This is a genomic window from Mucilaginibacter sp. (genome assembly GCF_035492695.1).
GTDB lineage: Bacteria > Bacteroidota > Bacteroidia > Sphingobacteriales > Sphingobacteriaceae > Mucilaginibacter.
The window spans coordinates 346029-403699 of sequence record NZ_DATJJC010000006.1 but is presented as its reverse complement, the minus strand read 5'-3'; the positions used below and the strand labels follow the sequence as shown (position 1 = coordinate 403699).

Annotated in this window: 47 protein-coding genes and 1 tRNA gene (2 of these 48 cut by a window edge); 25 read left to right on the top strand and 23 right to left on the bottom strand. The window is 45.2% G+C overall.

What is annotated here, in order from left to right:
* Positions 1-705 carry the 3' portion of a TIGR02453 family protein gene (locus tag VL525_RS04135; RefSeq protein ID WP_325383644.1) on the top strand. The gene continues 342 nt to the left of window position 1, outside the view, so 705 of the gene's 1047 nt are visible here — the last part of the coding sequence; its start codon lies beyond the left edge, outside the window; its stop codon occupies positions 703-705.
* A gap of 61 nt (positions 706-766) precedes the next feature.
* Here VL525_RS04135 and VL525_RS04130 read toward each other — a convergent pair whose 3' ends face one another.
* Positions 767-1303 (bottom strand): ferritin-like domain-containing protein, encoded by a 537-nt coding sequence (locus VL525_RS04130; RefSeq protein ID WP_325383642.1) that lies wholly within the window; start codon positions 1301-1303, stop codon positions 767-769.
* Positions 1304-1434: 131 nt separating this feature from the next.
* Here VL525_RS04130 and VL525_RS04125 point away from each other — a divergent pair, with 131 nt between their 5' ends.
* The 5 genes from VL525_RS04125 (at position 1435) to VL525_RS04105 (ending at position 4038) form a co-directional block, all read left to right on the top strand.
* On the top strand, positions 1435-1692 hold the full coding sequence (locus tag VL525_RS04125) for a hypothetical protein (RefSeq protein ID WP_325383640.1): 258 nt from the start codon (positions 1435-1437) through the stop codon (positions 1690-1692).
* A gap of 1 nt (position 1693) precedes the next feature.
* Positions 1694-2347: a flavodoxin family protein gene (locus tag VL525_RS04120; RefSeq protein ID WP_325383638.1), complete on the top strand. Its 654-nt coding sequence runs from the start codon at positions 1694-1696 to the stop codon at positions 2345-2347.
* A gap of 10 nt (positions 2348-2357) precedes the next feature.
* Positions 2358-2840: a DUF421 domain-containing protein gene (locus tag VL525_RS04115; RefSeq protein WP_325383636.1), complete on the top strand. Its 483-nt coding sequence runs from the start codon at positions 2358-2360 to the stop codon at positions 2838-2840.
* 11 nt (positions 2841-2851) lie between these two features.
* The gene (locus VL525_RS04110) at positions 2852-3712 is read left to right on the top strand and encodes an SDR family oxidoreductase (RefSeq protein WP_325383634.1); all 861 of its coding nucleotides are present in this window, start codon (positions 2852-2854) and stop codon (positions 3710-3712) included.
* 80 nt (positions 3713-3792) lie between these two features.
* A complete protein-coding gene (locus VL525_RS04105; protein WP_325383632.1) occupies positions 3793-4038 on the top strand; it encodes a hypothetical protein in 246 nt (81 codons plus the stop codon).
* Here the strand turns inward: VL525_RS04105 and VL525_RS04100 are convergent, their stop codons facing one another.
* The 3 genes from VL525_RS04100 to pta all read right to left on the bottom strand — a co-directional run bounded on the left by VL525_RS04100 (position 4039) and on the right by pta (position 9599).
* Positions 4039-6072, bottom strand: coding sequence for a PAS domain S-box protein (locus VL525_RS04100; RefSeq protein WP_325383630.1), 2034 nt, complete (start codon positions 6070-6072; stop codon positions 4039-4041).
* A 211-nt stretch (positions 6073-6283) separates the two neighbouring features.
* Positions 6284-7480 (bottom strand): acetate kinase, encoded by a 1197-nt coding sequence (locus tag VL525_RS04095; RefSeq protein ID WP_325383628.1) that lies wholly within the window; start codon positions 7478-7480, stop codon positions 6284-6286.
* Position 7481: 1 nt separating this feature from the next.
* Complete coding sequence (gene pta / locus VL525_RS04090; protein ID WP_325383626.1) at positions 7482-9599, bottom strand: phosphate acetyltransferase; 2118 nt, start codon at positions 9597-9599, stop codon at positions 7482-7484.
* Positions 9600-10268: 669 nt separating this feature from the next.
* On the opposite strand from pta, the gene VL525_RS04085 reads away from it, so the two are divergent.
* Entirely contained in the window at positions 10269-11681 is a 1413-nt protein-coding gene (locus tag VL525_RS04085) for a PAS domain S-box protein (protein WP_325383624.1), read from the top strand.
* Between the two features lie 376 nt (positions 11682-12057).
* On the opposite strand, the gene VL525_RS04080 is transcribed toward VL525_RS04085, so the two are convergent.
* Together VL525_RS04080 and clpB are read right to left on the bottom strand one after the other, a co-directional pair.
* Positions 12058-13341, bottom strand: coding sequence for a M57 family metalloprotease (locus VL525_RS04080; protein ID WP_325383622.1), 1284 nt, complete (start codon positions 13339-13341; stop codon positions 12058-12060).
* Positions 13342-13592: 251 nt separating this feature from the next.
* Positions 13593-16202, bottom strand: a complete 2610-nt coding sequence (gene clpB, locus VL525_RS04075) for an ATP-dependent chaperone ClpB (RefSeq protein WP_325383620.1) — start codon at positions 16200-16202, stop codon at positions 13593-13595.
* A 193-nt stretch (positions 16203-16395) separates the two neighbouring features.
* Here clpB and VL525_RS04070 point away from each other — a divergent pair, with 193 nt between their 5' ends.
* Complete coding sequence (locus VL525_RS04070) at positions 16396-17727, top strand: HAMP domain-containing sensor histidine kinase (protein ID WP_325383618.1); 1332 nt, start codon at positions 16396-16398, stop codon at positions 17725-17727.
* Between the two features lie 40 nt (positions 17728-17767).
* Here the strand turns inward: VL525_RS04070 and VL525_RS04065 are convergent, their stop codons facing one another.
* From VL525_RS04065 to VL525_RS04020, 10 genes are all read right to left on the bottom strand, one after another.
* Positions 17768-18226, bottom strand: a complete 459-nt coding sequence (locus VL525_RS04065; RefSeq protein ID WP_325383616.1) for a DUF3368 domain-containing protein — start codon at positions 18224-18226, stop codon at positions 17768-17770.
* A complete protein-coding gene (locus tag VL525_RS04060) occupies positions 18219-18440 on the bottom strand; it encodes a UPF0175 family protein (protein ID WP_325383614.1) in 222 nt (73 codons plus the stop codon). Before VL525_RS04060 ends, VL525_RS04065 begins: the two co-directional genes overlap by 8 nt.
* Before the next feature lie 51 nt (positions 18441-18491).
* The gene (locus VL525_RS04055; protein ID WP_325383612.1) at positions 18492-19898 is read right to left on the bottom strand and encodes an ATP-dependent DNA helicase; all 1407 of its coding nucleotides are present in this window, start codon (positions 19896-19898) and stop codon (positions 18492-18494) included.
* A 102-nt stretch (positions 19899-20000) separates the two neighbouring features.
* A complete protein-coding gene (locus tag VL525_RS04050; RefSeq protein WP_325383610.1) occupies positions 20001-20573 on the bottom strand; it encodes a hypothetical protein in 573 nt (190 codons plus the stop codon).
* 317 nt (positions 20574-20890) lie between these two features.
* Positions 20891-21133 carry a hypothetical protein gene (locus VL525_RS04045; protein WP_325383608.1) on the bottom strand — a complete coding sequence of 81 codons (243 nt, stop codon included), beginning with the start codon at positions 21131-21133 and terminating at the stop codon, positions 20891-20893.
* Between the two features lie 72 nt (positions 21134-21205).
* Positions 21206-21508 (bottom strand): polyhydroxyalkanoic acid system family protein, encoded by a 303-nt coding sequence (locus VL525_RS04040; RefSeq protein ID WP_325383606.1) that lies wholly within the window; start codon positions 21506-21508, stop codon positions 21206-21208.
* 119 nt (positions 21509-21627) lie between these two features.
* On the bottom strand, positions 21628-22506 hold the full coding sequence (locus VL525_RS04035; protein WP_325383604.1) for a sugar phosphate isomerase/epimerase: 879 nt from the start codon (positions 22504-22506) through the stop codon (positions 21628-21630).
* Positions 22507-22572: 66 nt separating this feature from the next.
* Complete coding sequence (locus VL525_RS04030) at positions 22573-23385, bottom strand: DUF4249 family protein (protein ID WP_325383602.1); 813 nt, start codon at positions 23383-23385, stop codon at positions 22573-22575.
* Positions 23376-26258: a TonB-dependent receptor gene (locus VL525_RS04025; protein ID WP_325383600.1), complete on the bottom strand. Its 2883-nt coding sequence runs from the start codon at positions 26256-26258 to the stop codon at positions 23376-23378. The genes VL525_RS04030 and VL525_RS04025 overlap by 10 nt, the downstream gene beginning before the upstream one ends.
* Positions 26259-26879: 621 nt before the next feature.
* A complete protein-coding gene (locus VL525_RS04020) occupies positions 26880-27092 on the bottom strand; it encodes a hypothetical protein (protein WP_325383598.1) in 213 nt (70 codons plus the stop codon).
* Between the two features lie 299 nt (positions 27093-27391).
* Here VL525_RS04020 and VL525_RS04015 point away from each other — a divergent pair, with 299 nt between their 5' ends.
* Together VL525_RS04015 and VL525_RS04010 are read left to right on the top strand one after the other, a co-directional pair.
* Positions 27392-27769, top strand: coding sequence for a BlaI/MecI/CopY family transcriptional regulator (locus VL525_RS04015; protein ID WP_325383596.1), 378 nt, complete (start codon positions 27392-27394; stop codon positions 27767-27769).
* A complete protein-coding gene (locus VL525_RS04010; protein WP_325383594.1) occupies positions 27766-28884 on the top strand; it encodes a M56 family metallopeptidase in 1119 nt (372 codons plus the stop codon). The genes VL525_RS04015 and VL525_RS04010 overlap by 4 nt, the downstream gene beginning before the upstream one ends.
* Here VL525_RS04010 and VL525_RS04005 read toward each other — a convergent pair whose 3' ends face one another.
* A complete protein-coding gene (locus VL525_RS04005) occupies positions 28885-29052 on the bottom strand; it encodes a helix-turn-helix domain-containing protein (protein ID WP_325383592.1) in 168 nt (55 codons plus the stop codon).
* A gap of 438 nt (positions 29053-29490) precedes the next feature.
* Here VL525_RS04005 and VL525_RS04000 point away from each other — a divergent pair, with 438 nt between their 5' ends.
* Positions 29491-30306, top strand: coding sequence for a DUF3822 family protein (locus VL525_RS04000; RefSeq protein ID WP_325383590.1), 816 nt, complete (start codon positions 29491-29493; stop codon positions 30304-30306).
* Entirely contained in the window at positions 30282-30818 is a 537-nt protein-coding gene (gene rsmD, locus VL525_RS03995; protein WP_325383588.1) for a 16S rRNA (guanine(966)-N(2))-methyltransferase RsmD, read from the top strand. The genes VL525_RS04000 and rsmD overlap by 25 nt, the downstream gene beginning before the upstream one ends.
* 73 nt (positions 30819-30891) lie before the next feature.
* Here rsmD and VL525_RS03990 read toward each other — a convergent pair whose 3' ends face one another.
* Entirely contained in the window at positions 30892-31638 is a 747-nt protein-coding gene (locus VL525_RS03990; protein ID WP_325383586.1) for a DeoR/GlpR family DNA-binding transcription regulator, read from the bottom strand.
* Between the two features lie 59 nt (positions 31639-31697).
* On the opposite strand from VL525_RS03990, the gene nudK reads away from it, so the two are divergent.
* Genes nudK through coaD form a run of 3 tightly spaced genes read left to right on the top strand, consistent with a single transcriptional unit; the run spans position 31698 to position 33146 of the window.
* A complete protein-coding gene (gene nudK, locus VL525_RS03985) occupies positions 31698-32273 on the top strand; it encodes a GDP-mannose pyrophosphatase NudK (RefSeq protein ID WP_325383584.1) in 576 nt (191 codons plus the stop codon).
* Positions 32274-32278: 5 nt separating this feature from the next.
* On the top strand, positions 32279-32632 hold the full coding sequence (locus VL525_RS03980) for a DUF4406 domain-containing protein (protein ID WP_325383582.1): 354 nt from the start codon (positions 32279-32281) through the stop codon (positions 32630-32632).
* Positions 32633-32684: 52 nt separating this feature from the next.
* The gene (gene coaD, locus VL525_RS03975) at positions 32685-33146 is read left to right on the top strand and encodes a pantetheine-phosphate adenylyltransferase (protein WP_325383580.1); all 462 of its coding nucleotides are present in this window, start codon (positions 32685-32687) and stop codon (positions 33144-33146) included.
* Here the strand turns inward: coaD and VL525_RS03970 are convergent.
* Complete coding sequence (locus tag VL525_RS03970; RefSeq protein WP_325383579.1) at positions 33121-33756, bottom strand: NUDIX hydrolase; 636 nt, start codon at positions 33754-33756, stop codon at positions 33121-33123. The two genes, coaD and VL525_RS03970, sit on opposite strands and share 26 nt — an antisense overlap.
* On the opposite strand from VL525_RS03970, the gene pyrE reads away from it, so the two are divergent.
* The 9 genes from pyrE to VL525_RS03925 all read left to right on the top strand — a co-directional run bounded on the left by pyrE (position 33755) and on the right by VL525_RS03925 (position 43163).
* The gene (gene pyrE, locus VL525_RS03965) at positions 33755-34396 is read left to right on the top strand and encodes an orotate phosphoribosyltransferase (RefSeq protein WP_325383577.1); all 642 of its coding nucleotides are present in this window, start codon (positions 33755-33757) and stop codon (positions 34394-34396) included. The genes VL525_RS03970 and pyrE overlap by 2 nt on opposite strands.
* Positions 34397-34792: 396 nt before the next feature.
* Positions 34793-37408: a GH116 family glycosyl hydrolase gene (locus VL525_RS03960; protein ID WP_325383575.1), complete on the top strand. Its 2616-nt coding sequence runs from the start codon at positions 34793-34795 to the stop codon at positions 37406-37408.
* On the top strand, positions 37405-37728 hold the full coding sequence (locus VL525_RS03955; protein WP_325383573.1) for an FKBP-type peptidyl-prolyl cis-trans isomerase: 324 nt from the start codon (positions 37405-37407) through the stop codon (positions 37726-37728). The genes VL525_RS03960 and VL525_RS03955 overlap by 4 nt, the downstream gene beginning before the upstream one ends.
* 74 nt (positions 37729-37802) lie before the next feature.
* Entirely contained in the window at positions 37803-39431 is a 1629-nt protein-coding gene (locus tag VL525_RS03950) for an ABC-F family ATP-binding cassette domain-containing protein (RefSeq protein ID WP_325383571.1), read from the top strand.
* Positions 39391-40251: a carboxypeptidase-like regulatory domain-containing protein gene (locus VL525_RS03945; RefSeq protein ID WP_325383569.1), complete on the top strand. Its 861-nt coding sequence runs from the start codon at positions 39391-39393 to the stop codon at positions 40249-40251. Before VL525_RS03950 ends, VL525_RS03945 begins: the two co-directional genes overlap by 41 nt.
* Positions 40252-40304: 53 nt before the next feature.
* Positions 40305-40377: transfer RNA gene (locus tag VL525_RS03940), tRNA-Lys, on the top strand.
* A gap of 254 nt (positions 40378-40631) precedes the next feature.
* Positions 40632-41183, top strand: coding sequence for a PAS domain-containing protein (locus VL525_RS03935; RefSeq protein WP_325383567.1), 552 nt, complete (start codon positions 40632-40634; stop codon positions 41181-41183).
* A 68-nt stretch (positions 41184-41251) separates the two neighbouring features.
* Positions 41252-42457, top strand: a complete 1206-nt coding sequence (locus tag VL525_RS03930; RefSeq protein ID WP_325383565.1) for a GAF domain-containing sensor histidine kinase — start codon at positions 41252-41254, stop codon at positions 42455-42457.
* 214 nt (positions 42458-42671) lie between these two features.
* A complete protein-coding gene (locus VL525_RS03925; protein ID WP_325383563.1) occupies positions 42672-43163 on the top strand; it encodes a hypothetical protein in 492 nt (163 codons plus the stop codon).
* Positions 43164-44361: 1198 nt separating this feature from the next.
* Here the strand turns inward: VL525_RS03925 and VL525_RS03920 are convergent.
* The 4 genes from VL525_RS03920 to VL525_RS03905 all read right to left on the bottom strand — a co-directional run bounded on the left by VL525_RS03920 (position 44362) and on the right by VL525_RS03905 (position 54247).
* Positions 44362-45294 (bottom strand): alpha/beta hydrolase, encoded by a 933-nt coding sequence (locus tag VL525_RS03920; protein ID WP_325383561.1) that lies wholly within the window; start codon positions 45292-45294, stop codon positions 44362-44364.
* A gap of 246 nt (positions 45295-45540) precedes the next feature.
* Complete coding sequence (locus VL525_RS03915) at positions 45541-49116, bottom strand: VCBS repeat-containing protein (protein ID WP_325383559.1); 3576 nt, start codon at positions 49114-49116, stop codon at positions 45541-45543.
* A gap of 188 nt (positions 49117-49304) precedes the next feature.
* Positions 49305-51029 (bottom strand): RagB/SusD family nutrient uptake outer membrane protein, encoded by a 1725-nt coding sequence (locus tag VL525_RS03910; protein ID WP_325383557.1) that lies wholly within the window; start codon positions 51027-51029, stop codon positions 49305-49307.
* A gap of 29 nt (positions 51030-51058) precedes the next feature.
* The gene (locus VL525_RS03905) at positions 51059-54247 is read right to left on the bottom strand and encodes a TonB-dependent receptor (protein WP_325383555.1); all 3189 of its coding nucleotides are present in this window, start codon (positions 54245-54247) and stop codon (positions 51059-51061) included.
* Positions 54248-54611: 364 nt separating this feature from the next.
* On the opposite strand from VL525_RS03905, the gene VL525_RS03900 reads away from it, so the two are divergent.
* Positions 54612-57671 carry the 5' portion of a two-component regulator propeller domain-containing protein gene (locus tag VL525_RS03900; protein WP_325383553.1) on the top strand. 1116 nt of this gene lie beyond the right edge of the window, so the window shows 3060 of its 4176 coding nt (coding positions 1-3060); its start codon is at positions 54612-54614; the stop codon falls past the right edge of the window.

Below are 57671 nucleotides of genomic sequence, written 5' to 3'. Positions count from 1 at the left end.
AATAACATAGAGGATACGGCAATAATGATCATTAATAAAGATTCGCTCGAATTTCTAAAAGAACTTTCAGCAAACAATAACCGGGAGTGGTTCAATCAAAATAAAGAACGCTATCTGGCGGCCCACAGCAACATTGTGGATTTTGCAGATGCGCTGATAGCGGAGATGAACATGCACGACCATATAGAAACCACATCGGGAAGGAAATGCCTGTTCAGAATATATAAGGATGTACGCTTCTCCAAAGAGAAAACACCTTATAACAAACACTGGAGCGGTAGTTTGCAAAGAGCTACCAAAAAGTTGCGCGGCGGTTATTATTTCCGGATAGAACCGGGCAATTCTCGGGCGGTCGGTGGTTTTTTCGGCCCGAACCCGGATGATATGAAACGCATACGCCAGGATATCGACGCTAATTATGAGGAATGGGCAAAAGTTCTTTCCAATCCAATGCTCGTCAAATGCTTTGGCGGGTTAACCGGCGAAAAAGTTCTTTCCGCGCCCCGCGGGTATGCAAAAGATAACCCGGCAATCGATTTATTAAGGTATAAACAATATCTTTTACGGTTAAGCTTTAGCGACGATGAGGTATTGCAGCCGGATTTCCTGCATCGCGTTAGCGATACTTTTAAAAAAATGCGCCCGTTTTTCGATCACATGAGCGAGGTGCTTACAACAGATGCTAATGGAGAGCCGATGGTTTGAGGTTTGCCTTAAGTCCCTCCCGGGGAGAGAGGGACTTTTTGATTGTGGCATAAAATAGATATTATTCGTTTACAGCCTGTTCCAGTATAAAGCCTTCAGCGGCCTGGGTTAAGGCCTGGTCGGTAGCTTTTTCATTATCCAGGGTTTGCTGCAATAATTGCGCAACATCATCATGTCCCATAGTTTCGGCAAAAGTCCGAAGCGTACCATAAGTTGAAATTTCATAGTGCTCCACTTTCTGCGCAGCCAGCACAAGGCCTGCGTCGCGCGTCATAGTTCCCTTTTCGGTATCTTCAATAATACTGTTTGCTTCGGCAAGCAAGCCTTCCATGGCTTCACATTTTTTGGCAGCGGCTTTTTCGTCTAACAATTCAAACACTTTTTCAAGTGTTTCAACATGGGTTTTGGTTTCGCTGGTATGCTTTTCAAATGCAGCAGCAAGGTCGGGACTGGTAGCCGCCTTTTGCATTTTTGGTAATGCCTGAACCAGGTGTTTCTCGGCCCAGTAAATATCCTTCAGTTCGTCCACAAAAAATTGGTGGAATTCCGAATCCTTCATCCTGCCGGTGTTACCGGTCGCTCTCGTTTTAGTTGCCATGGTTATATTTATTTAGTGTTTATGTTAAAAGATTAACCCGCCTGGAATGGTTTATGTTTTTCATATTTAGAAATATATTTTCTTAAACATTAGGTATTTACAGTTGTTAGTTAAATAAATCTAATTCAACGATGAACATTTTACAACTCAACCCCCAGATTGTGGTTTATACACCATTGGGCCCGGGCCTCGCCTACTTTATTATGGACTATGGCATGAGCATTAATTCATGCTGGGTAGTGCGCCTTGCAAAAGGCGAGATAAAACATTTTGATTCAAATGACATACGGGTGGAAGGTAACCCCACCTACGGCTTTCCATTAAAACCGGAGATCCCTGATTCGTGGATGATAATGAAAGAAAAGAAAAAACTTGTGTCAGGTAATTGATATGAAAGCATTACTCATCAATTGCACACTGAAGCCATCGCCTGCGTTTTCCAATACCGGCGCGCTAATAGACAAAGCGGTAAAATTACTGGAACTCCGGGATATTAAAACGGAGGTGATCCGTATTGTGGATTATGATGTGAAGCCAGGCAACTCATCGGATGAAGGCAAGGGTGACGAGTGGCCGAAAGTGTTGTCGAAAATAAAAGAATGCAATATTCTGATCATCGGCACGCCGATATGGGTGGGGCATCTTGCTTCAACGGCGCAACGGATAGTAGAGCGGCTTGATGCTGTTTTTCACGAAAAAGAACTGGCTGATAAAAAGACCGGCCAATATTTTACTTACAATAAAGTGGCAGGATGCCTGATCACTGGCAACGAAGATGGGGCGCATAGCTGTGCGGCACAATTGTTATGGGCGATGCAGGAATGCGGCTTCACTATCCCGCCGAATGTTAACGCTTATTGGGTGGGGCCGGCGGGAGGCGACAAAGATTATGTTGAAGCCGGGGGTAAAAAATATTTCTATACCAATTTAACTTTACAATATACCGTTGCCAACCTGGTTTATTTTGCCAACCTGCTGAAAAACAATCCTATAACCACAAACCTTAAAGAATTGGAAAAACAAGCCACAAAAGACAGTAAGTAATAAAATTGAAATGGATATCATATACGCCATTTTCGGGCAAGGCAAGGATCTGACAACGGTGCAAATGTCGGCGAGGGCGGTTGCGATCTATTTTATTGCACTTGTTCTCATCAGGATCTCGGGACGCAGGACATTCGGGAAACGATCGTCATTCGATAACACGATCGTTATCATATTGGGCGCCGTATTGAGCCGGGCAGTGGTGGGCGCCTCTGCTTTCATCCCAACAGTGGTTTGCAGCCTCGTTCTTGCAGTGATGCACCGGGGGTTAGCGATGCTTACCATTGCAAATAAGAAACTGGCCGAATTAGTGGACGGTAAAGCAAGAATATTGTACAAAGACGGCGAAATAAACAAAAACAGTTTGCGGGCGGCATTAATGAGCCGCGACGACCTGGAGGCCGATGTGCGGGTAAAAGCAAATAAGAGTAAGCTGAACGAGGTAAAGGAAGTGCACCTGGAATCGACCGGTGAAGTAAGCGTAATCAAATAAATATTTGAAATATGGGCACCATAACAAAAACATCGAGGCCGAAAAAGCAAAACCGGCAACCGGGGATCGAAGCCATGATGCACCCCGCGCCGGAATACATCAAAAAGGACTATAAAGCAGCGGGAAAGCTAAGGGGCAAAATTGCTTTAATAACCGGGGGCGACAGCGGTATAGGCCGTGCAGTGAGTGTACATTTTGCCGAAGAAGGTGCCGATATTGCCATTGTTTACCTGAACGAGGACCTGGATGCCAATGAGACCAAAAACATGATAGAGGCTGCAGGGCATAAATGCCTGCTTATAAAGGGAGATGTTACCAAAAGCAACTTCTGCAAAAAAGCAGTGGAAAAAACGGTAAAAGAATTTGGGAAGCTGAATATCCTGGTCAACAACGCGGGCATGCAATTGCCCCAGAAAGACGTAAAAAACATAAGTGATAAGCAGCTGGAGATCACTTTCAAAACAAATATATTTGCGTATTTCTACTTTGCCGAAGCTGCTTTGACCTACCTGAAAGCCGGCGATTGTATTATCAATACAACATCGGTAACCGCCTACCGTTCATCACCCGCGCTCATCGACTATTCATCCACAAAAGGTGCCATAACAACTTTTACCCGGTCACTTGCCACCAACCTGTCGGAAAAAAAGATAAGGGTAAATGCGGTTGCGCCCGGGCCCGTGTGGACACCACTGATCGTTTCGACGTTTGATAATAAAAAGATCAAAAAATTTGGCAGCGAAACTGCGATGAAACGTGCGGGGCAGCCGTCGGAACTGGGACCTGCTTACGTATTCCTGGCTTCGGACGATGCTTCTTTCATTACCGGACAGGTGATCCATGTGAATGGCGGTGAGGTAGTGAACGGTTGATCAAAGGAATATTTAAGCAACGGTTTGCATGGTAAATAGCTGCAGGCCAATATCGAAACTATAAAAACATAGCTTAAGCGATGCTTGGAGCAGGCATTTTAAAAATACTCGATAAAAATTATCCCGCGCTGGTAGTGAACGAAACCCGCTACCGCGGCCTCGACCTTGCCTTTAAAACGGATAGCCACGGCATTCCGGTGTTATTATTTATTGGGAAAAAAGATACATCGGGAAAGATAAAAGGCGAAAGGTACACACGGGAAATATCTGTGACGTCGCAAGGCGTTGTTAAAAACCAATGGGCACACAAGGGTAAGGCTACCTGATCAGGCCGATGGCAGGGAAAAATAAAATGACGATCCTTTGCCGGGTTCACTTTCGGCCCATATCTCGCCGTCGTGCCGCCCGATAATTTCAGCGCTAAGGTACAAACCGATCCCAAAGCCGGAAATATGCCTTGTATCGTCGCTTTCAACGCGGTGGTACCGGTCAAATATTTGTTTCAGGTCTTTCGGCTTTATGCCAATACCTTCATCGTTTACCCAAACAACCACCTTATCCCCCCTTATTTCGCTGCCAATTTTAATACTTTTGCCCTTAGGCGAATATTTAACCGCGTTCGTTATAAGGTTGGAGATGACGGAGTCGATCTTGTCGCGGTCGGCGTATACGTTTGCAATACCGGCCTGTTGCAGCGTGACCGTATGGGTATTTACAATTAGTTTGGTTTCTTCAAATATTTCCTGCAGTAGTGCATTTAAGTCGAACAGATCCTTTTCAATATGCAATTTACCGGCTTCGAGACGCGAAATATTTAAAAAGCCGTTGATCATCCTCGTCATTTTCTTCACCTGAGTATTGGCCCTATCCATTGCCCCTGAAAGGAATGTATCGGGATTACCTTCAAGCCTCATCCCCGCCACCTGTATCATCGCGCTTAACGATGTCAGCGGGGTTTTGAGTTCATGACTGGCCATACCGATAAAATCGTTCTTCCGAGTTTCGTCCAGCTTTCGTTCGGTAATGTCGCGCGCTATTTTAGAAACGCCAATGATATTCCCCTGCGGATCCCTGATAGGCGAAATGGTAAGGGAAACGTCAATAAGCCTGCCATCCTTGGTCATTCTCTTCGTTTCGAAATGTTCAACACGCTCTCCGGCCTTTAACCGGTTGATTATCAGCGGTTCTTCATTCTGCCGGTCGGGCGGTATGAGTTTATAAATGGTTTCACCAATAATTTCATCGGCAGTGTAACCGAACATGCGCTGCGCCGAATCGTTCCAGCTGGTGATAACGCTTTCAAGTGTTTTGCTGATAATGGCATCGTCCGAGGATTCCACGATGGCGGCTAATTTGGCGCTCCTTTCTTCACCTTTCTTTATATTGGTAATATCCATTGCCATAACCAGGCCCGCTTCCACTTCCCCATTTTCATTTTTCAGCGGCACCAGGTGCACTTTGTAATATTCGCCGTTCTGACCTCTGCGCTCCAAAGAAAATTTCTCGCCGGCCATCATCCGGTCATATAAATGTTTCGAGGCATTATAGCGTTCCGTCTGTCCTATTTCCGTAGGATGCTTCCCTTCATAATCGGCCCGATGGTATCCCATCCTTTCCATCAGGTCGCCTTCAACCATAACATAGCGGTGCTCGCGGTCGATAACAACAATTACCGAATCGGGTATATTAGCAGCTATCGATCTAAAAAAAAGTTCGTTACGTCTTAATATTTTTTGGCTTTCGGTAAGTTCTTCGTTGGTTGCGGCTAATTCTTCGTTCACAGCCAATAATTCTTCGTTAGTAGCGGCAAGCTCTTCGTTAGCCGATGCAAGTTCGTCGTTAAGCGTGTTTAGCTTTTTGATGGAAATTACTTTGCCGGTAGTTTCAAGACAAACAACCAATACACCTGCTACTTTTCCGTCTTCCTCACGGATAGGACTATAGGAAAAATCAAAATAACAATCCTCGGTATAGCCGTTACGATCAAGCGGCACCACAAAATCGGGAAACCCAATGGTTTTGCCGGCCATAACCTCTGCAAACATGGGGCCGATGGTTTCCCATATCTCCGCATAAGTATCTTTTGCACTGCCCGCCAGCGCGTGCGGGTGTTTTGTAATCCCGTTAATAGGCCGAAAACTATCATTATATAACTGGATATAATCAGCACCCCAGCATATCAGCACCGGGAAGTTTACAGTAAGCATCATGCTGACGGTTTGCTTCAGTGCCGGCGACCAGGTACCAGGATCGCCCAGCGACGTACCCGACCAATCGATCGACCGGATCAGTTCACCCATTTCCCCGCCACTTGCCAGGAAAGGATAATTGCTGTTTGATGAATTATGCAACGAGGTCATTGAGGTGGTAGCCAGGTTTACCTGTTAGAGATTTTAATTGATATGTAAATATAATCATACGTTTTAGAAACACAGCGCGCCGGTTAAAGGATTGCGAAATTGGTGTGGCGGCTTTAACGTACAGTGAACGCGCAAATATAGCTCAAAGTTTTATAAATAATTTGCATTCCGATCGGCAGCCCTGTTGTTTAAAAGATGTATGAGAAATACCCTATTTCAAAAGGTTATAGCATTGGTTAGCTATCTCCAGTTCTTCATTGGTAGGTATCACCAGTATCTTCACTCTTGAACCGGGTTTGCTGATCTCCTTAATCCCGTCTGAACGGCTATTGTTTTTATCAGCGTCCAATTCAAGCCCAAGATAGCCCATGTCCCGGCATACCAATTCGCGTATAATAGGGTCGTTCTCTCCTACCCCCGCGGTGAAAATTACAGCGTCGAGCCCGTTAAGTGCAGCTGCATAAGCGCCAATATATTTTTTTATACGATAAGCATACATATCATAGGCCAGCTTTGCCTGTCCGTCGCCTTCTGCTATCTTTCGCCTGATATCGCGCATATCGCTGAAGCCTGTAAGGCCGATCATCCCACTGCGCTTGTTCAGTAAATTGCTTACCTGTTCAATATCATAACCCAGCTGGCTAACCAGGTAAAAAATCACTGTCGGGTCGATATCTCCCGACCGGCTGCCCATAATGAGCCCGCTTAAAGGGCCAAAGCCCATGCTGGTATCCATTGATCTTCCATCGTTCACGGCCGTTATGCTGCACCCATTACCCAGGTGTATACTGATCAGTTTTAAACCGCCTTTGTTTAAGTAAAGCTGGGCCTGGTGCGAAACGTATTTGTGGCTTGTACCGTGGAAGCCGTAGGCCCTGATGTTGTGGTCGGTATAATAGGAATTGGGAATGGCAAACCGGTAAGCCTCGGGCGGCATAGTCTGGTGAAAAGCGGTGTCGAATACGGCAACCTGCCTTGCGGCAGGGAATATCTTTTCGGCTACTTCTATGCCCCGGTACCCGGCGGGGTTATGCAAAGGAGCCAGCTGAAAGGTAAGCTTCAGTTTTTCTTTTACTTCAGGGGTGATGACGGTTGTATTGGTAAATGTTTCGCCGCCATGTACCACCCGGTGCCCTACTGCCTGTATGGCCGCCGTATCAGTTATCACACCAATCCCGCTGTCGGTCAATAGTTCGTTAACCTTTTTAAGACCCGCCTCATGATCGGGTATTTCCCAGGCGAGTTTTAGTACTTTTTCTTCCCCATTGATAAACGTTTTATGAGTAATGACCGAATTTTCCAGCCCGATACGATCGACCAGGCCGCTGCAGACCGGCGACGACGACGGCATCCTGAATAACTGGTATTTGATGGAACTACTGCCGGAGTTAATGATGAAAATATTCATTTCAGGCGTGTTTTTCTGATGTTTGCGAGGTATCCTGGCATTGGATGGCGGTGATGATGACGGTGTTAAAAATATCGTCGACGGTGCAACCCCGGCTCAGATCGTTCACCGGTTTGTTAAGTCCCTGCAACATGGGGCCTATGGCCAGGGCGCCTGTCTCCCGCTGTACAGCCTTATAGGTATTGTTACCGGTATTCAGGTCGGGGAATATTAAAACGCTTGCCCTGCCGGCTACTTCGGAACCGGGCAGCTTGCTGCTGCCAACAACCGGATCAACGGCGGCATCATACTGTATAGGTCCTTCAACCTTCAGATCAGGGCGTTTTTGTTTAACAATTTCGGTAGCGCGGCGCACTTTTTCCACCTCTTCGCCTTCGCCGGACGTGCCCGAGGAATAGGAAAGCATAGCCACACGCGGTTCAATACCAAAACGCTGGCTGCTATCTGCCGATGATATGGCGATCTCGGCGAGCTGTTCTGCCGTAGGATTCGGATTTACCGCACAATCGCCAAATATGGAAACCCTGTCGGGCAGGCACATGAAAAAGATGGATGATACAACGGATATGCCGGGTTTTGTTTTGATAAACTGCAGGGCAGGACGTATGGTATGCAGGGTGGTATGTACCGCGCCTGATACCATCCCGTCAGCATGGCCTTTGTACACCATCATGGTACCGAAATAGGATACGTCCGTCATCAGGTCACGCGCCATTTCGAGGGTAACATTCTTGCTCTTGCGCAGCTCGTATAAGGTATTTACATAATCATCGTAGTATTGGTCGTAAGCCGGATTGACGATCCGCACTTTATCCAGGTCGAGGTTAATATCGAGCCTGTTTAAAACTGCTTTAATATCCGCTGTGTCGCCCAACAGGGTCAGGTCGACAATCTCCTGGCTGACGAGGCGGGCAGCGGCCCTTAATATGCGCTCATCGTTCCCTTCGGGCAATACAATATGTTTTTTCGAGCTCCTGGCCCATTCCGTTAGCTGGTACTGGAACATCCTTGGGGTAATGCCCGACGGCTTAAAGGTTACCAGCCTTTTATCCAGTTCGGCAGTATTAACGTATTTGTTAAACGTGTCTATAGCCAGCCTTATTTTTTTTACATTATCCGAAGTGATCTGCGACCGGATGTCGCCAATGATGTTACTGGTTTGAAAGGTCCCCGTTTCAACCGAAATGATGGGAACAACGGTCTGCAAACCCTCAATCAGCCTTAGTATCGGTTCTTCCGGCTGATAGCCCGCTGTCAAAACGATCCCCGCTACTTTTGGATAACTGGTTGATAGATTGGCCTGCAAAGCACAGATAATAATATCGCCACGGTCGCCCGGGGTAACTATGAGGACATTCTCCGTCAGGTAATTTAAAAAATTGGGCACCTGCATGGCACCGGTTACAAAGTTATCAGCCTGGTTAGAAAGGTGATCGTCACCAAACAGCAATTTGCCGTTCAACTGCTCGTATATTTCCTTCAATGTCGGGCTTTGCAGCCGGGTGTCCTGGGGAATGATGGCCAGCAATATCTCGGGCGAAAGCTGGTTACGCAGCAGTTCCTCTACATCTTTTGCATGTTCCTGCTTTATCCTGTTTGCCACTATGGCAAGCACCTGTACTTCGCGCGCGTCAAAATTATGAATGGCGGTAAGCGCGGCGCTTACTACCTGGGCAATGGTTTTATCCTCGCCGGATACGACGACAATAACCGGCGCCTGCAGGTTCTTTGCTATCTGCGCATTGGTCTCAAACTCAAAAGCCGCCCCTTCGCCCGGGTAATCCGTACCCTCAACAACTATAAAATCGTACTTCTCCTCCAGGCTTTTATACTTGCGGATGATAATATCCAGCATTTCGCCCTGGCTTTCAGTTTCCATCTGGCCCATAGCATCCTGCCAGGTCAGGGCAAAAGTGTCGTCATAGGTCATGGGCAGATCAAAGTGGGTCAGGATGGTATCGATATGATCGTCTTTTTTTACCAGCAGGTTTTGGCTGATCACCGGTTTATAATAGCCTATTTTTTGCGCCTTGCCAAGCAGCATATTTACCAGGCCTATAGAAACGATCGATTTGCCGCTGTGGGCCTCGGTACTGGCAATAAAAACCGTTTTGATCATCAGGTGTGTTTAAAATTGAATCCGCGGTAAAAATACTGATTTGAGAGGCTTCGGGGGAAATGGGGAGCAATAAATTATGTGACGGGAATCATTGTGGTTGTTTAATGAATATATCAACAACAGTAAAAATTGAAAATATTACCCAAGCCTCAAATTTTCAACAATATTTAAGTCAATATTAAATATTAGTTTAAAAAAGTTAAATTTGTTGTTGAATGGTTAAAATTCAGTCGCTTTTTTTATCCTATTTTTTAGAAAATTGACTGCAAGTGAGGCTTTTCTGACTATTATTTGACCCTATGAAAAATATTGCATTAAACAGGAAGGCTGCCAACCGGCAACAACGATCCATGGCTTATTTAAAAAGTTTCACAAGCGTGCAAGCAGTAGGTTTCTGCAGAGATGAGAGGGCTATAAATATTTTTGCTGCCGGGGAAAACATTGCCCCCGGTGCCTCCGTAAAAAACGCTGAAGACTCTTTGATGGGACCAGCGGAATGCCTTTGTAACAACGGTGTGCCCCCTTCCGCTGCCCGTAACATAAGAATTGCCTGAAGATTAGTAGTGAATATTACAGTTACCCCAAACATGCGTTTTTATAACCAATCTGTCGCCGGAATAAGTTGTTGCTTATAGCCATACCCGATTCCGCAGAACAGTAAAAGTTAATATGGAACTACAAAACGATCGAAGCAAGCCGAAGCAGGAGTTGGAAGAGAGAGATGCTTTAATTGATACTATCCTTCGTCAGCAAGCGCTCATCAACGGGACGCAGGACCTTATCTGGTCGGTCGACACGGAACTTCGCATTATTACCGCCAACCAGTCTTTTGCCAAAAACATTAAAGCGCTAACGGGCAGGGATATCAGGGAAGGTGACGACGTGCTTGTAAAGGAGTTCGGGCACGACAGGTTAAACCGATGGCGGCAATATTACGAAAGGGCCCTGGATGGCGAGGAATTCCTGATAAAAGAAGACATTTACAACCCGCTGAAACAGGCCAAACAATATAGCCTGATCTCGTTAAGCCCGATGTACGACCAAAGCAATAACCTTTTTGGCATTGCCTGTTATTCAAAAGACATTACCCCCGATACGTTGAACCTGCTGGCGCTAGAACATGCCCGGGCCCGGCTGGAGAAAATAATGGATTCGTCGCTGGATATGATCTGCACGATTGACGAACGGGGAACGATATTAAGCGTAAGCGCAGCATGCAGAACTATATTAGGTTACGAGCCTGAGGAAATTGTCGGTAAACCGCTGTTTGATTTTCTGTACCCGCAAGATCTGGAGAAGACAGAACGGATGGCGGCCAGCGTGATGGCGGGCAACGCTATGACGAACAACGAAAACCGCTACGTGCGCAAAGACGGTTCGCTGGTACCGTTAACCTGGTCGGCACGATGGGACCCCAGGGACAAAATAAGATATGGTATAGCCCGTGATGCCACCGAAAAAAAGAAGAGCGAGAATGCCCTGAAAACAAGCAACGAGCGGTTTGAGTATGTTACAAAAGCTACTTCGGATATTATATGGGACTGGAACCTGGAAACAAACGAAGTTTATTATTCTGATAATATTAAAAATTTGTTCGGCCATACGCCGGGCTACAACCGCGATAATCTCCCATTTTATTTTGAACATGTACACCCGGACGACCGCGAGCGCGTGGTTCTTTACCCCGACCAGGTAAAATACGGGACAATGATAAACTGGATGCAGGAATATCGCTTCAGAAAAGCCAACGGTGAGTATGCTTTTGTGCTCGACAGGGGTATTGTAATCCGGAATGAAAAGGGTGTTGGTGTGCGGATGATTGGCGCCATGCAGGACATATCCTTAATGAAAGAGCAGGAACTGCGCGTGATACACCAGAATGAGCAACTGATGGAAATAGCCCGCATAAACGCCCACGAGATAAGGCGGCCCGTGGCCACCATTTTAGGATTACTGCATTTGTTCAACCAGAATGCCGGCAGCCGGTCTGACGGCGACCGGGAATTGCTGGAACATCTTGGATCGGCAACAGGTGAGCTGGACGATGTTATCAAGCGCATTATTGATAAAACGGTTGAATAGCCGTATTTCTGACTATAAGGGCCTTTTAAAAAGGTTCTTATTTGCATCCCACCCCAATAAGCCGGGCTGGCTCATCAATACATAAACCAGATTATCGCGCTTAAGGTGATTATGCATGACTTTAACCGGAGAGAAGTTTAACAAAACACTGCCATGTATTGCAATCGCTAATTGTAACATCGGCGTTACTGATAGATAACTTCAAACTTATATTCTGTCGCTACGTAAAAAATATTTTATTTTTAATTAATTTAAGGAATTGAAAGCCGTGGCGCGAGGTCCCGGCTTTCTTGTTTTATAGTGCCTTGCTCACAGCGTATAAAAATGGCCGAAAACCACAGTCTCCGGCCACTAATTAATATTAAGATAAGTTCAGTTATTTTACTACATAACATGCTATACCGTCGTACGTATAGCCCTGGTTGTTACCCCCACCAAGCTCATTAATATCAGTCGTGTAAAAATGTCCGCCGGACGTTTTGAAATAACGGTATAGCGGTATTGTACCAGTCACCTGGGTTGTATATACATAACCTAAAGTGCCCTCATAGCCGTAACCAACCGGAATTGTGTTACTTGTTGTATAAAAATGATCGTTGCTTGAGGAATTGTATTCCCTGTAAAAAGGTACAGTACCGGTTTTGGCGTAGTTATATAGATAACTGGCTGGCCCTTCGTAGGTGAAACCGGCCCCGCTAAGGCCAAGTTCGCTCCAGCTCGCAGTATAAAAGTGCCTGTTTGATGACGCATACCTGTAGATGGGTACCTGTGTAGCATCAAGCGGGTAGACTGTCCGCTGCGCTAAAATGTCAAAAACTGAAAAACCGTTCCACGAATTCAAGGCCGTTCCCCCATTCATTACAGAGCCCCCGTCAGAACTGTTCCGTGTTCCGTTGATCAGGTTAGCTCCATAAGTGTTAAATGTGTATGAACCGAGCGTTGCTGTGCCATAGGTTGATTCGCCCAGTGCCGTCCAGTTGGTATGCCGGTAACCGATGGTATGCCCGAGTTCGTGAACCATGTTATAAGCTTTTTGGCCCGCGCTAACATTATAATTGCTATTGAAGTTTAGATTGATCATGATCATGTTGCCGGGTTTACTGGTGGTAGACGGAAACTGACTGATAGCGACAACGTTGTTTAAACCATTAGCATCCAACAGCCCGCCATCACTCTGAATAACGATATCAGCGGTACCAGAGGTGATGAGCGAAAAAACGATCCTGTTGTTTGGTATCGCGTTCCAGTAACCGAGGGCCGCTGAAATAGCCGCATGCCAGTCGTCGGTACCTAAGTCGGACGGTATAGAAGCATCCACTTTCACCGTCACCGTTGATTGGGTAACGGTATAATCCGTTCGCGCCTGGTCAATTTCGGGCGGGCGCTGACCGGACTCTTTGGGGCTAAGCGCCAGCAACGGTAATTTTGTGTTTAATATGGCTGCATTTTTTTGCAGCATAATGTCCCCTTCTATAATGTAATAACTGCCTTTGTCAATAATGCCGTCGGTTTTGAACCCTGCTTTCTTCAGGGTCGCAATGTTTGCATCGTTTTGAACGGTTTTTGTTTGATTTGAAACAGATTCTTTCTTACAGGAAGAGGAGAATGTAACGCATGCAGTTCCCAGAACCGCAAGGATAAGTAAAGGTTTATTTTTCATTGATGTGGCTTAGAATATTAATCGCAAGTTAATATCTAATTTTAATAATAATTAAATATTTGAAAAATATTTTTTCCACAGGTGTTTGGTAAACCCGAACAGGGGCCATCACGTTCATTAAATAAAGATAATGCACCAACATTGTTGTATTGCTTGTGAATTAAATTTGCGGGAAGATCATATGTGCAAAAAAGCCCCTCCGACGAGTCGGAGAGGCTTAGGGTATAAAACAGAATTAAATTAGGGACTTGTTATACGTGTTCAGCTTCCTTAGGGTTCAGGAAAACGAACTGATTATCGAACATATCCAGCTTAATGCGGCTGTCCTTATCCACTTTGCCTGACAGTATCTGTTTTGAAAGTTCGTTGAGTATCTTTTTCTGGATAACCCTCTTCAGCGGCCGTGCTCCAAACTGCGGATCGTACCCAAGCTGTGCGAGCCAATCCAATGCTTCTTCCGAAGCATCCATGTGGATACCGATCTCTTCCAGCGTTTTTTGCAATTGGGCGAACTGTAGTTTCACAATATCACCTATCTCGTCGCGGCTTAAAGGTGTAAACATGATGATCTCGTCGATCCGGTTCAAAAACTCGGGGCGAATGGTTTGCCTCAACAGTTCGAACAACTGGGTCTTGGTTTTGGCTATCACCGCATCCTTGTCGCTGTCCTCAAAATCCTGGAAGTTCTCCTGGATAATATTTGACCCGATATTGGAGGTCATGATGATAATGGTATTCTTAAAGTTCACCACGCGGCCCTTATTATCCGTCAGGCGGCCATCGTCGAGCACTTGCAGCAGGATATTGAATACATCGGGGTGAGCCTTTTCTATTTCATCCAATAGTATTACGCTGTAAGGTTTGCGGCGCACAGCTTCGGTCAGCTGGCCGCCTTCATCGTAACCAACGTAGCCCGGGGGCGCGCCAATTAACCGCGATACGGCATGGCGCTCCTGGTATTCAGACATATCGATACGTACCAATGCATTTTCGTCATTGAACAGGTATTCGGCCAATGCTTTTGCCAGTTCAGTTTTACCAACACCGGTAGTACCCAGGAAGATGAATGAACCAATGGGCTTCTTTTTATCCTGCAAACCAGCACGGCTGCGGCGTATGGCGTCGCTGATGGCTTCGATAGCTTCTTCCTGTCCTGCCACACGTTTATGCAGTTCATCTTCCAGGTGAAGCAGCTTTTCGCGCTCGCTTTGGATCATTTTTGAAACGGGTATACCGGTCCAGCGTGAAACCACGCCGGCAATATCTTCGGAAGTAACTTCTTCCTTAAGCATGCGGTGTTCCTTCTGGTTTTCCAGCAGCGTTGCTTTCAGCTTTTCAACCTCGTCCTGTGCCTCTTTTATCCGGCCGTAGCGCAGCTCGGCCACCTTGCCATAGTCGCCCGCCCGTTCGGCCTGCTCTGCTTCCAGTTTATAGTTCTCTATCTTTTCAACCTTTTGGTTAATGCTGTCCACCACATCTTTCTCACTCTTCCATTGTGCGCGCAGCGAATCGCGTTTGGCCGATAGGTTAGCTATTTCCTCACTCAGTTCTTTCACACGCTTGTCGTCTTTCTCGCGCTTGATAGCCTCGCGCTCGATCTCGAGCTGCATAATGCGGCGGTCGAGTTCATCCACCTCTTCCGGAACGGAGTCCATTTCCAAACGCAGTTTGGAAGCTGCCTCATCCATCAGGTCGATAGCCTTATCAGGCAAAAACCTGTCGGAAATGTAACGCTGCGACATTTCGACAGCAGAAACAATAGCCTCGTCGAGGATACGCACTTTGTGGTGGGTTTCGTAACGTTCCTTTAAACCGCGTAAAATAGAAATTGCATCCTGGGTATCCGGCTCGTCCACCAAAACCATCTGGAAACGACGTTCCAAAGCCTTATCTTTTTCAAAAAATTTCTGGTACTCGTTTAAAGTGGTGGCGCCTATGGCCCTTAATTCGCCGCGGGCCAGGGCAGGTTTAAGGATGTTTGCCGCATCCATAGCACCCTCGCCGCCACCCGCACCAACCAGGGTATGTATCTCGTCGATGAACAGGATTATCTCGCCATCAGCCTGGGTAACTTCTTTGATAACCGCTTTCAGGCGTTCTTCAAATTCACCTTTATATTTGGCACCAGCGATGAGCGCACCCATATCCAGCGAGTAAACTGTTTTCGATTTTAGGTTCTCGGGTACGTCGCCCTTGATAATACGGAAAGCAATACCTTCGGCAATAGCGGTTTTACCCACACCGGGTTCACCCACCAAAATAGGGTTATTTTTGGTACGGCGCGATAGTATCTGTATCACACGCCTGATCTCATCATCACGACCGATAACTGGGTCGAGTTTACCCGATTCGGCATATTCATTCAGGTTGCGGGCGTATTTATTCAGTGCATTATAAGTGGCTTCAGCATTTTGGTCGGTTACCTTGCTGTCACCCCGAAGGGCAACTATCGCTTTCTTAAGGTCGGCCTCATTTACGCCGGCATCCTTTAAAGCCGAGCCGGTTTTTCCGTTCGCCGCCAGGATACCGAGCAGGATATGTTCGACAGAAACAAATTCATCCTTGAACTCCTTTAAATAGCCTTGCGCTTTCTGCAAGGCCGAATTGGCATCCGACGAAAGATATATCTCGCTGCCGCTAACCTTCGGGAACGACGCTATCTGCTGATCGAGCGTTTCATTCAACCTGTTCAGGTTAACGTTCAGTTTCTTTAATAAATAGGTGACAACGTTCTCATCAACTAAAAGCAAACCTTTCAGCAAATGGGCGTTTTCTATAGCCTGCTGCTGGTTGCCAGCAGCAATCTCGGAAGCTTTCTGCACAGCCTCCTGGGCTTTTATGGTAAAGTTGTTAAAATTCATACTGTATCCCTTTCAAAAGGTTTGCCACTGACGAATAAGTGATAATTTGACATTTGATTTCGGTTTTAGAAAGACATTTTGTCTACATTTATTCACTTAATTGAAACATTTCGGCCATAACGACCTGATTTGTTTGCACTTAAATACCTATTTATATACTTTTGATTTACCTTTTTAATCTAAAACACGGGTTTTGACTAATCAGCCGTATAAGAGAGTTTCAGGGAAGAGCCGTTCTGCCTACCGCGATTATTATACGCTAAAGAACCTTGGGGCCGTGCGTACAGGCAGCATTATATTCCTGATACTTAACATTATTCTGCGCATCCTGTATTTTGTGTTTCCCGAAAGCCTTACCCGGGCTCAAAACTACCCCGAATTTAACTATACCAACTGGATTTATATTTGCATTACGCCTTTATTTTTAGGAGGCAGCTACCTGTTCATCTATCTTTTTAACAGGCAAAAAAAAGCAGATATGGTGATGGCTATGTTTGTTTTCGCCTTTGCGTGCTACATCATTTTTTGCGGAATGTACTCCAGCTTTATTGCAACGTCCGACCCGCGCAATGCGTTAACTTTATACTTAACTGCCCTTAGCATCATCAGCGTCGTATTCGTTTTCGAAAGTGCGGAAACGATCATCCTGATCATTATGACCGAACTGGTATTTACCTATCTGCTGTATTATACCGCTGCAGAGCCAATGGAAATGGTTTATGACCAGATCATATCCTTCACCCTGCTTTTCTGCTTCTATTTTATTTCGAGGTACTTCTATTCCTACAAATCGACCTACTTTATACAGTTGATGGACATCAGGGATAAGAATATCGCCATTGAAAAGGGTAACGCTTTTAAAAATGAGATATTGGGTATGGTAGCACATGACCTGCGGAACCCGATAGGCGCCATTGAAACGATTGCCATGATGATGGAGATGGAGGAAGTAAACAAGGATACTCACGAAAACCTGGAAATGATCAAAGCCTCATGCGCCAAAGCACGGGGCATTGTCGCCGACCTGCTGGATGCGGCCAATAATGAGAATATCAACATCATAGATACCCAACGGACAGAGTTGAACCACTTTTTGAAAAGGATAGCCAATGAATGGAAAACGCAGAAGAATGGCAAGGGCAATATCGTTTTCATAGGATCGAAGGATCAAATATTTGCCGAGATAAATGCTGAGAAATTCCAGCGGGTAATGGATAACCTGATCACCAATGCGCTAAAATTTTCCAAAGAAAATGGCAAGATAGATATTTACCTGAGCGAAAAGGATAAGTGCGCCGTCATCGAGGTAAGGGACTACGGCGTGGGTATCCCCCATGATATGCTGCCCTATATATTTGAACGCTTTTCAAAAGCCCGCCGCCCGGGGGTGCGCGGCGAACAGTCAACCGGTCTGGGTTTAAGTATTTCCAAGCAGATCATCGAAAACCACAACGGCACCATCGAAGTGATGAGTGAAGAAAAGAAAGGTTCGACGTTTACGATAAAGCTGCCGGTGGTGGATTAGTCATTGGGGATTGGGCATTGGTATGAGGATGTTGAGTTGATCACATCTCCCCGGCCAATCGCAGCACTTCTTCCATTATAGCTTTATTAAATCTGAAAGTGTGTATTTGTAGCTGTTCGATCAGGCTTTTTACTGAATCGATAACACCTTTGTTTTTTGCAATGAGTAAGACTTTCAACGTCCCGATAATGATCACGTTCATATCGGAGGCTATTTTTCGCCCTTTCTTTTCATCAATAATTAAAATGGAATTATCTGTTTCCAAAGCCAGGGCAATTGCACTTGCTTCGCCTGCATCTAAAATCAGTTTAAGTTGCTCAAATCGGGTATGATTATTAATGTCACGGATGGATATCCAATCCGGCAAAGTTTCCTCAAATTCTTTGGCTACAATTTCAGTTGTGTATACTACCGTAAATACTTTTTGTAAGATATCTATCCTTCCTATCCTACTCAAAGCGATCAGACAACTTGTATCAGAAATAATGATCTTAGTCATTCAGGGGATCAGCGTTCAAGTCATCGATCGTCTCCCCAAACACAGAAACGCCATATTTTCCGGCGTTCAATAAAAAGTCTTTCTTACTGACTCCGGCAAAATCTGCAGCTTGCCCGGCCGATAGTAACCCTTTGTCAAATAAAATGGTGGCCATGGTCATTTTAACCTCACTCTCGTTAGCTTCCTCGGGTATATTTACAGTCAATGTTTTCATTACATTCAAAGTTACGTAAAATACAACCGGATTGGTTATATATTAAATAGCTTAATAAAACCGCTGATCAAAATTCACCAAATACAATTCCCTGGTTGCCCGGGTGCAGGCCGTATAAAACCATCGCAGGAAATCCATATTGATCATTTCTTCGGTCAGATAGCCCTGGTCGACAAAAACCGCATCCCACTGGCCGCCCTGAGCCTTGTGGCAAGTAATGGCGTAGGCAAACTTGATCTGCAGGGCGTTGTAATACGGATTTAACTTCATCTCGTCGAACTTGGCTTTACGGCTGGCTATGTGCTCGTAGTCCTTCATTACTTCCGCAAAGAAGCGCTTCTGATCGTCCGGCGATAAGGCCGGCGATTCGGAATAGAGCGTATCCAGCAAAATCTTGCATTCAAGCACCGGGTCTTCAGCGTAATCGATGAATTCCAGTTGAACATCCGCAAAGCGGAAGCCGTACATTTCTTCGGTGCGACGCACCTTGCGTATCTTGGCAATATCGCCGTTGGCTATAAAACCGGTACTGCTGTCTTCCTGGTCCTGCAGCCAGAAATAGTTGTTGCGCACCACCATCACCTGGTCGCCGCCGGTAAGTTCTTCCTCACGGTATAAAATGCGGCCGCGTATCTGCTGATTATAACGGTTTGCGTTCTTGTTCGACCGGCAGATAATGAGCGTACTCTCATGTCCGTATTTATTATAGGCATAGTTGAGACCTTCTTCCAGGCGCTCGCCGGTCATGCGGTAAACATCCTTATAACCTTTGGTGGTGATGTGCGGCGTTAATACCTTTCCCTTGCGGATGATCTCGCGCATGGCGGTAACGTTGAACAAAATACCCGAGTCTTTCTCCTGCCGCAACACATCCGTCAGCTCAAAACTGAAGATATCCAGCGCGAACATCTTTTTCATCAGGTTAAAGTCCAGCGCGGGGCTATAATCTGCCCCTACCGGCGGTAATTGGGCCGTATCGCCTACCAGCACTAATTTGCAGTTTTTGGTATTGTATACGTAGTTCACCAAATCGCGCAGCAGGGTATCTCTATTGCCTGATGAAGTTTCGTCCGAGACCATGGAGGCCTCGTCGACGATGAAAAGCGTATCCGTGGCAATGTTATCCGCCAGCCGGAAAGGGTCGTCGATGCTCATGGCCGACTTTTTCCGGTAGATGCGTTTGTGGATGGTAAAGGCTTTTCGTCCCGAGTAATTGGTGATCACCTTAGCCGCCCTGCCTGTCGGCGCCAGCAATACCGATTTATAGCTATAAAACCTGAGTGCTTTCACCAGCGCACCCAAAACCGTGGTTTTGCCTGTACCGGCATAGCCTTTAAGGATAAAGCACTCGTCGCCGTTATCGCTCAGCAAAAATTCGTGCAGGCGACCGAACAACTCCAGCTGCTGGGGCGTAGGCTCATGCGGGAATGCTTTGGCGATCTGGTCGGGTGCGGGCATGGGTAAATATGGAGAATTTATTTACGATTTTAGATTATTTTGGTTTTGCAGGGTCATTCCCGTCCCCGCGGGGTCTCTCGCAGAGGACCCGGCGGTGCACAATTACCAATTTAAACGATAATCCGTAATATCGGCCAACGGATGAGGGCGTTCCAATTCATAGAACGCCGCGCTGCTGTGTTCGTAATCCACAAAGTCGCCGCATAAGCTCCATTTTCCGTTAACCGGATTGTGATGAATATAATCCAGTTTTTGATTAAGGAAATCCATGCTGTAAACCGGCTTGGCATCGAACGATTTCTCAAACGCTTTGTGTTTCTGCCCCTTGGCCCGTTCCCTGACCGTACAGTCGGAGCTCAATTTGATGAGCACATCCTGTCTGCCCATTTTATCCAGTCGCTTTACAATTTCATAGGCCATAAATCGTTTCCCATTACCAATCAGCTTATTCAGATCAATATCACCGCCAGGTAACTTCAAAAGCAAATGAGCATGATTTGGCATAATAACGAAAGCCAGCGTTCTGACACCATAATTGTTATCGATCAGCTTAAGCCATTTATAAACAAGATCGTAGGACGAGGTTATCTCGAAAAGAGGTATCCAACTATGATTCGTAAATGTGATGAACCATGTATTTTGGTTTGTGGTATCATGTTGCGTTTTAACCGCCATGTGGTAAATATAGCATTAACTGAAAATCCGTGCCGCAGACTATGGCATTTCCGTGCCGCAGGGTCCCCTTCGGGAGACCCCGCGGGGACTAAAGGAGACCCCGCGGGGACTAAAAGGTCGTCAACAACGATGAGGACGTTGTCCATTCTTAATAATTTATTTTTTGTCATGACCGTAAACTTTAATTCTTAATAAGAATACGGGTATTGTTTTAAGTCCCCGATCGCTATCATTCCGCTAATACAATTGATAATATTGTTGTCTCACTTCAAAGATATTTCCTCCGGCTAACGGTTCCACTACTGTGACTCCCCAGGTTATGGGATATTTTGCCCTGCTACCCGAGCAAAAGCGGGGAAAATTATCCACAGTTTTATTATTAAGAAATATTTTGGGGAAATTTTGTGTAACGAATATTGCATGAAGTACCGCAGAATTACAGGCAAGCGCCTTGCATTGATGAGTTTGGGGCAAAAAAAAATGGCCGAATCTCGCATTTCGTCCATTTTTCCCTGTTTATTTAAATGAAAAGAGCTTTGAATATCTTTCTTCTTCATCATGTATTTTACAATTTACATGCCAAGTGATATATTATGCTGTTGATCGTTGCAAGCCGGGATAATGGGCGTAGCTTATGCGAGCAATTCGGCTGCCTTTTCATCGATCGCCCTGGTGATAGCCCCTTTAAACAGAGATACCGCAAACGGAATCTTTCCATTCAATTCAATCGTCGACTCCCCCACGGTCAACGTGCCCGAAATATCGTAGCCTTTGGCGGTAAAACTGAAAGTTCCAACGTTTCCGTTCCATTGTTCCTTCAGGTTATCAATTTTGTCGCCGTGCTCTTTCTTTGTTTCGGTCAGCAGGTTTTTAATTCTTTTAAGCGCTTCGTCGTGCGAAATGCTGAATGGGATAGTCATGTTTAAGCTTGCCATAACAGATGTATTTAGTATTGTAATGCAGATAACTTGTTTGCGCTAATAATGTTTGATACGCGACGGCAGGTTTCCCCTATACAGGACGATGAAAACCAGGGAGCCGGCAATAAATTTATTTATACCAGGCTGATAGATTTGAATTTGGACAGGTAATCAAGGCTTTGCTTTAAAGCATCAAACGGGTCAATGGCGGCCTTATCCAATTCTATCACCACCCACTGAACGTTCGCCGAGCAGGCATTTACAATGGCGGGAATGTTTAATGTGCCTTTGCCAACGGGCGTCATGGGATCGGGTTCGTCCTTAATCAATTTATCGTTGTAAACCGCCGGTCCGTCTTTCATGTGGATAAGCCGGATACGTTTTTGAAGTTTTTTCAGAATGCCTGCAGGGTCCTGTCCCGCTACCTTTACCCAGTAAATGTCCGTTTCGAAAAAGATATCCGCATCCAGTTCTTCGTTCAATATTTCATATACCAGCCTGCCGCCAACATGGTTACGGTACTCCCACCAATGGTTATGTAAGCCAAAATGCAGACCGTTATCTTTGGCCAGTTTACCGCTTTCCTTATAAATTTCAACCAATTGCTTTGTGCCCTCCAAAGTGCTGTATCGTTTATCCTCGGGCCAGCCGTGCCAGATCAGGTTTTCAGCATTATAGGCTTTGGCGGTATTTACCAGGGTTTTGATATTATCTTTTGTCGGAATATCTACGTGGCAGGACGATACTTTAAGCCCGGCTTCCTTCAGATGACCGGCTGCGCTTTGAACGCTGACACTTTTGGGCCAGAAAGCAGTTTCGACATTTTTAAAGCCAATGTTGGCCAGGCGTTTTAAGCTTCCCTCCAGGTCCTTTTCAATGGCTTCCCTTATCGTGTAAAGCTGCACGGATAAGCGGTGCTGATGAGCTTCAACAGGCAATTTTAAAAAGCCGGGAGCAGTTACTGCCATTAGTCCTATACCGGATTGTTGTATAAATTCTCTTCTGGAGGTCATGGTGATTGGTTTTCCTAAAGGTAATAAAAACTACCATAGTCACCGGTTTGATTTTTGATCTATCCGCTACCTGTTATAAACAATAAACGATAAGGTATCTGCCTGTAAGGCTGTAAATATCCCAATGCCGTTCACCACATTGGTTGGGGTGTTCAGCAAGTTTTGCGAATTGGCGCCAATCGTATTGCTTTTCAGCAGGTCGATATACTCTTTATTAGCGCTGAGCAAAGTAACCTGGTAGTTGCCATAATATGGAAAACTGTTGGAAACAACATAAAAAACCGATTTCCCTTCAGTATCATACTCGAACGCGTTGGACTGCTGCCCGAAACCTCCCCTGCCCGCCAGCGGAAAGTTATTGCCATCCAGGTTATTAAATACGATAACATGGCCAAGTGAGTCGGGGTTGTCCCACGTGAATTTATTCAGCGTATCGGGCTTTATATCCGGCGCCGACCCGTACACGTAGTTTACAGTGCTATGCTGCGTGGCAAATAGCTGTGTTTTTTGCGGCATCACTGTTTGTGCACTTACCGTTTTGCCCAGGTATTGAAAACTGAGCGTATAGGTTTTGCCGGCTGCCAGGAACGTAGTATCGGCATAGGTATAAACACCTTTAGCTGTTTCACTCAGACTTATGGTATTACTGCCATCGGATATAGAAAGCTGTTGCCCGATTATGGGGCTGCCGTATTTTGCGGTATCGGTGAGCGATTTTTGCTGGTAAAGTTTTACCGTTATGGCTTGGCCGCCATACAGGTAGGCTTGCACCACAGGCAGAGAAACGGCGGACGCGCCATCCTTTTTACAAGAATGCAGACTGATGAAAAGAAAAGTTAAAAAGGCAATTATCGTAAATGTTTGTTTTCTTATTTCCATCTTAAACTGAGTGTGATGTTAGGGGTGAAACCGAGGTAGTTGACATTGGTGGTAACTGCCGCATTGTTTTGAAGGTAGTATTCGCGGTACCAGGTGTTCACGTGATTATAAACATTAAAAAGCGAAAGGCCGATGCTGCCTATTTTATCGCCGTTGATCTTAAGCAGATCGTACGTTGCTGAAAGGTCGAGCCGATGGTAATCGGGTAACCTTTCGGCATTCTTTCCGCTAACGTTAAAATAAGTTTGGCGGGTGCCATCCGCATTGGTGATGGAATAGGTGGACAGCGGCGCGGTGTAAGGGTGCCCTGTGCTGAAAATGAATACCGCCGCAAAATTCCACCGGCTGTAATGATACATATTGATGGCCTTAAACTCGTGGCGTATGTCCTGGTCGGCTGGATAGAAATTAGTACCGTACACTGCAAACTTATTCTCCGCATCGGCAAGCGTATAGCTAAGCCAGCCTGTATAATTACCCAATTTTTTTTGCAGCAATACTTCAATCCCTTTAGCGCGGCCTGTGCCGCTATAAAAATCTTCCTGTATAGCAGGCGTACCCCTGCCCGGACCAAACCCGGTTTGCGTAATGGTATATTGCGTAAGCCCGTTAAGCCATTTATAATAACCTTCTATATCCAGTAGAAACTGATCGTTCTCGTAGCTGATACCGCCCATCAGGTGCCGCGAGCGCCCCACAGGTATGCTGCTGTTATTGGACAATACCCAAAATTGCCGGTTGCCGTCGGCAATGTCATCGCGGGTTACTTCGTTCATAAACTGGTAAAACTGCCCGGTGGCAAACTTCAGCGTATAATTATCATTCAGCACATAACTCGCAGAAAACCTGGGTTCGGCATAAAAACGGCCGGTAGGCCCGAATTGCGTCATCCGTATGCCCGGTTGAAGGTGGAGTGTATTCGTGGGGTCGTACTCCAGTTCGGCAAATAAGCCACCCAGCAATGCGGTATTGTGCTGGTTTATCAAGTGCGACGTATCATTCTGAACATAATCGTAGTTAATATGTTGGCGCGACGCAAACACTCCGTATTTTAATTTAAGCTGATTTTGCATTGTCCAAACCCAATCCGATTTAATACCTATGTCGTACAGGTTATTTTTCTCGACGGTGCTTGTACTGAAGCTTTGCTCCTGCCCCTCGTCGTCGGTATAGCCGCCCGTCGTCCCGCGCTCACGGTTGTTGAAATAGGATGAATAAGTAAGATAAGTGTTGGAATAAACCGAGCTGTTCCATTGCCTGAACCATTTCAGACTGCTGGCTAAATTTCCGTATTTGGTGTAATCTGTAATATCAGGCGCTGTGCCCGAGCCGAGAAACGATGGCAGCTGTAACTGCCGGCTATTATCTGTTTTGTCGGACCCGGAGTAGAAACTCCAGGTAAGAATATCGTTTTGATCTAAATGGTTTGTATAACGAATGTTGGCATCGTAAAAATGCGAAGCGGGCGTCGTCTGCTCGCCAAAACCGCCCGGTCCACCGCCCGGACCGCCTGGCCCGCCGCTAAACCCGGACGAGGTGTTGAACTGCTTGAAAATTTTATCATAAAACGGCCCCTGGTACGACCGGCGGATAGCCAGCACCAGGGAAGAATTGCTGGTAACAGGGGTTTCCATAAAGGCATTGACGCTAAGCAAGCTCAGGTCGACGCCAAAAATTGTATTGTTTTTGTTTCCTTCCTTCCCGTTGATCTCGGTCACACTGGAAAGGCGCCCGCCGTATTGCGCCGAAAAACCACCTTTAAAAAGTTGCAGGTCTTTGATGGCATTGCTGTTAAAAGCGCTGAAGAAGCCATACAGGTGGTCGACCTGGTATATCGTAAAACCGTCGAACACGACCAGGTTTTGATCGGGCGTGCCGCCCCGTACGTATGCGCCCGAGGACGATTCGTTAGTAGCGCCAACGCCGGGCATTAGCTGAAAGGCGCGCATCACGTCTTTTTCGCCCAAACTGGGCAGTTTATCCAGGTTGGCCGGGGATAGTTGTAAAACACCCACTTTTTTTACGTCGGTGTTCATTACACCGCTTTTTTGCCCTAATATGGTTACTTCATTCAGTGTACTTAATGAAGGGTATAGGCCCAGCACCAACGGCAAGACCAGCTTTCCCGGGTCCAGCTTGAAACTGTAGGGCTGAAAGCCCGAAAAAGAAATATCAAGCGTGCAGGTATCAGACGGCACGCGGAATATAGTAAACGCACCATCGGAATTGGTTGAAACAGAAAGCGGCGTATCATGCACCCGCACCGTGGCCGACGGCAGTGGCTCGCCGGAACTTTGATTGATCACTTTCCCGCTAACCGTAACCAACAGGTGTACTTTATTTTCAGGCGGTGAAGGTAAAGGCTCAACCGGTTTTTGTACGGCAAGGGCTTGTGGCTGTGCTCTTTTGCGGGATACTTCGCGCTTTCTTTTTCCGTCTTTATCATACAGCGCTTCCACATCCTGCTCATCGGTTGTATCAGCCTGCGCCGTTACTGTTTTAACGGGTGGTGGAAGCGGTTTAATGGTTGCTGCAATTTGTTTCAAGCGGGCCAGGTCGTCAACGTCTTGCAGAATATAAATAGCGCCAGAAGCGTCCACCCAGTAATGCAGATCAAATTGCCTGCAAACTTTGGCCAATACTTTATTTAACGGTTCGTTAAAAAAGCGCTCCACCACATCATAGCGGTGCAGGGAGTCGCGCTCAAAAACGAACCTCAGCCCGTAATTGACCGATAGCGTGTCGAGCAGATCGTCCATCGGTCGGGCCACAAACCTGTCGAGCTTATTTTTCTTCAATATTTGCCCGGTGGTTTGGGCATTGGCTATTACGGTAAAGCCGAGCATAAACAAAGGGAATAGTAAATATTTCAATATTCAAAGAGTATAAATGTGAAACAGCCGGTAAATTCATCTCCAGGGCAATAGCTTGTCCCGGCGTTAGTATCTTAAGAGGATATGCTTTCGCTCATCCGCAAAACACATGGACTGCGACCACATGTTTTTTGGAGAAAGCTGTTTTCGAAATATGCGCAACCGTTCCGGTGGGAATTGGTTGCTTAAAGTGATAAAAAGCCGGATTGTGATGCGTAAAAAGATTGTCCATGATTTTAATAACGATTGATGCCGCTACAACGCGGGGTACAAATGGTTATTACAGCCCGATAAGCAGGAATCGACGGAAGCGGTTTATGAATCGACGAATGGCGATTAACTTTCATTTCACAGGGGTCTTCTATGAGAGATCGCTGCGGGGACAGGGAATATAGTTATTTCAATTCCGCAGGGTCCTCTGCGAGAGACCCTGCGGGGACATGAGTTATTGCGGAGACATGAGTTATTTCTTCTTACTTGCAGGCACTTCCACCACATTATCTATCACCTAAAGGTTTTCAGTTCAGCAGGGTCCTCTGCGAGAGACCCGCGGGGATATGGAATAAAATATCAATATACAAAAGGATGTGCCCTTACTTTAGCATACTTTAGAAAATGCACTTATCCTATGCGATCATCGTCTTCCCACGAAACGTTATATCGCCTGGTTATATATCTGCCTGTAATGTGCGCCAGCCATATAACCAGGCCGATTATGGCGATAATGATAAGCGCGAATATAACTCCTGCTTTAAATGCCCCTTCCACCAGCCCACAGCCGGATAAAGAAATAGACAGCATAAAAAGGGCAGTAATGGATGCAAGTTTTCTCATAGTTATTTTAATGTTGACAACAGGCATAGGCTGGTAATGTTTAAATGACGGATCGAAAATTAACGAATAGCACGGCTGTCGGGTTGAGGTCTGCTTTTCAGAAAGCCCGCTCAGCGACTTCTTCCCTTTGGTCATCAAGCTTTTACGCGAGTCCTAAAATAATTGGTTTACACAGCAATTAGACAGATCTAATCTTTGCACAACATGCTATTCAAAAATAATTTTACAAAAACTACAAAAATAGTTTGCAAACTATTAAAATAGTTTATACCTTCACCTAACTATAAAAATAGTTTGCTATGAAAATGAAAGAGTTGACAAAAGCCGAAGAACAAGTGATGCAAATACTATGGCAATTAAAAGAGGGCATTGTAAAAGATGTACTCGAGAAAATGCCGGAACCCAAGCCTGCTTATAACACGGTATCGACGGTGATCAGGGTATTGGAGGGGAAAGGCTTTATTGGCCATAAAGCGTACGGAAACTCGCATGTTTACTTCGCACTCGTCAGCGGGGATGAGTACAAGAAATTCACTTTTGATAAGATGATGAACAATTATTTCAGTAATTCCTACCAAAGCCTGGTATCGTTCCTTGTGAAAGAAAAAAACCTGAGTCTACAGGAATTGGAGGAAATAACCCAACTGGCCGAAAAACTTAAAAATCAAAGATCATGAGCTGGATATATTATTTATTAGAAGCAAACTTATACCTGGCGGCCTTTTATGCGATGTATTTTTTGATCCTGAAAAACGAAACTTACTACCGGTTAAACCGCCTCTTTCTACTATCAAGCACAGTAATGTCACTTATTATACCTACTGTGCAAATAGGAATATTGCTTCCGGCTGCTACCGGTTTATATCAATCTCCAACTGCTGTTGTGCCTGATACATCATGGGGGGTTGCTGACTATTTTTTGCTTACTTATGGAATAATAGCAGCGTTGTTATTGATCAACTTGTTAATGAAGGTTTACAAATTGCTGAAGTTGGTTCACACCAACAAAACCACTAAAAATGCTGATTTTAAATTAGTGGAGTTGCCAGGTGAAAATGATGCCTTTTCGTTTTTTAACTATCTTTTTATCAGTCCCGGCCTTAGCTTATCATCCGTCGTCATCCGGCACGAAATGACCCATATCAGGCAAAAGCATAGTTGGGACATCGTTTACCTGGAGTTGCTAAAGATCGTCAACTGGTTTAACCCTGTAGTTTACCTGTTGCAAAACAGCATGAAAGAGGTGCATGAGTTTATAGCAGATGCCGATACAGCCAACCATGATCTGGGTACACAGAACTATACCGATTTCCTGATCAATAATGCCTACGGAATAAATGAGAATATGCTGACCAACACATTTTTTAATAAAAGCCTACTAAAAAAAAGAATTATGATGTTACACAAAAAAAGATCGGGTAATGCAGCCAGGCTGAAATACTTGATAGTACTGCCATTAACCTGTGCATTGCTTTGTGCGTCTACACTTGCGTTTACAAAGGACTATCAATTGATTGACCTTGCGCCGCGAGTTACACCACCGGAGAAATCTGCTGCAGGCCAGCCAGTTCCATTAAACTTAACGGATACGGTAAAGGTAACGCTAAAGCCGCCACCACCTGCGCCGCCACAACATAAAAAGATACAGGATCAGGTTAAGCTGCCGCCAAAACACAAAAAAATACGTGACCAGGTTAAGCTGCCGCCAAAACACAAAAAGATACAAGATCAAATTAAGCGGCCGCCACCTCCGCCGCCGGAACCACCACAGGATACGGCTAAAAAGAATTAGTTAGAAATTTAATAAGTATAATAAAATGCCGGACGTCAACTCCCGGCATTTTATTATTAAGCCCAGGGCAACAATCTGCTTATACTCCAATATATCTCCCGGCTGGCAATCCGGGGCCTGGCAAATCGCTTCTAATGCGCTGAAGCGTAGGGCTTTGTCGGTCGGCAACAAGCCGCCTTCTTAGTGTAACGAAAATTCGAAAAGCAGATATCAGTTGGCTGTTTAATTGCATGCAGCCTTAAGCCAGCAGAATAATTAATGGACCGATTTGGGCAAAACCTGGACTTTTTTGGCACTTTCTTGACTTTGTCTTCTAAAAACCTATGCAACCGCCACCTTTCACGAATAACACAAGAGCCTGTTTATCAGAAAACTACACAATCAGGTGTTCACCAAAAATGCAAAAATGGGGCACTTTTCAGGAATTATAATTTTTAAAGTATTGAAAATAAGACAATTGTATTAAAATAAGATTGGCAGATGGCGCTCCCGTGAACACTTAGTGTAATAAGAGTTTGACATAAAAACCGCCCCGAAACAGACGCGCTAAATCGACAGGTTAAAGTATCCAAGTAATCCAAAAAATATTACTTTTGCCATAACCGCATGGATAACCGCAATTACCAGTATCTCGACCACAACTTTGACCCGGCACAAACCGGCGACTATACTTTGCTGGTACGCGCCGATGCGGATAACTTCTCGTTTGCCATAACTGATGCAAATAAGCTCCTTTTATTATCTGACCAGGTCGATCTGAGCGTTTTGAATGAGCCGGCCGGCGAAAATGACCTGCTTTTCAAAAATTACAAACAGCAGATCATCGGGGTATCTAATACGGGTTTTACCTTGATACCAGCAAGCATTTTTAACCCGGAAAAAGTAGCTGATTTTGCGCGTTTCCTTAATGTGAAACCCACCGAAAAAGTATTCTCGCAGCCGCTTGACACTGATAACCAGGTGCTATTTAAAATAAAAGGGGATTTTGTTAGTGTCCTGGCCGAAAAGTTTGACACCAAAGATGTAGTATTTGGCGCCAGGGGCTGGATAAAGGCTGTTGCAGGCGACGGTCCCGCTAATCAATATTTGTATCTTAACGTTACCGGCAATTTGGTTGAAATACTTAACTTCAGGGACGGCAAACTGCGCTTTTATAACAACTTTGAGTTTATGAACGGTGATGAGCTGGCTTATTTCAGCACCGTGGTCGCCAGTGAATTGCAGCTTCCGGATGAGGCTGTTACGCTGGTATTAAGCGGCGATATTAACCCGGATGACCAGAATGGCAGCCGCCTGGCTAAATTTTTCAGGAGGGTAGAATTGAATGCAACCTGCCCGGTAAAATTGCCCAAACAGCTTTCTCCGAATTCCTTATTATACCTAACCGCTTTAAATTTATGCGGATCATCGGAGGAAAACTAAGGGGACTAAGGCTCAATCCGCCCAAGAACCTGCCTGTCCGTCCTACTACCGACCTGGCCAAAGAAGCGTTGTTCAATATCCTGCAAAATCAAATCGAATTCGAAGGCATTACAGTGCTCGATCTTTTTTGCGGCACGGGCAATATTTCATTGGAGTTTGTATCGAGGGAAGCTGCACAGGTTATTTCCGTAGACCGCAGCATTCATTGTGTAAATTACATCAAAGATACCGCGCGGCAGCACCATCTGGAACAAATCAAAACGTATAAGGCTGATGTATTTAAGTTCCTGGAAATGGAAACGGAAAAGTACAATCTCATCTTTGCCGATCCGCCCTACGATCTGAACCGTATTCCCGAAATACCAAAAGTCGTTTTTGATAAAGATCTGTTGTTACCGGGTGGCATGCTGATAGTAGAACACCAATCGCTGCAGAATTTGAGTAATCATGCTGCATTTGTCGAGCAGCGAAAGTACGGGCATTCATCGTTTTCGTTTTTTAAGAACCCGTGAAAATTTAATATCGAACACCGAATGTCGAATATCCAATGATGAAGTGACATCTTCGGCGGTCATTATTCAAAATTCAAACACCTATCACCTCCACTCCTATCTTCTTGAAATATTCCAATTCTTCCGAATTCGAGTTGGTAATAACCGTATCTATCGCATCCAAACCGGCAAACTTCAGATAGGTCTCCCGCCCTATTTTGCTTTCGTCGCATAGTAAATAAGTACGCGCGCTGTGAGCCGCAAATGCTTCGGTGATAGACGCCTCTAATTCGCTATTGGCGAAAAGCCCGTTACGGGATATGCCATCCACCCCTAAAAAAGCCTTGGTTGCTTTATACCGGGCAATATGTTCGTTTGCTATTTTGCCGTGCACGGCCTGCCGTTCGGTGTTAAACTCACCGCCGATGATGTTTAGCGATACCAAACTGTTCTGCAATTCATAAACAACCGGCAGCGAATTGGTAATCACTTTGATGCGTTTGCTTTTGATAAACTGGCAAAGCCGGTAAACAGTGCTGCCGCAATCCATAAAAACAATGTCGCCGTCGCTGATCTCTGCTGCCGCGGCCCTGCATATTTTATCCTTGGCTTCGGTGTTCCTGGCTGCTTTGTTTACAAAATCATGCGGTATTTCGAGCAGGTTTACCTGCATAGCCCCACCGTGGGTGCGGTAAAGCAGCCCATCCTCTGCCAATTTATTCAAATCGCGGCGGATGGTTATCTCAGATGTTTCCAGTTCCGCGGCCATACGTTTGATATCAACTTCCCCCGTTGCCTTCAGTGTTTCAAGAATAATCTGTTTTCTTTTTTGAAAATTCATTCCTTATCCGTTACTTTGTTCAAAAGTAATCACAATCGATCAAAAACAATCAATTTATTTTGAAAAATATAAATATCCTCAAAACAGAAGTGCTGTCAGACAATTGGTACGTTCTGCGAAAAATAACTTATGAGCATAAGCACCCAAACGGCTTGGTTACTACCCAAAGCCGTGAAGCCTATGACCGCGGGAATGGCGCCACTATTCTTTTGTACAATAAAGCGGCCCAAACTGTAATTCTTACCAAACAATTCCGTATGCCCACCTACCTTAACGGTAACGAAAGCGGCTATTTAATAGAATGCTGTGGCGGCTTACTGGATAAAGACAACCCCGAGGAATGCATTCGCCAGGAAACTGAAGAGGAAACAGGCTACAAACTCTCGCATGTGCAAAAAGTATTTGAAGCCTATATGTCGCCTGGTTCGGTGACCGAGATCCTCTATTTTTTTGTGGCAGAGTATACCAAAGAGATGAAAGTGGGCGAAGGTGGCGGTGTTGACGAGGAGCACGAGAACATCGAGGTTCTTGAACTGCCTTTTTCAAAAGCCATCGAAATGATCGGTACGGGCGAGATCAAAGATGCCAAAACCATGATGCTGTTGCAGTACGCGCAAATCAATAAGCTGATATGAAAACTATGACTATCCTCGTTGCGGGGCCTTATCGTTCCGGCACAAATGACGACCCTATATTAATGCAGCAAAACCTCGACCGACTGAATGATTCGGCACTGGCGCTTTTTCGCGCGGGCCACATACCGCTGATTGGTGAATGGCTGGCATTGCCGTTGCTGAGAGCGGCAGGCTCCAAAGTGCCGGGCGATGAAATTTACCAGGAAATATCCTACCCCGTTGCCCACAGGCTAATCACTAAGTGCGATGCCGTCCTGCGATTGAAAGGTGAATCGTCGGGCGCTGATAAAGATGTTGAAGTGGCGAACGGACTTGGTTTACCTGTGTATTATAAGCTGGAAGATATTATAGGCCAATAACCAGTTTTATTGCGAATGATTATTACTTTTGGATTGTAAGCATATCATCAAAATGAAGATCGCCCTTTTTCCAGGTTCGTTTGATCCCGTTACCAAAGCACATGTCGATATTATCAAACGCTCGGTCGGGCTTTTTGATAAGCTTTATATCGGCGTTGGCGACAACAGCTCAAAAAAAGGATTGCTGTCTGTTGCAACACGCGAACAAATGCTGCGGGCAGTTTTTGGCGATGAACCTAAGATACATATTATTGCTTACGAAGGACTTACAGTTGATTTTGCCAGGAGCATCGGCGCCGGCTATATGATCCGGGGTATTCGTACCGTGTCCGACTTTGAGTACGAGAAAGCGATAGCCCAGATGAACCATTCACTCGCACCGGAAATTGAGAGTATTTTCATTGTCAGCAAACCGGGATATTCGTCTATCAGTTCCACCATCGTGCGCGAAATTTTACGCCATAATGGAGATGTGAGCCAATTTATGCCTAAAGAGGCGCTGCCCTTTCTGTGATCATATCCAGCTTAAGCAGGACATCCATAATAGACGGGAAAGTATTCCGGATGATGGGGCCTGTTTCCTCTTTACGGAACCATTTTACCTTAGTTATGCCCTCTTCCTTCTGGGGCTTTAATTTCCCCACGCCTACATAGCTCATTTTGTACCAATAGGTTTTTTTCAATACCACCAACCCTTTCACGGTATAGGTGTGGTAGGTAGTGCAGATTTTTTTGCCAAGGCCGCTCACTTTTATCCCGCATTCCTCTTCAACCTCGCGCACAGCTCCTTCTTTTTTCTTCTCGCCGCGTTCCAGTTTCCCTTTCGGCAGGTCCCATTTGCCATTACGGTAGATGAATAAAAACTGCTCTTTCGTATTTTCAACCGCGCCACCTGCTGCTTCTATCAGGGTATTGTTCTTTATTACCTTTTTCAGGTAGTTTTTAGCATCGGGGCTGATGATATAAAACAACCTACCGCCCGGTTTTCCATTGTATTGATTATAAAATGATTTCAGGTCAAAAGTTTGGGCATCAATCCTTTGGTAACGCTCTACCCGCTTTGGGACAGTCTGAGTTATCAGTATTACTTTTTCGTTGATATAAATTCTGTACTTTTGAGCCATGTTCAATAAAAATGAGATCGAGCAACAAGTAGCCGAGTTCCTGCTGCAAATTAAAGCAATTAAATTGCAACCTGACAACCCTTTTACCTGGGCATCAGGATGGAAGTCGCCTATTTACTGCGATAATCGTATCACGCTGTCCCACCCTACTATACGTACCTATATCCGGCAGCAGCTGGCGCTCATTATCCAGGAAGAATTTGGCGCCGTCGGTTGTATTGCAGGTGTTGCTACGGCGGGGATTCCGCAAGGTGCATTGGTGGCGCAGGAACTGGGACTGCCGTTTATTTACGTACGTGCGAAACCGAAGGATCACGGGACCGGCAGTTTGATCGAGGGCGAAGTGATGCCCGGCAAACGCATAGTTGTTATTGAAGATCTTATCTCTACCGGAAAAAGCAGCTTGCAGGCTGTGGAAGCGTTACGAAGTGCGGGTTATGAAGTGGCGGGGCTGGCGGCGATTTTCAGCTATGGTTTCGATGTGGCAACAGAGAATTTCAAACAGGCAAAATGTAAATTTTTCACCTTGTCCAATTATAACGCCCTACTAAAATACGCCGAACAACATCAGTACATTTCAGCTGATAATGCAGAAGTATTACGCAAATGGCGCTCGTCTCCCGAAACTTGGGGACAATAATTAAAATTCCTTTTTAACGCTCAGGTGTAATAACACAGCTGCGATATTTACTACAAATAAGCAAGCGATCAATAGTATCATAATAGTTTTAAATTAATCAGGTATGATACTTAAGGCAAATGGTGTTCCAAAGCCGAATCATTCATGCTTAGCTATGTAGCTAACGCCTCCCGCCTTTTTTCATACAAGAACTGAGTAACGTTTTCTACAACGACTGCTGTTGTTGAGGAAATAATATTTCCCGTTTCGTTATCTTTTAGTTTGGCGCGTAAACGTAATTATAACTTGGTTACTGCAAACAGACATTGTATATTTAGTCTTTTACAAGCCTGAATAAGCGATTTATCTTTATTAATGCTGCTGTTTGATCCAGTAAACTTTTCCAAGTCACCGTAAATGAAAAAGAACCCCGGAAGAAGAGACTTTTTAAAAAATGTCGCCTTAAGCGGTACTATGGCGTTCGTACCATCCGATATTGTAAAATTCAGCACCCCCGGGAAACCCGAAGATGCCGCTGATAAAAAAGAGCCGCCCAAACGAGCTTATAATACACCTTACACGGGCGAATACCTTAACCGGGTAGCGTTCCCTATCGGGGGTATTGGTGCCGGGATGTTTTGTCTCGAGGGAACAGGTTCTATAGCACAGGTTTCAACCCGTAACAGCCCGGATATGTTTAACGACCCGGGTGTATTTGCCGCTATAGCTGTAAAGGGGGTTACCAACGGTGCAAAATTATTGGAGGGCCCCGTGCCTAACTGGAAAAAATTCGGCTTGCACGACGCCGGCAACGGTTTGGGCGGTTCAACTACCGGGTTACCCCACTTTCACGCCGCCAGTTTCAAAACGGAGTTCCCATTTGCCCACATCAAATTAGAGGATAAAGACCTCCCGCTTGATGTAAGGCTAACAGGGTGGAGCCCTTTTATTCCAACGGACGATAATAATTCAAGCCTGCCTGCAGGCGCTATTGAATATACTTTTACCAATACCGGTAAAACCGCTGTTGATGCGATATTTTCATTTAACTCCAAGAATTTTTTAAGGATCGACGATGGCAAAAACAGCATCAGGGAAACAAAAAATGGCTTTATACTTTTTGAAGCAGGGACCAAAACTAAGCCCTACCCTTCCGAATTTGCGGTATTTACGGACGACGACAAAACCATAGTGGACCATTGCTGGTTCAGGGGTGGCTGGTGGGACCCGCTAACCATGGCGTGGAATGCTGTTAAAAACGCAGAGGCAAAAGAAAACCCGCCCGTGCCTGCCGATGCGCCCGGTGCAAGTTTATATGTTCCCTTCAATCTTTTGCCCGGCAAAAAAAAGATAATTCGGCTGATGATGGCCTGGTATACGCCCGACTCGGAACTAACCTTCGGCGAAATGGGCAGGCGAAAGGATTGCGATCCGTCGGGCGGATGTTGCAATACCCCAACTGATCTTCAACTGGATAAATACGATAAGCATTTCGACGGTAAATTTTATAAGCCCTGGTATAGCAGCCGGTTTGAAAACATAAACGCGGTTATCGACTATTGGAAAAGCAGCTATGATGAGTTACGTAAAAATAGCGCTGCTTTCAGCAAAGCCTTCTATAATACAACCCTGCCGCCCGAAGTTATCGAAGCGGTTGCCTGCAACCTCTCCATATTGAAATCACCCACCGTTATGCGGCAATTCGACGGCCGTTTATGGAGTTTTGAAGGATGCGGCGATAGCGGCGGATGTTGTCATGGGTCGTGCACCCATGTCTGGAACTACGCCCAGGCCATTCCGCACCTGTTTCCCGCATTGGAACGCAGCCTCAGGCATACGGAATTTTGCGAGAGCCAGGACGAAAACGGGCATCAGAATTTCAGGTCGAACCTTCCGATCGGACCGGCCACACATACGTTTCATGCGGCTGCCGATGGCCAGCTGGGCGGTATTATGAAAGTTTACCGCGAATGGCGCATCAGCGGCGACGACAACTGGCTGCAAAAGATGTACCCTATGGTAAAAGCGAGTCTCGACTATTGCATCCGCACCTGGGACCCGCGAAATAAGGGCGTCATAGAAGAGCCACATCACAATACTTATGATATTGAGTTTTGGGGCCCTGATGGCATGCATACCAGCTTTTATATCGGCTCGTTAACAGCGTTGATCTTGATGGGCGAGCATTTAGGGAAGAACGTCGATCCGTATAAAGCCTTAAGATCAAAAGCAAAAGTAGCCCTTGAAAATCAATTATTTGACGGGGAGTATTTCATACAGGATATTACTTACACCGGCCTGAACGCACAAAACCCTGCTACCGCAAAATCTTATGGAGGCGACTACTCCAAGGAAGCGATAGCGCTTTTGGAAAAAGAAGGACCAAAGTATCAATATGGCAAGGGCTGCCTGTCCGATGGTATATTAGGGGCATGGATAGCACAAATGTGCATGGTACCTGAGTCCATCAATAGCAATTTGGTTAAAAGCCACCTGCAATCGGTGTTCAAATACAACTTTAAAACAGATTTAAGTGAGCATGCTAACCCGCAGCGGCCTGCTTATGCGCTTGGTGACGAGGGTGGATTGTTGCTGTGTACCTGGCCGAATGGCGGCAAACTGTCGCTGCCTTTCGTTTACAGCGACGAGGTTTGGACGGGTATCGAACACCAGGTGGCTTCTCACATGATGCTTACCGGAGTTGTTAACGATGGTTTGACTATACTAAGGGCCTCGCGCGACCGCTACGATGGGCGTGTCCGAAACCCATTTAATGAATATGAGTGCGGGCATTGGTACGCCAGGGCCTTATCAAGCTATGGCTATTTACAGGCACTTACCGGTGTAAAATATGATGCCGTCACAAAAACGCTGTATATCGATTCAAAAGTTGGCAATTTTACAAGTTTCCTGTCGACAGATACCGGCTTCGGAAATGTAAGCCTTAAAAGTGGCGAACCATCAATAAACGTACTATACGGCAAGATCGATGTAAAAAAGGTTTTTGTTTCCGGAAAAGAATCTTCATTATGAAAGTAGAAAACAATAAAATGGTCGCCCTGCGATATTCGATCAGGAACAGCAAGGGAAACGTAATAACAGACATTATGAGCGATGCACCCTTCCGTTACACTTACGGAAGCGGCGGAATTTTACCCGCGCTCGAACAAAATATATATGGTATGGATGCCGGCGAACAAAGATCATTCGCGTTACTAAAAGATGAACAGCCCGGTTTGTTTGAAGACCTTTATATCGATGTGATTATTGATGAAGTCGCTGACGCCGCGCCCGATGGAATGCCACAATCCACTGCCAAAACTAATTGCAGCGACGGCGATTGTTGCTGTTGAATGATGCTTTGTTTGACCTCGCCCTTAAAAATCTGCCCGAATAACCGTACCTTTGCGGCAAATAAAGGTGCAGTATGATAACGATATCCAATCTTTCCCTTCGCTACGGTAAACGTACACTATTTGAAGATGTTAACTTAAAATTTACACAAGGCAACTGCTATGGCATTATAGGCGCCAACGGCGCTGGTAAGTCGACATTTTTAAAGATACTTTCGGGCGATATCGATCCTACCAGCGGTTCGGTAAGCTTTACCCCCGGCGAACGTATGGCCGTATTGAGCCAGAACCATTATGCGTTTGACGAGTTTACCGTTATCGAAGCGGTGATGATGGGGCATAAGGAAATGTATGCCGTGATGAAGGAAAAAGACGCTATCTACCTGAAGGAAGATTTTTCTGATGCCGACGGTGAGCGCGCCGGAGAACTGGAAAACCTTTTTGCCGAAATGGATGGCTGGAACGCCGAGAGCAATGCTGCCACCCTGTTAAGTAACCTTGGCATTAAGGAAGAGTTCCATTATAACCTGGTTAAAGATCTGGACAATACCCAAAAAGTACGTGTGTTATTGGCGCAGGCATTATTTGGAAAGCCCGACATCCTGCTATTGGATGAGCCTACAAACGACCTGGACCTTCATACTGTAAGCTGGCTGGAGGATTTTTTGGCGGGTTATGAAGCCATTGTACTGGTGGTATCGCACGACAGGCACTTCCTGGATACGGTTTGTACCCACGTAGTGGATATCGATTTCGGAAAAATGACCATCTTCACGGGTAACTACACTTTTTGGTACGAATCGAGCCAATTGGCCTTGCGCCAGCGTTCCGATCAGAATAAGAAGCTGGAAGATAAGGTTAAGGAGTTACAAGACTTTATACGCCGTTTTAGCGCCAATGCCTCCAAATCAAAACAGGCAACCAGCCGTAAAAAGGCACTGGATAAGATCAACCTTGAAGAGATACAGCCATCGAACCGCAAATACCCCGGTATTATATTCAACAACCTGGGTCGTGAAGCCGGCGACCAGATATTACGTGTTGAAAACCTAAGCAAAACACTTAATGGCGAGCTTTTATTTAACAATATCAGCTTCACGGTAAATAAAGGCGATAAGATCGCCATCTTGTCGCAGAATAGCCTGGCTACCACTGCCTTCTACAATATCCTAACGGGGCGCGACACGGATTTTAAAGGTGAATTTAAATGGGGTGTAACTATTAATATTGCCGATATCCCTATCGATAACGCAGAATATTTTAAGGGCAAAGATGAGAACCTGATCGATTGGCTGCGCGAATATTCTACAGGCGACAAGGACGACCAGTTTATACGTGGTTTCCTGGGCCGCATGCTCTTCTCAGGCGAGGAAGTATTGAAAAAAAGCAACGTACTATCGGGCGGCGAGAAAATGCGCTGCATGTTCAGCCGGATGATGCTGCAGCAGGCTAACCTGTTAATGTTTGACGAGCCGACGAACCACCTCGACCTGGAATCGATCACGGCACTTAATAACGGCATGAAGGATTTCAGGGGAACAATCCTGTTCACCTCGCGCGACCATGAGCTGGTGGAAACCGTGGCTAATCGTATTATCGAGTTGACTCCCGGCGGTTACATCGACAAACTGATGACGTTTGACGAATACATTAATAGTGACAATGTTCAGAAACAACGCGACGAGTTATATGCGCTCGCTTAACCAATTGCAGTACGTTGCCATTATTTGCCTGGCCCTGGTTTTATCAAACGGATCGGCCATTGCCCAGGTGTTTAAAGGCAATGTTAAAGATCAAAAAACCAATAAGGCACTCCCATTTGTAAATGTGGGTATAGTCGGGCAAAGCGTTGGGACGGTTACAGACACCGCCGGTAATTTTACCATTCAATTAGCGGAACATGATATGGATAGCTTAAGGATATCGATGATCGGTTATTACCCGCAATCGTTCCTGGTCGCTGCTATCAAAAAAGATCCCGGTCAGCTTAATATTAAGCTTAAACCACAAACTATTCAGTTAAAAGAGGTTAAGGTAACTAACCACACTTTTAAGGAAGTAACGCTGGGCAACACTACTGAGTCGACGTCGACCGACGCCGGCTTTACCAGTAATAAACTGGGTAACGAAATAGGAGCCATTATTAAAATAAAAAAGTCGCCTACTTTTCTGAAACGATTTAATGCGTCGCTTGCCCACCCTGCGCCTGATTCGGTGAAGCTAAGGCTGAATATTTATAGTGTAAAAGGTGGTTTACCCGATAAGAACCTGTTGCAGCGGAATATATTTATAACGGTTAAACGGGGGCAGAACAAAATATCTGTCGACCTGCAGCCCTTTTTCATCGAGGTTGATGATAAATTTTTCATCAGCCTGGAATGGATAGAAAACTCGCCCGGGCGGGGATTGATGTTCTCGGCCAGCCTGTTCAGCAGCGCCATTATAGCCCGTGAAACCAGCCAGGCAAATTGGGAAAAAGTTGGTATAGCCGGCGTGGGTTTTAATGTATTGGCCGAGTATTAGAAAAAAATATGCATCAATAGGTAATAGATTGTATATTTGCCAACCAAAAAATTGACTCCGTAGCTCAGTTGGTAGAGCAACAGACTCTTAATCTGTGGGTCCTGAGTTCGAGCCTCAGCGGGGTCACTTCAAACGTTAATCTTTAGTAATTAAAATGCTAAAGGTTTTTTTGCGTCCTTTTGCTTTAGAAAGGGCATTTTTCTGTTTGCCGTGTGAAAAATGCTTACATAAATAGAAGCATTTTTGCGGCCTTTGAGTGCTAAAACTTATCTGCCGTGTCTTTAGTTGAAATAAACAGGTGCCCGCGGATTGAATTGTAGGATATCCGTAAGAAAACATTAACCGATGTTAATTGTAGTCCAGTTATATTTTAGCCGACCATGCCTGATAGTCTACTTGCAGCCGATCTTCCAATACTGTTAAGCGCCGTCGAAGCTTCCGGCGCGAGCCTTATTATAACCGATCAGGAAAAAAAAGGGCACCCCATCATTTATTGTAACGCCGCCTTCGAAAAGCTGACCGGTTATGGACGCGCGGAAATACTTGGCCGCAATTGCCGGTTCTTACAGGGTGATGACCGGGCGCAAATTGAACTTGATCATATCCGACGGGCATTCAAAAAACGAACCGGCTGCGTTGTTAAGCTGCGGAATTACCGGAAAGACGGCAGTACTTTTCTTAATGAATTATCTTTATCGCCGGTTCGATCGGATGGGGGTGAAATTACTCAGATGGTAGGAATTCAACGCGAAATAATTCCTACCGGAGAGCAGTTTAGCCACGATCTGGGTACTCCGCTTACCACCATTAAAGCCACTCTTCAATTGATCGAGGCACGGGGATTGTCCATCGAACCCCAGTTTTTAAAAAAAAGCCTGGCAGCCGCATTGCGCGCGGTACACCAGTTAGAGGCGCTGCGAAACAAGTCGTGACACAGTCATGAGCGCATCACATCCATCAAGCTATTTGCAACAACGTTTTAAATCGTAGATTTACCCGGATGATTGAACGAGGATTGCCCTTGCCGGAAAATGAAACTGAAAGGTTGGCTGCGCTGCAATCTTATCACCTGATGGACAGCGGGGAAGAAAAGGATTTCGATGCGATCGCTGCGATCGCTTCCGCGCTTTGTCACACGCCGATCTCGCTCATCACCTTTATTGACGAAAAGCGCCAATGGTTCAAAGCTCGCATAGGAACTGCATTAACCGAAAATTTCAGGGACCTTTCGTTCTGCACGCATACCATTGCCGGTAAGGATGACATGATGATCGTTCCCGACGCTTTACAAGATCCTAGGTTCGCCGGCAATCCAGTCGTAACTCAAGCGAACGTAACTTTTTATGCAGGCGTTCCCTTGGTTAATGAGGATGGTTACGCCTTGGGCACACTGTGTGTTTTGGACCAGAAGCCGCATGATTTCAGCGATGAGCAGATCGATGCTTTAAAGGGGCTTGCCAAACAGGTGGTTGACAAGATCGAACTGCGCCGAAAGGTGGCATTGCTGGAAAAGACCAACCAGGAATTGATCAATGCCAATGTGCTGATCCAGAAGTTCGCATCGATGGCTGCGCATGATATCAAAAACCCACTTAGCAGCATTAAGCTGACCTCTCAGGCCTTAAAAGGCCGTAGGGAAATACAACAGAGCGCCGGTTGCCTTCGCCTGGTTGACATGAACATTTCCGCGACCGAAAATATGCTGGAATTAGTTAATGAGATGATGGCTTATTCCAAAAATCCTGCCTTGCTCCTTGAAAAGAAACAAGAATTCGACCTGAACGCGCTGATAGCCAAAATAGTCACGCTTTTAGTCGTTCCCGAAAATATCAGAATTGTGGTACCGGGAACCAGGCACCGGCTTTATTTTTCGATAGTGGCTTTTGATCAGATATTGATCAACTTATTAAGCAATGCCATTCGCTATAATGATAAAAACGAAGGTTTAATACAAATACGCTTTGTCGAGAAATCAGAGTATTATCTTCTTGAAATAGAAGACAACGGCATCGGGATACCTGAAGCCTACATAGACAGGATATTTGACTACAATTTTACGCTGAAAATCAAAGACCGGTTTAACTGCGAAGGTTCCGGAATAGGGCTGTCAACCGTTAAAGACTTGCTATTCCTTTTGAACAGCAGTATTTCGGTAACTTCAGCACAAGGGGTAGGTTCCGTGTTTACCGTGCGGTTAAAAAGGTGATCCGCCATTGGCCCAGCCGGCCAGTTTCCAAAACAACGTTTTTTTTTACTTTATAAAAGTGATGATATTAGTCCGCAGACTACACTTATTCCGGATTCAACTAATAATCAATGCTATATAGTACCATTTAGCACTGATTTACCTATAAAACATCGTGGTTCGATTATTGACTACTATAAGTTGTACACTTCTGTACAATTCAAAAAAAAAAAACATGACACAATTTAAAAAAATGATGTTGTATATTACTTTTTACGCACTAACATTCGCCATTTCATTAACTGCCAACGCTCAAAAATATAAAACCGCTGCCGACACGTTGAACCTGAACAAAGAATACGCCAGCATTTCGCTTGACATCTCAAAGTTGACCGTGAAACTGGTGGAGGCCCAGAACAAAACAAATGGCTTTCAGTCTAATAGCGCATCATCGGCGCAGGACGCGGTGAACTCCGCTCAACAAAGCAAAACAGATGCATCGACAGCAACCAACGGCAACCTCGACGATGCCAAAACGGCTATGAAACAGGCGAGGAAAGCTAATAACCAGGCCAAAGATGCAAAGAACGCGAAGGACGATGAAAATGACAATATAAAAACCATTAAGAAGCTGAACGATAAAATTGCTGAAAAGCAACAGTTGTTGGCCGACTTGGATAAGCAACGAATGGCCATTAAAGCTTTACCGGTTCCGCCTGGACAATAGTTTTTGTAAACTGATGAAATTAACATAGCCTTCAGGATGGTATCTGGACATCCTAAAGGCTTTTGCTTATCATTTGATTTCAAGCCGATAAAAATTTAAATTCGTCTGAAAGATTGCCCAAGGACAAGCAGGGGGGCGATAATTTATTTTATGAGAGTTGGGATAGGAATGATTTGCTCAATTACAGCAAGTTGGATACTCTAACCCCACCTCCATTCAAACATCAACACTTGAATGCAAATAGCATCAGCATCAATGCTAAAGATGTTTTCCCGCCAGCGTGGACGCTAAAAGCATTTTGTTTCATAACGTTAAGCCGGGTAGCTAATCCAGGGCAATTTTTCTTGGAAGCTGTTCAAGCCCCAATTATTATCGGCTTGTAGGGGGAATCTACCCCTTTCTAAATCGCAGAAAACGCCTTTAGAGTTTGTATAGAAGAGTTCGAAAAAAGTCCCAGCGGGATCACTGGATTTTTTAAACCGCTTCTAATTGCGTTAGAGGCGGTTTTTGTTTTTAGGCTTTTTCAGGCATTTCGTTTCTGTGCATAGAGCCACTTTTTGAGTTAGAACCTCTTTGGGGTGTTAACTCATTATTCAGTGTCCGGTGTTCGATATAAAATCCTTAACTTAATAACATTCGACCTGACGCCAGCCGGCAGGCAGGCTTGACGAAAGTTTACTTAGTGTACCTGATTCGAAAAAAAAGTTTCACAGGGATGTAGCGTTAGTCTTATTTTACTATGGATGCTGCCGGGCTTGTTTCGGCAAAAAGTGGCCGTATTTCGCTCTTTTTGGCCTTTTGTTGAATTTTGGTGCAAAAAACAGCTGCAAATGAGGCCATATAATGAACATCTTACCGGACTGACAATCAACTACATAACGAGAAAGGTGTTCACGGAAATCGCAAAAATGGTGCACTTTTTGATGTTCGTGAAAATTCAATCAATTGACTATCAGGTAATTACTCTAAATACTGCCTGGCAAGCGGCGGCGGCGCGAACACTTAGTGTATCGAGTTCGATTGTACTTAACCAATAGTCCATAGCTATCCTTTAAAATTACTATGATAGTTCTTTACTTAACGAAATTGCCCAACAGGCGCACCGAACACAAAAACCGCGCCTTAAAAAAGGGGGCGGTTTTGCTTTAGGTGTTTGAAAGAACACGCGTCGTCTTCTCCCCGTGCGCCTGGCTATTACTCACTTCAAAAAGAAATCCAATAATCCTTTTTGCACCTGCGCAGTCTGCTCCTGTACTATCCAGTGCCCGGCATCTTTGATGATCACCTCGTGCACATCAGACGCTACGAGCCTGCTATGCGCAGCTAGGTACGACCCGGCAGAATGATCGGCCCCCATGGCCAACAAGGGTATAGGAAGCTTTTTCTTTGCAAATTCCACATTGTCTTTGGCGTCCTGGTTAAATTTCCCGAACCAGAGGAATGCCCCCGTTGTTGCGCCGGGTACAGAATAGGCACGAATAAACTCATTTCTCTCGGCTGCGGTAAAACTATTATTTTTAAACCCGACGGTCGGCCAGAAATCCGTAAAAAACAGTCCTACTTTGCCTGAAACAAGATCGCCTGAATGCGGCTGCGCAAAAAAACCAAACCACCACGCCTGCGACCTGACCTGGCTCCATACCGGCTCGATGCCGGGTAACAGGGCATCTAATAACGCTATCTTTTTTACGTCCGCAGGAAATTGTGCCGCATAGGCGTAGGCCACCATCAGGCCTATATCGTGCCCAACTAAATTGATATGTTGAAAGCCCAGCTTTTTCATCAATTCGTGCATATCCACGGCCATATTCTTTTTGTCGTAACCGCCCGCCGGCTTGCCTGATTCACCAACACCACGCATATCAGGTGCGATAACGACAAAATGTTTAGATAGTTCGGGTAGTAAACGATTCCACATATACCAATTTTGTCCAAAACCGTGTATCAGTAACAATGGTTCGCCTTTGCCGCCGATGACGTAATGAATTTTGACACCATTAACAGTGCCGTATTGGTGTTTAAACCCCACAGGTGGCGAAGCCGGCTTGATCGTTTCGGCAAACCCGGCAGCCGAATAAATAAAAAGCAGCGCCGTTAGCACCAGTAGCTTCATTTTTTTTAGTGTTTTCATGGTTTTTGTTATTTAGTACAGTTTATTGTTTTTGGATTTGGGTACCCTTTGGAAATCACTATACTACAAGACTATCCGGTTTGCACAGACTCCAGTTAAAGATAAGTATTTAAATTAAGCAGCTTATATACTTATATTGAAGCTATTAGAAGGTACACCGCCTAAGATGCGGTGACAGATTCATGAACTTACGGAAATAAAAAAAGGGCTTTTCACATGGAAAAGCCCTTTTTTATCCGGACCATGTTAGTTCACTTTAACAGTTCGCCCCGTGTTTTTATCATCAAAAAAAGTGATACTAACCATTTGGTCATTAAGTTTGACAAAGCGTGCTGATTGCGAAAGGAATGACGAACCATAATAAAACTCCTGCTTCTCGGTTTTACCGTTTTTATAAGTTATCAACGCATAACTGTCCGTTGCCGCAGGGGAAATAGTATTCGACCTGGAATTCAATTGATAAACCTTCATAAAGCCTTTATCCTGACTTGCTGCCAATAGCAGGTTCCCTTTATTGTCCCTCAACTTAACCAAAGCTTTGCCGTTTCCGGGAATGTAAATACCGCTTTGAGCAATGGTCATCGGCTTAAAACCGCCCCTGCCGTCGCCTTTCAGTATCAAACCATTGAACGCATCATACCTGCCGATGGAAACGTCGGTGCCGTAATCATTACCGTTAATGGCCACATCCTGGTTGCCATCACCATCGAAATCGCCTGTCACCATCCCATTCAAAGTTGAGAATTGTGCCTCAGCGGGGAGCGGTATGATGGTAAATTTCCCATTCCCGTCATTGCGCAAATAGCACGACTTTAACATATTTGCTTTAAGACGCAAGGCCCCCTTTCGCTGTTCGGGTGATAATATGTCATCCATAGTAGCGGTAGCGTAGGATTTGTAATTGGTGTACTTCTTTTTCATGCTGATCATCTGTTTCAGCATATCATCACGTCCATGCATAGGAAACTCCTTCTTATCACCATTCTGATCGGGCAGGAAGATGGACGGTATAGCAGAGTAGGTTCCGCTCTGATCGAAATCTTTTGCGGTAATGTATATGGGATATTTATCGCTGGCTTGCAGTAAGCTGTTTTCACCCAGGTTTCCGACAATATAATCCATGCGGCCCGTGTGCCTGAAATCGCCGGCAACAATTGAATTCCACATACCCAATTGCGTGCCTACGCCAGTCTTCGAGGTCACGTTTACAAATTTTCCATGATCGTTCTTAAGAAATGTAACCGGCATCCACTCTCCTGCCATCACCAGGTCGGGCCAGCCGTCGCCGTCAAAATCAGTAAAAAGGCCATCGCAAACCATGCCGATATTTGTTAAGGCAGGCGCAACCTCGCTGGTCACATTGGTAAATTTCACCACACCGTTCTGGCTGTCGTTGCGCAGTATGCAGCTTGACACCGGCCTGGGATAATTCCATGGGTCTACCCTGCCCGAAACAAACAGGTCAAGTTTGCCATCTTTATTATAATCCACAGCCCGCACGCATAGTTTACTGGTATGATCTGTTGGCAATGCATTTGCCGCGAGAGTAAAATTTCCTTTCCCATCGTTAATATATAAACGGTCCTGGTAGTTTGGGCTGCCGGGAGCACTCTTGTAACCTCCGCTGGCGATATACAGATCCGGCTTACCATCTCCATTGGCATCGAACAGTAACATACCCTCATCTTTGGTTTCAGTAAACTTACCTTTCTGATCGGGGAACAGGTCGCGCCTTATAAATTTACCGTCGGCCTGCTGCAAAAACAATTGAGAGTGAAGTGCTGAATTGCCTGCGGTGATGATATCGTCCAAACCGTTGCCATCAACATCGGCCACTGCCAGCGCCGGGCCATATTCCGATAGTTTGTGAGGTATTAATTTTTGAACATTGAAGTCGATAAAATCGCCCTCATCGTGGTGGTACCTGATATTTTTCACACTATCCACCTCGGTAAACAAGGCATTCGGGGCAACCTTTGGCTGTTCCCATGAATAAGATTCATTTGCATTAACAACGTTAGCCGTAACTACCTGGTCGGCTTTCACATTTTTCAGCACCTGTTTTTTACCATTCGGCCAGCGAATAACTACTGAATCCAGTTTACCGGTTTTCCCGAGGCCAAAATGCGCGATATTTTCGTCGGTAGACAGGTAACCCCGGTAAGGATTATTTTCAGATACCTGGTGTTTGCCGTTATCATAGTATATATCGGCCCAGGCTCCTAAACCCCCGGGGTTGTGCCCGGCCCCCTTGAATTTTACCTGTATAAAATGCGTATCGGTGCTATCCTTGTCGCGCGAAGTATTTCGATAGACAAATGCTTCGTCATTAATGTTATTAACGATCATGTCCATCGCTCCATCGTTGTCCAGATCGGCATAGACAGCACCATTGGAAAAGCTTGGTACCGCAAGCCCCCAATCCTTAGTTTCGTCCTCAAAGGTCAGATTGCCTTTATTGCGGTAAGCATAGTTATGTATCTTCACAGAAGGTATTTGCTCTAATACCTGTTTTTTTGACCCGATTGCATACGCATTTTGCCGGTAAACCATAAAATCATGATCTGTTACATCCTTAGGGAACCCATTAGTAACTATCACGTCCCGGTAACCATCATTGTTAAAATCGGTGATCACAGGTGTCCAGCTCCAATCCGTTTGAGCTATGCCGCTCATAAATGCGATCTCACTAAATGCCGGAGCGCCAAGCGAATCGTTTTGCAATACGCGCGGACCCTGGTTTAGCTGCAAGGTGTTTCGCACATACTGATATTGAATATGAAAAAGATTAAAGCTTTGAATAGTTTGATAACTGTTTGGTGGCATCATCATTTTCTTACGATAATTATCTTCCGGGTTCATATCCAGCTCAAAAACATCAGCGAGGCCATCATTATTGATATCAACTATGTCCTGCCCCATCGCATTGAACGAGGTATGCTTAAAATACTCTTTTGACCTGTCGGTGAAAGTACCGTCGTGATTATTGATGTACAACAGGTTCGGCGAGAGGAAATCATTGCTTACATAAATATCTTTCCAGCCGTCACGGTTAATATCAACTACAGTCGCTGCATGGCCTAGTCCCTGCAGATCGATGCCTGCTTTAAAAGAAACATCGTGAAAAACAGGATGCTTCAGCTTTGCATCCCATTCGGCATGATATAATCTCCCCATGCTTGAATGCGGGTATTTAGCCGCAGCAGGGCCAAAAATATTGGGGTAGTAGGTTGAACTGGCCTCGTTATCTGTAAGGTACATATCCGGATTACCATCATTGTCATAATCAAAAAAGGTAGCCATGGTTGATTGTATATGAACGTCAAGTCCATATTCCTTTGCCATTTCTTTAAAATGCGGCACCCCATCCTTATCAACCCCCTGGTTAACATACAATAAGTTAACCCTGCGATTTGAATCGGCATAAACCGTATTACATACATAAATATCCATCAGGCCGTCGCTGTTAATGTCGACAACTGAAACCCCTCTTCCCCATCGGCCCGTGCCGCTTACGCCGGCTTTGTCCGTTACATCCTCAAATTTGAAATCCCCTTTGTTGAGATACAGTTTATTGGACACAACGTTGCCGGTAAAATAAAGGTCCTGCAAGCCGTCGTTGTTGAAATCTCCTACACCGATTCCACCGCCGTTGTAAATATTGACGATATCGAAAGGATTTATGGTGTCATTTTCAACGATCTGGTTATTAAAATGAATACCGGAATGCGACGAGGAAATTTTTTCGAAAAGTGTATGTTTCTTACATGAAAAAAAACTTAAAAGGCCAAGCAGAAACACAAATGGATAAAACTTTTTCATATATACAGTTTAATAACCGGGAAGCCAGGAGTTCCGATTGAATTTAGCTATTTAATTGGTTTGCTCAAAACCCGGTGATAAAAATACCAGGCAGTGTTATACCTGGCTCTATTAACTAAGAAAGGCTTTCCCCGAACGGGGAAAGCCAAGCCAATTATAAATCAACTCTCATGTTGTGTATTGAGTTCTCATCGGTAAGCAGGGTTTTGGGTCAGGTTCGGGTTAAGCCCGATAGCTGCCTGCGGTATAGGCAACAGGTCGCGCCCGTCTGGTAGCGCCGTACGCCAAACACCATGCGGCTGACCGTCATGTGTCGGGCCCGGAGCCGGATTAGGCTGCGGGGTCGACGTTGCGTCTGTTCCGTATGCTTCATGAATAAAGGCAGCCGCCACACCGGGGCCTGCCCTGCGAAGGTTATAGAACAACGAATATTCGCCTGTCAGTTCATGCCTGTATTCGCTCAAAACCATTTGCAATGGGTCGGTTATAGGCGAAGCTGCTGTACCGTCGTATTTGGCGCCGTCCTGCATAGTTGCCGGAGCCGTGCCACCCCATGCCCTGTCTCTTACGGTCTTAATATCGGCCAAACCTCCTGCAACATCGCCTGTGCGGATTTTACACTCGGCCCTGTCAAGCAATATTTCCGCGTAACGCAGCATTATTTGGTTTTGCGAACCGAAGATAACCTGTGAACCCGAATTACCGGTTAGGTTAGGGTCTCTCCATTTTTTTGCGCAGTAATAGCCGGAACGTTTTTGGTCGGATACACCATACCACGGCTTTGTAGCCGTTCCGCAGGTATTGATGATCTTACCGTCGTCTCCTATATAGCGGGGGTCGCCGTTGGTAAAGCCCGAAACTACTTCAGGATATCCTTTTATGCCGCCCCATTTGGCAACTATGCCAGGGCTAACAATCGCATCGCCGGGACCGATAATAGTGCCCGCCTTGCGCAGATCGCCTGGCTGATAAGAAAGCCACAGACCCGGGTTGCCATAGTCGTATCCAAAGTTGTCTACTTCTTCAGGCCAGCTAAAATCGTCTATCCAGGCAACCTCGCCACCATTCTGCCAGCCACCGTCCCAGCTTTGTGAACCCTGAACGTCAAACTGTATCTCGAACAGCGATTCATCATTGTTTTGATGGTCAAATTCGTGAACGTCCATAAAGTTTGGCAACAAGTGGTAGTTGTTTGTTAGTTCTGGATTATTGAAAGCAGTTAAAGCCGCCGCATAATCGCCCAACCACATTTGAGCGGAACCTTCATAGCCGTAAGCAGCTCCTTTGGTTGCTCGGCCCAGATCAGTAGAAGGTAGTGTTGTTTTAGACAAAAGCAGCTGTTCTGCCTGCTGCATATCCGCTACTACCTGTTTGAAAACCTCATCCTGTGAACTTCGCGGTGTCAGTCCATTTGATGTTGGGCTCAATTCTAATGGAACCCCACCAAATGAGCCGGCGAGATAATAGTAGGTCATACCCCTCAAAAAGTAAGCTTCACCTGTAAGGCGGTCGGCCAAAGCCGGTGTCACTATTCCCTTCGCTTTCGCATCTGCTATGATACCAAAGGCAGCGTTGGCCCTGGCTATACCAATGTAGGCGTTGTTCCAGAAGGTCGAGAGGGCACCGAAATCGGAGTTGATCTGGTAATTGTTCCAAACAATATCAGCTCCATAGTTGAACCAGTCGTGTGTCTGGAAATTCGCATAGTACCAGATCGATTTCTTTAAAAGATCGCTGTTTTGGTAGCTGTCGTAAATGCTGTTTACCAGGGCCACTACATCCGATGATTTTTGGAAGGTTGCACCCGCCGTAGACGAGAAAGTATTCGTCTGGTTTAAAAAGCTCTTTTTACAACTGAGCGGGATCAATAGCACCGCGACCAGGGCTATCAGTGAAATATTTTTCTTATTCATTTTCATATCTTTCAATATTATATTGCTCTTTATTTGAATGTCACATTTAAACCGATAGTGTAAAACCTGGATGACGGGTAAGTGCCATTATCCACACCGTTCTGGGTTGCATTTCCTCCCTGCATACCTACTTCAGGATCGAGCCCTTTGTAGCTTGTTATTGTAAACAGGTTTTGGGTTGAAAAATACACCCTTACTTTGGCTAGTGACGCCTTGCTCACAAGGTCTGATGGCAATGTGTAACCCACGGTTACGTTTTTCAATTTCAGGAAACTGCCGTTCTGTATCCATGAACTTGATGGCACATTGCTGCCGATGGCGTCGTCATTGTAATTGGCCCTGGCGTAAATGTTGGATGGATTGGTAGACGTCCAATGATGCAAATAATAATCATAGCTAACGTTTTCCACACCCACAAAACTCCTGTTCTGGAAACTTTCCAGCGAGCTTTCTTCATAATTCAGTATCTTGTTTCCGTAAACGCCATAGAAATAAGCGTTAAAATCCCATGCTCTGTACGAAAAGTCAAAGTTCAGACCTCCATAAAACTTCGGTATCGGGCTACCCAGGCTCACCTGGTCAGCCGGAGTAACCTGTCCGTCGCCATTGGTATCAGCAAAATAGCGATCGCCGGGGCCTGTTGCTGTTTTCTGGTAGTAAGGATTGGATGGGTTCTTAGCCGCTGCCGAGGCATTCAAAGCATCCACCTGTGCCTGTGTCTGGAATATACCAAGTGTTTTATAACCATAGAATTCGCCTACGGGCTGTCCTACATTTGTTTCAGTAAAGGTAGACCAGCCAATACCGGCTAAACTAAGACCACCAAAGTTGGTTACGAAGTTTGTTCCTGAAGTAATACTCGTCAGTTTATTGCTAACTGTGGTTAGGGTTAAACCCACGCCATATTTGAACTCACTTGTTCTGTGATTATAGTTGATTGCAAACTCGAAACCTTTATTTTCCATACTGCCCACATTACGGGTAAGGAAATTGTAACCTGTCTGTGCAGGCGCTGCCAGCGTTAGCAGAAAGTCTTTTGACTTCCTGTCGAACCAGTCGACTGTTACGGTCAGATCGCCATGAAGGAACGATATGTCCGCGCCAATATCGGTTTGGGTATCTGTTTCCCATTTCAGATCAGGGTTTGATGGTTGTACCGAAGCAATACCTCCCTGGTACAACTTATCAAACGGATAACCAAGGTTACCACTGGTTGCCGGTGCCGATCCTGTTGAATAAAGCGCCTGGTACTGGAACAGGCCAATTGAGCCCTGGTTACCGACCTCGCCATAGCTGGCCCTGATCTTCAGATCGGATAGCCAATCCACATTCTTCAAAAACGACTCTTCTTTAGCTTTCCACGCAACAGCGCCAGATGGGAATGTACCATATTGATGCCCTGCGTCAAATTTCGAAGAACCGTCGCGCCTGATAGTACCTGTTATCAGGTATCTGTCGTTGAAACTGTAAGATAGCCTGGCAAATTGTGAAGCCAGGGAATAGATGCTTTGCCCATTGCCCAAAGCGTCGAGCTGCAGGTTACGCACCTGGCCCAAATCGCGAATAACGCTGTTGGGTGGGATACCGCTGCCGCCCATGGCGGTGTACGTATTCTTTTGTTCCGAAACACCACCTACAAAATTTATGGTGTGCTTACCGAAGGTCTTGTCATAAGAGATGGTATTTTCCCATAACCAGTTAAAAGTTTGGTTCAGATGCTGGCTATAAAAAGCATTTTGGGTTGCACCACCCAAATTATATTGCTGATCGAGGCGATCATCCTCCGGCTGGAAGAAATAACCATTGTATTCGTTCACGTTAACACCCGCATTGGTTTTTATCTTAAGCCCATCAATTATAGTAGCCTCTAATGAAGTGTTGGCCAGCAAAAAGTTGGTCAGGTTTTGATAACGGTCATTTTCTACCGTGAAAACCGGGTTACCATATTTGGCTACATAAGTATTTTGCGGGTTATAAAAGCCATAATTGTTATTATTATCCTTTATCAGCGAGGTTTGTTTATTACCGCCATCCAATGTCGGAGGCAATTGGGTTAATTGCACCAGGCTGCCTGTCCCGAAAGGATTGTTTGAATCCTGGTAAGTGTATTTGGCACTGGTTGACGATTTCAGCCATTTCATAGGACTATAATCGACATTTGAACCTAATGTTACCCTTTTGAAGTATGAGCCTAGAACAATACCTTTCTGATCATAATATCCAAGTGACGTTGCGGATTGTACCTTTTCGCTGCCGCCGCGTATAGCCAGGCTATAGCTTTGGGTTTGCGCAGTACGGTACATTGCATTTTGCCAGTCGGCATTAGTTAACGAGGCTGGGGTACGCCATTGCTGCAATTCGGCAAAGTTGTGTTGCGGGTCTGCATCAGCCACCTCATTAGCCAGCGTGGCCCACTGCTGGGCGTTCAGAATATTGTATTCTTTTGGCTTGCTTTGGAATGCGTTGTATGCATCGAATGAAACCTGGACGCCATCCTTCCTTCCCTTTTTTGTTGTTACGATGACAACGCCATTTGCAGCGCGTATACCGTAGATCGCAGTTGCAGATGCGTCTTTCAATACATCAATAGATGCAATATCGCTCGGGTTGATATTGTTGATACTGCCGTCGAGAGGATAACCATCCACAACATATAGCGGCCCATTACCACCACTGGCAAGACTACCGATACCACGTATAAGTACGCTGATATTACCGCCGGGTGAGGCATCATTGCTCACAACCTGCACGCCCGCCGCCCGGCCCTGTAATGCCTGGTCAAGGGTAGTAACCGGGACTGATGCGATCTGCGCCGCTGTCACGGAGCTAACCGACCCGGTCAGGTCTTTTCGCTTGGCGGTACCGTAGCCGACAACTACAACCTCAGAAAGTGCTTTGTTATCGGTTGCCATTTTGACATCGACAACGGCCCGCCCGCCTACAGGAACCTCCTGCGTTGCATAGCCGATATAAACAAATACCAGCGTGCCGTTAGCCGCTGCAGCGATGGAGTAATGACCGTTTACATCGCTGACCGTTGTAGCCCGGGAGCCCTTAACTGTGATGGTTACTCCCGGCAAAGGCGATCCGCTATCGCCATCGGTTACCGTTCCTTTAACGGTATTACTTTGTGCAAAACCGGGGCTGCTTACCAGCAGCAGCGATAAGCACAACCCGACTAAAGTCACGACGTGAATAATTCGTAATTTTTTAATCATAATAAGTTTTGATGAAGTTGAAAATTGGTTGTATTTGACAATGAATAAAATTATTGCCCGGGAGGCACCAACTGTAACACAAATGTTAAAGTTTATACAACAAATGTTAACCCGGTGTTTTTTAATTGACTATCAGATAATTATAAAAATAAATCTTGTCTATGAAATTTTATTTTCGGCAATTAATGGTCTATTTATAACATTTGTTGATACTATTTTACACGTTGTTTTGTACGTATTTTTAAATGGTACTCTTTTAACACTTTAAAAAGTTCCGGTTCCTGTTAATTATTATTGTATATCTAACATTTATTCATAATTTAGATTCACCGAAGGCTAGCCGGCCATACCAATTATAACGTTAATGAGAGTGAGACTTTTCTTCCTGGTGGTGTTGTTTTTTCTAAGTCAACATACGTTGTTTGGCCAAAACAATCCCTATCAATTCTATAACCTGGATATTAATAACGGGCTATCAAATAACCAGATCAATTGCATCTTCAGGGACTCCAATGGTTTTATGTGGTTTGGCACAACGTCGGGTCTTAACCGGTATGATGGTTATAAATTCAGGGTTTTTAAGAATGACAGCAGGGACACCAATTCTATCGCCCAAAATTTCGTCTCGAACATATTTGAGGGGCCGGAAAACAAAATGTGGGTATTAACACACAATTATTTCAGTATTTATGACCCGCAAACCGAAAAATTCTCTAATAATATACATAGCCAGCTCGACAGGTTCAAGGTTGGCACATCAGACTTGCGGTTAATTAAAAAAGACAGCTGGGGCAATTTTTGGTTCATTACAAACAATAAGGGTGCTTACTGCTATCAGCCACAAAGCGGCATAACTGAATTTTTCGATCATTCGGCTAAATCGAAGATTTCCCTTCACTCCGACCAGGTGATGGATATTGCTGATTGTGGGAATGGTATTATCTGGGTGATCTATGGCGACGGCACACTCGAAAAACTGGATATAAACAACCACCGTATTATTGAAATTGCACATGTGCCGTCCACAACCGGGGGCAAAAGCAATCTTTCATTTTTTGCAACCGTTGATCGGCAGCAGAATCTTTGGCTATGGGCAAACGGAAGCCAGATAGGCGTATACAGGTACGATGCCGGTTCAAGAACTTTTAAACATTTCGCTAAAGAAGAGCCCCGCTACAAGTTAAATTCCAACATTGTTAATTCCATTACAGTTGGCGATGACGAAAAGATATGGATAGGCACGGATCATGGAGGAATCGATGTTATTGACCCAAAAACTTTCAATATCATTTATCTAACCTCCCGCGACGATGATCCTAAATCACTCAAGGGAAATAGTGTGGTATTATATAAGGATCTGGAAGGCATCATTTGGGCGGGGACCTACAAACAAGGTATAAGCTATTACCGCAAAGGTATTTTCCAGTTCCCGCTTTACAGGCATTTCCCCGCAGACAAAGCAAGCCTGCCTTTTGAAGATGTGGACTGCTTTAAAGAAGATAAAGCCGGCAATTTATGGATAGGTACAAACGGAGGCGGGCTGATCTACTTCGACAGAAAAAGCAATAAATACACCCGCTACACGCATGACCCTGGCAATGTCAACAGCTTAAGCAACGATATTGTTATAAGTTTGTGCATAGACCATGAGGGTAAGCTTTGGATAGGAACCTATTTTGGCGGACTCGAATGTTTTGATGGGAAAACATTCGTTCACCACAGGCATAATGATAAGATAGCCGGGACCATTTCAGATGATCGCGTATATTGCCTGTTCGAAGATCGGTCACATAACATCTGGGCAGGCACGTTTGCCGGCGGTATCAGTGTTTATAACAGGAATACGAATTCGTTCTACAAACCTTATCCCAATTTAAGCTCAAGTTATGTAGCAGTACTTTATCCTGACGAGCAGCAAAATGTTTGGGTTGGGGAAGATGAAGGGATCGACGTTATCAATACCAAAACCAACAAGGTCACACGTTATATCCATCAAGCCAAAAACCCCAATAGTCCTATCGCTTACGATATTAATGGCATAACCCAGGATAGCAGAGGATTAATCTGGATAGGGACGAAAGGCGGTTTAAGCGTACTAAATCCTAAAACGGGTAAATTCACGAACCTGGATGACAATACAAATCTTCCGGCAAATAATGTCCTGAACATTTTAGAAGATAAGCAGAAACGGATGTGGTTAAGCAGTTCCAACGGCATTGCATGTATTACTATTACCGGTAACAGGAACAACTACCAATTTGATATCAAGAATTTTGATGAAGCCGATGGATTACAAGGCAGAGAATTCAATTTAAATGCTGCTTTCAAAACGCGGAATGGTGAAATGATATTCGGCGGGGCACATGGATTTAACTTATTTGACCCATTAAAAGTTAATATCCAGGTTCGTAAACCGCAGCTGGCCTTTACAGATCTCCAGCTTTTTAATAAAAGTGTGGCGGTGGGCGATACAATAAGAGGATCTGTGGTTCTTCAAAAAGCCATATCGTCAAGCCGGTCTCTTGTTTTCAATTACAGACAAAATGTTTTCAGCATTGAATTTGCAGCTGCTGACTTTTTCAATCCTAACAAAATCCAATATCAATACAAGCTGGAAGGGTTCGACAAAGGATGGCTGAACAGCCCGGCTACATCACGAAAAGCTACCTACACCAACCTTGATGCCGGTGACTATGTCTTCAAAGTCCGTGCATTCAATAGTAATGATGCCCGCAACGCGGGCACAATCGCACTTAAGATCAGGGTTCTCCCTCCGTTCTGGAAGTCCCCACTCGCTTATATACTGTATGCCATAGCTTTCATAGCAGCCTTGCTCTATATCAGGCACCGCGGCATACTAAAGCTGAAAAAGGAATTCGAAATAAAGCAACACCAATTGGAGACCGAGCGTCAGATCGCAAAGGAACGGGAAGAAGCCCACCGGATGCACGAACTGGACCTGATGAAGATAAAGTTCTTCACCAACGTGAGCCACGAATTCAGAACGCCATTATCACTTATCCTGTCCCCTATTGACCAACTGATCAAATCGAGTGACAAACCCGATCAGCAACAACAGCTAACCATGATAAAAAGGAATGGCCGGCGGTTACTTAACCTGGTAAACCAGTTGTTGGATTTCAGGAAAATGGAGTTCAAAGAGTTGAAACTAAGCTCAGCTAACGGTGATATTGTGAGTTTTACAAGAGAGGTATCGGCCTCGTTTTCAGATATTGCGGATAAAAAGAATATCCGCTTTGCTTTCGACTCCGAAATCGAATCTCTTTTCACTGCATTCGACCACGATAAACTTGAGCGCGTATTATTCAACCTGCTGTCAAACGCTTTTAAATTTACACCTACCGGGGGTCATATTTGTGTGCTCCTTAGCCTGAAGGCTGAAGCCTGCGCCGACGGCAAACAA

Excerpts from the sequence above, each read along its gene's own strand:
- VL525_RS03960 (WP_325383575.1), top strand. The coding sequence starts at position 34,793 with ATGAAAAAGAACCCCGGAAGAAGAGACTTTTTAAAAAATGTCGCCTTA.
- VL525_RS04000 (WP_325383590.1), top strand. The coding sequence starts at position 29,491 with ATGGATAACCGCAATTACCAGTATCTCGACCACAACTTTGACCCGGCA.
- VL525_RS03935 (WP_325383567.1), top strand. The coding sequence starts at position 40,632 with ATGCCTGATAGTCTACTTGCAGCCGATCTTCCAATACTGTTAAGCGCC.
- VL525_RS04060 (WP_325383614.1), bottom strand. The coding sequence starts at position 18,440 with ATGAAAACATTGACTGTAAATATACCCGAGGAAGCTAACGAGAGTGAG.
- pyrE (WP_325383577.1), top strand. The coding sequence starts at position 33,755 with ATGTTCAATAAAAATGAGATCGAGCAACAAGTAGCCGAGTTCCTGCTG.
- VL525_RS04045 (WP_325383608.1), bottom strand. The coding sequence starts at position 21,133 with ATGATGAAGAAGAAAGATATTCAAAGCTCTTTTCATTTAAATAAACAG.
- coaD (WP_325383580.1), top strand. The coding sequence starts at position 32,685 with ATGAAGATCGCCCTTTTTCCAGGTTCGTTTGATCCCGTTACCAAAGCA.
- VL525_RS04120 (WP_325383638.1), top strand. The coding sequence starts at position 1,694 with ATGAAAGCATTACTCATCAATTGCACACTGAAGCCATCGCCTGCGTTT.
- VL525_RS04055 (WP_325383612.1), bottom strand. The coding sequence starts at position 19,898 with ATGCCCGCACCCGACCAGATCGCCAAAGCATTCCCGCATGAGCCTACG.
- VL525_RS04035 (WP_325383604.1), bottom strand. The coding sequence starts at position 22,506 with ATGACCTCCAGAAGAGAATTTATACAACAATCCGGTATAGGACTAATG.
- VL525_RS04110 (WP_325383634.1), top strand. The coding sequence starts at position 2,852 with ATGGGCACCATAACAAAAACATCGAGGCCGAAAAAGCAAAACCGGCAA.
- VL525_RS03950 (WP_325383571.1), top strand. The coding sequence starts at position 37,803 with ATGATAACGATATCCAATCTTTCCCTTCGCTACGGTAAACGTACACTA.
- VL525_RS03920 (WP_325383561.1), bottom strand. The coding sequence starts at position 45,294 with ATGAAAACACTAAAAAAAATGAAGCTACTGGTGCTAACGGCGCTGCTT.
- VL525_RS03955 (WP_325383573.1), top strand. The coding sequence starts at position 37,405 with ATGAAAGTAGAAAACAATAAAATGGTCGCCCTGCGATATTCGATCAGG.
- VL525_RS04030 (WP_325383602.1), bottom strand. The coding sequence starts at position 23,385 with ATGGAAATAAGAAAACAAACATTTACGATAATTGCCTTTTTAACTTTT.
- VL525_RS04065 (WP_325383616.1), bottom strand. The coding sequence starts at position 18,226 with ATGACTAAGATCATTATTTCTGATACAAGTTGTCTGATCGCTTTGAGT.
- VL525_RS04105 (WP_325383632.1), top strand. The coding sequence starts at position 3,793 with ATGCTTGGAGCAGGCATTTTAAAAATACTCGATAAAAATTATCCCGCG.
- VL525_RS03930 (WP_325383565.1), top strand. The coding sequence starts at position 41,252 with ATGATTGAACGAGGATTGCCCTTGCCGGAAAATGAAACTGAAAGGTTG.
- VL525_RS04095 (WP_325383628.1), bottom strand. The coding sequence starts at position 7,480 with ATGAATATTTTCATCATTAACTCCGGCAGTAGTTCCATCAAATACCAG.
- VL525_RS03910 (WP_325383557.1), bottom strand. The coding sequence starts at position 51,029 with ATGAATAAGAAAAATATTTCACTGATAGCCCTGGTCGCGGTGCTATTG.
- rsmD (WP_325383588.1), top strand. The coding sequence starts at position 30,282 with ATGCGGATCATCGGAGGAAAACTAAGGGGACTAAGGCTCAATCCGCCC.
- VL525_RS03905 (WP_325383555.1), bottom strand. The coding sequence starts at position 54,247 with ATGATTAAAAAATTACGAATTATTCACGTCGTGACTTTAGTCGGGTTG.
- VL525_RS04080 (WP_325383622.1), bottom strand. The coding sequence starts at position 13,341 with ATGAAAAATAAACCTTTACTTATCCTTGCGGTTCTGGGAACTGCATGC.
- VL525_RS04085 (WP_325383624.1), top strand. The coding sequence starts at position 10,269 with ATGGAACTACAAAACGATCGAAGCAAGCCGAAGCAGGAGTTGGAAGAG.
- VL525_RS03990 (WP_325383586.1), bottom strand. The coding sequence starts at position 31,638 with ATGAATTTTCAAAAAAGAAAACAGATTATTCTTGAAACACTGAAGGCA.
- VL525_RS04010 (WP_325383594.1), top strand. The coding sequence starts at position 27,766 with ATGAGCTGGATATATTATTTATTAGAAGCAAACTTATACCTGGCGGCC.
- clpB (WP_325383620.1), bottom strand. The coding sequence starts at position 16,202 with ATGAATTTTAACAACTTTACCATAAAAGCCCAGGAGGCTGTGCAGAAA.
- VL525_RS03970 (WP_325383579.1), bottom strand. The coding sequence starts at position 33,756 with ATGGCTCAAAAGTACAGAATTTATATCAACGAAAAAGTAATACTGATA.
- VL525_RS04130 (WP_325383642.1), bottom strand. The coding sequence starts at position 1,303 with ATGGCAACTAAAACGAGAGCGACCGGTAACACCGGCAGGATGAAGGAT.
- VL525_RS04015 (WP_325383596.1), top strand. The coding sequence starts at position 27,392 with ATGAAAATGAAAGAGTTGACAAAAGCCGAAGAACAAGTGATGCAAATA.
- VL525_RS04125 (WP_325383640.1), top strand. The coding sequence starts at position 1,435 with ATGAACATTTTACAACTCAACCCCCAGATTGTGGTTTATACACCATTG.
- VL525_RS04100 (WP_325383630.1), bottom strand. The coding sequence starts at position 6,072 with ATGACCTCGTTGCATAATTCATCAAACAGCAATTATCCTTTCCTGGCA.
- pta (WP_325383626.1), bottom strand. The coding sequence starts at position 9,599 with ATGATCAAAACGGTTTTTATTGCCAGTACCGAGGCCCACAGCGGCAAA.
- VL525_RS03980 (WP_325383582.1), top strand. The coding sequence starts at position 32,279 with ATGACTATCCTCGTTGCGGGGCCTTATCGTTCCGGCACAAATGACGAC.
- VL525_RS04020 (WP_325383598.1), bottom strand. The coding sequence starts at position 27,092 with ATGAGAAAACTTGCATCCATTACTGCCCTTTTTATGCTGTCTATTTCT.
- VL525_RS03915 (WP_325383559.1), bottom strand. The coding sequence starts at position 49,116 with ATGAAAAAGTTTTATCCATTTGTGTTTCTGCTTGGCCTTTTAAGTTTT.
- VL525_RS04050 (WP_325383610.1), bottom strand. The coding sequence starts at position 20,573 with ATGGCGGTTAAAACGCAACATGATACCACAAACCAAAATACATGGTTC.
- VL525_RS04115 (WP_325383636.1), top strand. The coding sequence starts at position 2,358 with ATGGATATCATATACGCCATTTTCGGGCAAGGCAAGGATCTGACAACG.
- VL525_RS04040 (WP_325383606.1), bottom strand. The coding sequence starts at position 21,508 with ATGGCAAGCTTAAACATGACTATCCCATTCAGCATTTCGCACGACGAA.
- VL525_RS03945 (WP_325383569.1), top strand. The coding sequence starts at position 39,391 with ATGTTCAGAAACAACGCGACGAGTTATATGCGCTCGCTTAACCAATTG.
- VL525_RS03925 (WP_325383563.1), top strand. The coding sequence starts at position 42,672 with ATGACACAATTTAAAAAAATGATGTTGTATATTACTTTTTACGCACTA.